This is a genomic window from Pseudomonas sp. NPDC008258 (genome assembly GCF_042956345.1).
GTDB lineage: Bacteria > Pseudomonadota > Gammaproteobacteria > Pseudomonadales > Pseudomonadaceae > Aquipseudomonas.
The window spans coordinates 112,234-169,005 of sequence record NZ_JBIBGE010000010.1 but is presented as its reverse complement, the minus strand read 5'-3'; the positions used below and the strand labels follow the sequence as shown (position 1 = coordinate 169,005).

Below are 56,772 nucleotides of genomic sequence, written 5' to 3'. Positions count from 1 at the left end.
TGGATGGTGTCTTTGATTCATCGGGGGAAAGGATGTTGTATCAAAAAAACTGGGCACGGGCCTGGTTAGGGTTGGGTCTGGTCTGGTTCCTGGCAGCAATTGCCCTGGCGCCCAGCAACAAGATTTATCAGCAGGGGCTGGTGTTGTTCCTGTGGCTGCCAACGCTGGTTCTGGCGTGGTCTGCCCGCGAAGTGCTGGTGCAAGCCTGGAAGCGACAGCCGGCGCTGTGGATAAGCCTGCTGCTGTTGTTGGGGTGGAGCGGGTTGAGCCTGGCCTGGTCCCCCGCAGAAGACCCGGGGCGTGAGATCAAACGCCTGGTCTACATCCTGGTGTTCCTGTTGGCGTTCCCGCTGTTGGCCCAGCTTGGCCATGCAAGGATTCGCCAGCTGCTACTGCTGGGTAGCGCATTGCTGGCCATTGCCGCGCTGGTTTCAGCCATCCGGTTCTATGGCGTGCAAGGCATGCCGTTGCTGACCCGGCTTCAAGGTATCGGCGAGATATCGCACCCGATCCTGGGGGCATACGTCATCGGTGTAGCGGTACTGTTCCTGCTTTACGAGCCGCCTCGGCAGCGTGGCCTGCAGCTGTTGTGGCTGGTGGCACTGGTTTGTCTGGGGGCATTCGCCATGCTCAGCCAGAGCCGTGGCGCGCTCCTTGCCCTGGTACTTACCGTAGTCATGGCGCCACTGTGGTTCCGCGACCGCCATAGCCAGGTGTTTGCCATCCTGGCGGCCATTGTTACCGGCCTTGCTTTCTATGTGGTGTACGACCTGATTGCCAAGCGTGGCTCGTCCTACCGGCCGGAAATCTTCCACGCCGTGGTCGACATGATTGCCGCGCACCCCTGGACCGGCCTGGGTCTGGGAGCAAGCTACGAAGTGAGCGCCGTCGGCAAGCACTTCGACCATACCCACAACATGTTCACCCACGTCGCCGTGGAAATGGGCCTGCCTGGCATGTTCCTGTGGGTAATGGTGTGGCTCTACACCTTGGGTGAAATCATCCGCGCACGCGGTACGCTGTTCGGCAAGATCCTGCTGGGCTTCTGGGTGTACTCGACCCTGGCCATGCAGTTCGATGCCGCCAGCCTTACCGGCACGCCGCGTGCCGAATGGTTCATCAGCTGGCTACCTGTGGGCCTTGCCATGATGCTGCCATGGGGGCGTGCCGAAAATGGCGCCTGTGGTAAAATTTCCGGTTCAACCTGAACAGCGAGCTCGATAATGGCCGAAACACCGCGACCGGCGGAGCACACCTCCAGCCTGAAGATCTACTTCCGGCTGCTGAGCTATGTGAAACCCTATGTTGGCATTTTCCTGCTGAGCATTGTCGGTTTCGTGATCTTTGCCTCGACCCAGCCGATGCTGGCCGGCATTCTCAAGTATTTCGTCGATGGGCTGAGCAACCCCGAAGCGGTGTTGTTCCCCAACGTGCCCTACCTGCGCGACCTGCAATTGCTGCAGGCGGTACCGCTGCTGATCATCCTGATTGCGGCGTGGCAGGGCCTGGGTTCGTTCCTCGGCAACTACTTCCTGGCCAAGGTGTCCTTGTGCCTGGTGCATGACCTGCGCGTGGAATTGTTCAACAAGCTGCTGGTGCTGCCTAACCGCTACTTCGACAACCACAACTCCGGGCACCTGATTTCGCGCATCACCTTCAACGTGACCATGGTTACCGGCGCTGCGACCGACGCCATCAAGGTCGTGATCCGCGAAGGCCTGACCGTGGTGTTCCTGTTCGCCTACCTGCTGTGGATGAACTGGCACCTGACCCTTGTGATGGTTGCCATCCTGCCGGTGATCGCGGTGATGGTGAGCGTGGCCAGCAAGAAATTCCGCAAGCAGAGCAAGAAGATCCAGGTGGCCATGGGTGACGTGACCCACGTTGCCTCGGAAACCATCCAGGGCTACCGCGTGGTGCGCAGCTTTGGTGGCGAGGCTTACGAGGAGCAGCGCTTCAGCAAGGCCAGCCAGAGCAACACCGACAAACAGCTGCGCATGACCAAGACCGGCTCGCTGTATACGCCAATGCTGCAACTGGTGATCTACAGCGCCATGGCCGCACTGATGTTCCTGGTACTGTTCCTGCGCGGTGAGTCCACCGCTGGCGACCTGGTGGCCTACATCACTGCTGCCGGCCTGCTGCCCAAGCCGATTCGTCAGCTTTCGGAAGTCAGCTCCACGATCCAGAAGGGCCTGGCAGGTGCCGAGAGCATCTTCGAGCAGCTGGACGAAGAGCCCGAAGTGGACACCGGCACCGTCGAGAAGGAGCGGGTGGAAGGGCGCCTTGAAGTGCGCAACCTGAGCTTCACCTACCCGGGTACCGAGCGTGAAGTGCTGAGCGATATCAGCTTTGTCGCCGAGCCCGGGCAGATGATTGCCCTGGTCGGCCGCTCCGGCAGTGGCAAGTCGACGCTGGCGGCGCTGATCCCGCGCTTCTACCACCACGACCAAGGGCAAATCCTGCTGGATGGCGTGGAAATCGAGAATTACCGCCTGCGCAACCTGCGCCGCCATGTGTCCCAGGTTACCCAGCACGTCACCCTGTTCAACGACACCGTGGCCAACAACATTGCCTATGGCGACCTGGCCGGCGCCCCGCGCGCCGACATCGAGGCTGCTGCGGCCGATGCCTATGCCAAGGAGTTTGTCGACCGGTTGCCGAAAGGCTTTGATACCGATGTGGGTGAAAACGGCGTGCTGCTCTCCGGTGGCCAGCGCCAGCGCCTGGCAATTGCCCGGGCGCTGCTGAAGAACGCGCCGCTGCTGATCCTCGACGAAGCCACCTCGGCGCTGGATACCGAGTCCGAGCGGCACATCCAGGCTGCCCTGGACCATGTGATGCAGGGCCGCACCACGCTGGTGATCGCCCACCGCCTGTCGACCATCGAAAAGGCCGACCAGATCCTGGTCATGGACCAGGGCCGCCTGGTCGAGCGCGGTACCCATGCCGAGCTGCTCGCGGCCAATGGCCATTATGCCCGCCTGCATGCCATGGGGCTGGATGAGCCGGCCAAGGCCGATATCACCTGAACCTACCTTGATCGGGGCCATTGCGGCCCCGATTGTCACGGGAATTTTCCGGGGGTGATCTGGCCATAAAGCCGTCGTCTACCCTGTGCTAATATCCTGCCCCTGTTCATTATTTCCATATGGGTTGCCCATGAAGTTGTCCATGCCGCGTTTCGATCAAGCCCCGGTACTGGTGGTCGGCGATGTCATGCTCGACCGCTACTGGCATGGCGGTACTTCGCGTATCTCGCCTGAAGCGCCAGTGCCGGTGGTAAAGGTCGATCAGATCGAGGATCGCCCCGGCGGCGCGGCCAACGTTGCCTTGAACATCGCCGCCCTGGGCGCACCGGCTTCATTGATCGGTGTCACTGGCCAGGATGAGGCCGCCGACAGCCTGGCCAACAGCCTGCAGGCTGCTGGCGTGCGCTCGGTGTTCCAGCGCATCGCGCACCAGCCGACCATCGTCAAGCTGCGGGTCATGAGCCGCCACCAGCAGCTGCTGCGTATCGATTTCGAAGAGCCGTTCGCCACCGACCCGCTGTCGCTGGGCGCGGAGGTCGACAGCCTGCTGGAAGGCGTCAAGGTGCTGGTCCTGTCTGACTACGGCAAGGGCGCACTGAAAAACCACCAGAGCCTGATCCAGGCGGCGCGGGCCAAGGGCATTCCGGTGTTGGCCGACCCCAAGGGCAAGGACTTTTCCATCTACCGCGGTGCCAGCCTGATCACCCCGAATCTCAGCGAGTTCGAGACCATCGTTGGCCGCTGTGCCGATGAGGCTGACCTGGTTGCCAAAGGCGTGCAGCTACTGCAAGACCTGGACCTGGGCGCCTTGCTGGTAACCCGCGGCGAGCACGGCATGACCCTGCTGCGCACGGGCCAGCCAGCGTTGCACCTGCCGGCGCGGGCGCGTGAAGTGTTCGATGTGACCGGTGCCGGTGATACCGTCATCTCCACCCTCGCTGCGGCCATTGCGGCTGGCGAGGACCTGCCGCACGCGGTGGCCTTGGCCAACCTGGCGGCTGGCATTGTGGTCGGCAAGCTGGGTACGGCTGCTATCAGTGCCCCCGAGCTGCGCCGTGCCATCCAGCGTGAAGAAGGCTCCGAACGCGGCGTACTGGGCCTGGAGCAACTGCTACTGGCCATCGATGATGCGCGGGCGCACAAAGAGAAAATCGTCTTCACCAACGGCTGCTTCGACATCCTGCACGCTGGGCATGTCACCTACCTGGAACAGGCGCGGGCCCAAGGCGATCGTCTGATCGTCGCGGTCAACGACGACGCCTCGGTCAGCCGCTTGAAAGGGCCGGGCCGGCCGATCAACAGCGTTGACCGGCGCATGGCGGTACTGGCCGGGCTGGGTGCGGTGGATTGGGTCATCAGCTTCCCAGAGGGCACGCCGGAAAACCTGCTAAGCCAGGTGAAGCCGGATGTGCTGGTCAAGGGCGGCGACTATGGCATTGACCAGGTGGTGGGTGCCGATATCGTCAAGGCCTATGGCGGCACCGTGAAGGTGTTGGGGCTGGTCGAGAACAGCTCGACTACGGCCATTGTCGAGAAAATCCGCAAGAACTGATGCGTTGGGGCTGCTGTGCAGCCCTTCGCGGGCACGCCCGCTCCCACAGAGTAGAGTCGCGTTTACCCTGTGGGAGCGGGCGTGCCCGCGAAGGGCCGCACAGCGGCCCCATTCATTACTTATGCAGTGAGGTACGCGCCCGCTCCAGCAATGCCCGTGCCTTGTCACCAAACCGCTGCAGGTGCGACGCCTGCACCGGCTTGCTCTCCACCAGCCCCTTCTGTTTCACCCAGTCCTTCCAGCGCACTCGCTCATCCTTCACTACCCAGCCTTCCTGCCGGGCGAAGCTTTCTGCCAGGTACAGCCCGCGGGTACTCGCCGGTACCAGCTCATCCTTCTTCAGCGTGTACAGCTCAGCCAGCGGCTGGCCGTCCTTCAGCGGCATCAGGTACAGGTCGGGCCGTTTGCGGTTGAGCCGCGCCACCAGCTGCCCGCCCTCCAGCCGTTCGTCAACGTGGAACAGGCTGAGTTTCTTGACTTCCCGGGGCACCTGCAGGCGCATGTCGTAGATCAGCTGTAGCGAAGCGGTGGGCAAGTGCACATAGGCCCTCGGCCGCTCCAGCAGCATCAGGTTGCCGCAGTGAACGGGCCGGGCAGCGCCGGATTCCGGAGCCAGCAAGAAGTGCGGTGTTTCGCGATAGTGCAAGGCTGCGGCGTAGGGGACGGGCAGCCAGGTATCGTTGAAACGCCCGCCCAGCCAGCCTTCCGGGGTTTCCAGCAGGCATTCCTCAGCCACTTCCTGTACAGCCGTGTGCAAAGGCAGGTTCAGCTCCTGCGCGGGTACGTAGCCAGAAATCAGTTTCAGCACCACATCGCCCCGGTCTTGCCGGCGCTGGCGTACCAGTACCCAGTAATCGCGGTTCTGCCAATGCAGGGTAAGGCGCACCGACACACCCAGGTTGGCCAGTTCGACCACGAAACGCTGCGTGTCGGGCAGCTGGATAGCCTTGCGCCGCTGCTGGGTCTGGGCAAAGTTCAGCGGCATGCCGATGCTCTGGTAGATCAGCCCATCGGGTGTGGCTTCGACATGCAGTGGCAGTGTCTTGAAGTTGCTCGGGTTCTTGCGGATCAGCGTTCGCGCCACGAGGCTCCTCCTTGCGTCGGGTCATTCGCCTGGCCCTTGGGCCGGGGGTAACTCAGTGCTGGCCCAGGATACGGGCGACGGTGGCCACGTTGTGGGCCAGGTGCAGCGGGTTGATGGTGCCGACGATAGCACTGCTGACGCCCGGGTGGGCGAACAACAGCTCAAAGCTGGCCTGCACCGGGTCAACGCCCGGGGCCAGGCAGACATGCCCACTGGCCAAGGCTTTCTTTACCAGGATGGCCTTGCCATGTTCGGCAGCGTAGTCCAGCACCGGGCGTTCTGCCTGCTCGTTGAGGTTGTAGGTGACCATGGCACAGTCGCCCTGTTCCAAGGCCTTCAGGCCGCCGGCCACGGTCTTGCCAGACAGGCCGAAGCCGAGGATCTTGCCTTCCTGCTTCAGCGCCGCCAGGGTCTGGTAGACCTCCTGCTGTTCAAGAATCGCCAGGTCGTTGCCGTCGGAATGCACCAGCACCAGTTCGATGCGGTCGGTTTCCAGGCGGCGCAGGCTGCGTTCCACCGAGCGGCGGGTGTGGGCGGCAGTGAAGTCGAAGTGCGACTGGCCGTTGTCGAACTCCTCACCGACCTTGCTGACGATTACCCACTCATCACGTTGGCCCCGTAGCAACGGGCCCAGGCGTTCTTCGCTGCGGCCATAGGCCGGAGCGGTGTCGATGAGGTTGATCCCCAGCTCGCGGGCCTGGGCCAACAACAGGCGGGCTTCGTCGTCGCCGGGGATGGTAAAGCCGGTGGGGTACTTCACGCCTTGGTCGCGCCCCAACTTGACCGTACCCAGGCCCAGCGGTGAAACCCTGAAACCGGTGCTGCCCAACGGGCGGTGGAAGTCATGCAGGGTAGGCAGGCTCATGGCAGCAATTGCTCCCAGGCCGGTACGCCAAGCGGCGGGCGTGGCAGGCCAGCCAGGTCGGCCTGGGCCTGTGGGCGGATACCGTCGCGCTCCAGGTGGCTGATGACCCGGTCGCTGAAGTCTGGCGCCAGCGCCAGCTTCGTCGGCCAGCCGACCAGCAAGCGTTCCTGGTCGGCGAGGAAGGCGTTGTCCGGGCGCACCAGGCCTGATTGTGCTGGCTCTGCGCGGTCCACCCGCAGGGTGGCCCAGCGCACCTGGCTTTGGTCTACCCATGGCAGCAGGCTGGCGATTTCCTTTTGTGCTGCGGCAATCTGCGCGGCCGGCTCGCGGGCGACGCCATCGGCTTCGGCCAGGTCGCCACCCAGATACCAGACCCATTGGCCATCGGCAGCCGGGTGGGTGGTGACGGTCACCCGCGGCTTGGGCCCGCCGCCCAGGCAGTGGGCATACAGCGGTTTCAGGTTGGCGCCCTTGGCCATGACCATGTGCAGCGGCCGTGTTTGCATGGCTGGCTGGTTCAGGCCCAGGGCGTGCAGCAGGTCTTCGGTGCCAGCGCCAGCGCTAAGCACGACGCGCTGGGCACGAATGTCGCGGCCATCGACGCGCAGGCCGACCAGTTCGTCATTTTCGCGCAGCGGCTCGATGCGTTCGCCGGCCAGCAGGCTGTCGCCCGCCAGTTCGGCCAGGTTGGCCAGCAAGGTGGGTACGTCGATGACCAGCTCGGCCAGGCGGTAGACCTTACCCTTGAAGGCACGGTCTTGCAGGGCAGGCGGCAGCTGCTCGCCTTTCACCTGGTCGACCCGGCCGCGCACGGCTTTGCTGGCGAAAAAGCTGGTCAGGTTGCCGGCCAGGGTGCCTGGCGACCACAGGTAGTGGGCATCGGATAGCAGGCGGGTGCCGGCAAGATCCAGCTCGCCGCTGCCGCTCAAGGCTTCGCGCCAGCGGCGCGGCATGTCGGCAATGGCTTCCGAGGCGCCGGTCAGCGCGCCGTGCAGGGCGTACTTGGTGCCGCCATGGATAATGCCCTGGGACTTGATAGTCTGCTCACCACCAAGGCTGGCGCGCTCCACCAGCACTGTCGAGTACCCCATGCGGCGCAGGCGTGCATTGAGCCAGAGGCCTGCGACCCCGGCGCCGACGATCAGTACGTCAGTGGAAATGGCAGATGGCATGGCGGTACCTCGAAGACTGGGACAGCTGGCAAGTATACAGGGTCGGGCAAAAGGGGGCTGCTATGCAGCCCATCGCGACACAAGGCCGCTCCCACAGGAAACGTGCAAATACTGAAGCCTACGCGGTTCCCTGTGGGAGCGGCCTTGTGTCGCGATGGGCCGCAAAGCGGCCCCAAAATCCAGAGGCCAACCTCAATGCCCGGCAGTCTTGGAGAACAGCTGAATCACCACCACCCCACCCACGATCATGGCCATGCCCAGCATCGCCGGCACATCCAGCTTCTGCCCGTAGATTACCAGCGCCGCCACACTGATCAGCACAATCCCCAGTCCCGACCAGATTGCATAGGCGATCCCCACTGGAATGCTGCGTACCACCAGGGTCAGCATCCAGAATGCGATCCCGTAGCCAACAACCATCAGCAGCAACGGCAATGGTGTGCTCAGGCCCTTCATCGCTTTCATCGAGGCGGTGGCGATCACTTCGGCGCAGATGGCGATGGCGAGGTAGGTGTAGGCATTCATGGCGGGATCCTCCGGTAACTGGTCGGGCATTCTAGACGTTACGTAGATGGGGTAAAGTCATTACCTATCAATAGGGGAGATAGGTTGATGGCCGAGCAGTGGAACCTTGAGCAACTGCGTACGTTCCTGCGTGTCGCTGAACTGCGCTCGTTCTCCGCCGTGGCCCGCGAGCAGCGCAAGGCGCAGTCGGCTATCAGCAGCGCAATTGCCCTGCTTGAAACGGACTTGGGTGTCACCTTGTTCGAGCGCAGCAGTGGCCGGCAACCAAAGCTGACCGAAAACGGTAGCGCGTTGCTGGAAGACGCCCGTGAGCTGCTGCGCCAGTGCGAACGCCTGGATGGCCGCGCCCTGGCACTGATGCGCGGGCAAGAGGCGTTGCTGCGGGTGGCTCAGGACGAAGCCATGCCTTACCAGCCGGTGATCGACAGCCTGGACGAACTCGCCAGTCGCTTTCCATTTCTGGAAGTGCAACTGGCCAGTGGCGCTCAAGGGGATGTGGCGCGCAAGCTGGTGGAGCGGCGGGCCGACCTGGGCCTGTTCTTTCACCATGAAAGCATGCCGGCATCACTGGAGCGGCGCGCCCTGGGCAGTGTGGAGATGGTCACGGTGTGCGCCGTCGGCCATCCGCTTGCAGGTGAGGGCCGGGTCACCCGCCAGCAACTGGCACGCCACCGGCAACTCCTCATCACGCCACAGCAAAGCGGCTACCCCGGCGGCGAGGCAGTCAGCCCGCAGGTGTGGCGTGCCGACAGCTTCTACGCCATGGCCGAATTGCTGATGCGCGGCCTGGGCTGGGCCTGGCTGCCGCGGCATGTGGTGCAGTACCCGACTTATCAGGCGCATATGGTCGAGCTGGACAGCGAGTGGCGCCCGCCGGCACTGGTGGCAGAGCTGGCCTGGCGCCGTGATGAGCCACTGGGGCCTGCTGCGCAGTGGCTGGCCGAGCGCTTTGCGGTTCACTTGCGCGCGATTGGTTAATTTCTGAATGTATTGGCACGTAAAGAGCCGATTCCGCAATAAGTTAATATTAGGCGGTCGGATCAGTTCGGATGTGCATGAGATAATCTCGGCTGTCACTAATATCAAAGCGATAACCTGCCCGAATTTCATTGATTTTCAAGTCGAATAGGTATAAGGCTTCATCCCGGGTTAATTTATTTGCTTGATAATTTCGTAACGTTTCGGCGTCTGCAAAATCATAACCGGTTAGTTGATATGGGCTTGAATCGCTGTCCGCTTTGAGAATGGCGGCATCATGCATTATTAATGTCTTGGATTTTCTACTGGAAAGGACTGATAAATCTCGGTTTAGGCTAGGATAAGCTGTGCGGAGGTGTTCCATTTCTGGGCCATTTAGGTAGCTGGAAACTTTTTCTAGTACGGGCCGTTGCGTAAGGATAACAGGGGGTTTAATTCTATGCTTTTCTCTATCAGCATTGCCGAGTTTACTGGGGCCTACAAAGATGCGACCAACTTTTTTTTGGATCTGTTTTTGGAATAGTCGAACCCTGCCACTGGGGTCACTATAATTGATAGGGTCTCCCGAGCAATAGCTGTATGTGTTGATTCCCCCTCTTTCAAACGGGCTCAGTCGATCCGGTGAGATAAATCTCATCAAGGGCGGTCTGTACGGGCGATGGCCAAGACCGAGATGATAAATTTGCATTTCGCAGTTCCAATACTCTGCGTTATAGCGAATCAATGCCGTAGGGGTAAGGGAAGTGAAATGGCCGTAGGGCGAGTAGGTTAGGATTGAGGGCGGAATGCGCTTGCTTTGGGTGATGTTTCGATCACTTTTGAACGTGGGTTTGTTCACGGGTCTGCGCCTGAGTTGTGTGACACGTTGATATTAGAAACATGGTCGCCGGTAATCGGATACTGGCAAAAGTGATAGGCGTGCCGCCCTGGACGGTTGTGGGTGACGAAGCAAGGCAACCGTCCAAGGCGGGGTGAATAAGTAGATGTTTTGCGGTCAGCTGGTCTCTGCCAAGCTGGTTCCTAGTACACTCCGCCCCCATGAACAGAACTCTCTATACCTTGCTGTTTCACCTGGGCCTGCCGCTGGTCGCGCTGCGCCTGTACCTGCGCGCACGCAAGGCGCCGGCCTATGGCCAGCGTATCGGCGAGCGCTTTGCGTTCAAGCTGCCAGTCATGCGCCAAGGTGGCATCTGGGTGCATGCAGTGTCTGTGGGCGAAAGCATTGCCGCCGCGCCCATGGTGCGCGCCTTGCTCAAGGCCTACCCCGAGTTGCCGATCACGCTTACCTGCATGACACCGACCGGTTCCGAGCGCATTCGCGCCATGTTCGCCGACGAACCGCGCCTGCAGCATTGCTACCTGCCCTACGACCTGCCGTGGGCGGCCGGGCGTTTTCTCGACCATGTGCAGCCCAAACTGGGCATCATCATGGAAACCGAGCTGTGGCCCAATCACATCCACCAGTGTGCCAAACGCGGTATTCCCGTGGCGCTGGCCAATGCGCGTCTGTCCGAGCGCTCGGCGCGTGGTTATGGGCGCTTTGCCAAGCTGACCCGGCCGATGCTGGCAGAGATGAGCCTGATCGCCGTGCAAACGCAAACCGAGGCGCAGCGCTTCCGTGATCTGGGTGCGCGTCCTGAGTGCGTGCAGGTCACCGGTTCGATCAAGTTCGACCTGAAGATCGATGAGCAACTGCTACCCCGTGCCAAGGCATTGCGTGCGCAGTGGGGGGCGCAGCAGCGCCCGGTGTGGATTGCGGCCAGCACCCATGAAGGTGAGGACGCGTTGGTCCTGCAGGCGCACCGGCAGTTGTTGCAGGTGCATGGTGATGCCTTGCTGATCCTGGTACCGCGCCACCCCGAGCGCTTCAACGCGGTGCATGCGCTTTGCAGCGAGCAGTTCACGACCGTGCGCCGCTCTGCCGGCGCCCCGGTCGATGCGCAGACGCAGGTACTGCTTGGCGACACCATGGGCGAGTTGCTGTTCCTTTACGCCTTGGCCGACATTGCCTTTGTCGGCGGCAGCCTGGTGGCAACCGGTGGTCACAACCCGCTGGAGCCGGCGGCGCTGGCCTTGCCGGTGATCATGGGGCCGCATGTGTTCAACTTCCTTGAAATCAGCGCGATGCTGCGCGAGGCAGGGGCGTTGCAGCAGGTGGACGATGCCGACGGGCTGGCCGGGGCGGTACGGCGGCTGGTGGAGTTGCCGCAGGATGCGCAGCGCATGGGCGAGGCGGGCAGGGCGGTGATGCGGGCCAATCAAGGTGCGTTGCAGCGCTTGCTCGATGGCCTGGCTGCGCTAATCCGCTGATATTTGCGTTGGCTTCTTCGCGGGCTCGCCCGCTCCCACAGGATTGATGCAGGGTTCGAGGGCTGCGCAATCCCTGTGGGAGCGGGCGAGCCCGCGAAGAAGCCAGTACCTATCTCAAGGCCTACGCTCAAAGTTCTTGGCGGCAGCTGCAGCCAGGTCCGGCGGCAAGAAGTCCTTGTCCGGGTTGTAGTCGGCTTTCAGGTACCGCCCCAGGTCCTGCAGATCCTGTGGGCTCAACGTACCGGCCGCCTGCTTCAGGCTCAGGTTGTCGAGGATGTAGTCATAGCGGCTGTTGTTGTAATCCCTCACCGAGGTATACAGCTGGCGCTGGGCATCAAGCACATCAACGATGTTGCGGGTACCGACCTGGTAACCGATTTCAGTGGCCTCCAGCGCACTCTGGTTGGAGATGATCGACTGCTTGCGTGCCTGTACCTGCTCCACGTCGGTGTTCACCGCGCGGTGCAGGTTGCGGGTGTTCTCCACCACCTGGCGGCGCAGGCTTTCGCGCTGCTGTTCGCTCTGGCTCAGGCGCTGATAAGCCTCGCGTACCTGCGAGCTGGTCAGGCCACCGCTGTAGATCGGGATGTTCAGTTGCAGGCCAACGCTGGTCTGTTCGACATCGCCGCTGTAGCGCACGCCCAGTTGCGAGGGGTTGGTGAAGCCGAGGCTGTCGTTGTCACCCTTTTGATACTTCGCCACCGCATCCAGCGTCGGCGCGTGGCCAGCCTTGCGCTGGCGCAGGGTTTCTTCGGCGGCAGAAACCGCATAGTTGGTGGCCAGCAGGTTGAGGTTCTGGCGCCCGGCGGTTTCGACCCAGGCCTTGGCGTCGTTTGGCGTTGGCACCTGCACGGGCAGGGTATGCACCACGCCTTGAATCGAGGTGTATTCACGGTTGGTCAGGGTGACCAGCGCTTCAAAGGCATCCTGCACCTGGCGCTCGGCAATGATCCGGTTGGCCCGGGCCGTGTCGTAGCTGGCCTGGGATTGCAGCACGTCGGTCTTGTCCGACAGGCCCACATCGAAACGCTCGTTGGACTGGTCCAGCTGGCGCTTGAACGCGGCTTCCTCGGCCTTGGTGGCGGCCAGGTTGTCCTGGGCGCGCAGCACGGCGAAGTAATTCTGCGCAGTCTGCAGGATCAGGTTCTGTTCAGTGGCCGACAGCTCCAGCGCAGCCTGCTCGTTGACTGCCTCGGCTGCCTGCAACTGGAACCAGCGGTCAGCGCGGAAGATTGGCTGGGCCAGGGTTGCGCTCCACGAGTTGCCGCTGCGGTTGGAGGTGATGGACGGCTCGTCCAGCTTGGTGCGGGTGTTCATCATTTCGGCGCCAGCCGACAGGTTTGGCAACAGTCCGGCGCGGGCCTGGGGCACCACTTCGCGGCGGGCGCCATAATCGGCGCGGGCAGCGGCCAGGTCGGCGTTGTTGTCCACGGCCTCCTGATAGACGCTGACCAAGTCGGTCTTCACTGTTGGGGGCATGTCCGCTGCCCAGACCACTCCGTTGGACGCACAAGACACGGCTATCGCCAGTGAGAGTTTGCGCAGCATAGAGGCAATCCTTGTACGAAAGTAATTACTGAACTGTTGAGTATCGAGCGACGGGCCAGTGTAGTGCCATGCGCCCCCGGCAACAATCGCCTGGTGTGCCTTTCATCAATCGCGCATTTACCCGCTTGGCTTTGCCGACCACTCCAGCTTAGACTGCGCATGTTCTTGTCGGGGTGCCTTGAAGCAAAGGCTGAGATCGCAGAGGTGCGGATCCCGTTGAACCTGATCAGGTTAGCGCCTGCGTAGGGAACAAGATTGCTCGCCTTCCCGGGGAGCCTCTTGTGCCAGGTCCGGGAATGTCGCAGCTGCATGCAGCTTCAGGCACCCCCGTATCCGGCACTGCACCCGTCAAGGGGTGCGTCCGCGTCTTTCAGGTTCTCCCCCGACATTCCACTGCTAGGAAGCCGTCTGGAGAGCCTGTGATGACCAAACAAGAAAAAGCGATCAACCTCAGCGAATCGGCGCAAGTCGATCAGCAGTCCGTGCAACCGTTCCGCCGTTCGCGCAAGATCTATGTCGAAGGCTCGCGTCCGGACATCCGCGTACCCATGCGCGAAATCAGCCTGGACGATACCCCTACCGATTTTGGTGGCGAAACCAACGCCCCGGTACTGGTCTACGACACGTCCGGCCCGTACACCGACCCCAATGTGATCATCGACGTACGCAAAGGCCTGGGCGATGTGCGCTCGGCCTGGATCGAGGCACGGGGTGACACCGAGCGCCTCGCCGGCCTGAGCTCCGACTTCGGCCAGCAGCGCCTGAACGACGCCGAGCTGGCCAAGCTGCGCTTCGCCCACGTGCGCAACCCGCGTCGGGCCAAGGCGGGCGCCAACGTCTCGCAGATGCACTATGCCCGCCAGGGCATCATCACCGCAGAGATGGAGTACGTGGCCATCCGCGAAAACATGAAGCTGCAAGAGGCCCGCGCCGCCGGTCTGCTCAAGGAGCAGCACGCAGGCCACAGCTTCGGTGCCAACATCCCGAAAGAAATCACCCCCGAATTCGTCCGCGAGGAAGTTGCCCGCGGCCGCGCGATCATTCCGGCCAACATCAACCACCCGGAAGTGGAGCCGATGATCATCGGCCGCAATTTCCTGGTGAAGATCAACGGCAACATCGGCAACAGCGCGCTGGGCTCCTCGATCGAGGAAGAAGTGGCCAAGCTGACCTGGGGCATCCGCTGGGGCTCGGACACGGTCATGGACCTGTCTACCGGCAAGCACATTCACGAAACCCGTGAGTGGATCATCCGCAACTCGCCGGTGCCGATCGGTACCGTGCCGATCTACCAGGCGCTGGAAAAGGTCAACGGCGTGGCCGAAGACCTGACCTGGGAGCTGTTCCGCGACACCCTGATCGAGCAGGCCGAGCAAGGCGTGGACTACTTCACCATCCACGCCGGTGTGCTGCTGCGCTATGTGCCGCTGACCGCCAAGCGCGTTACCGGCATCGTCAGCCGTGGTGGCTCGATCATGGCCAAGTGGTGCCTGGCGCACCACAAGGAAAACTTCCTGTACACCCACTTCGACGAAATCTGCGAAATCATGAAGGCCTACGACGTCAGCTTCTCGCTGGGCGACGGCCTGCGCCCTGGCTCGATTGCCGACGCCAACGACGCCGCGCAGTTCGGTGAGCTGGAAACCCTCGGCGAGCTGACCAAGATCGCCTGGAAGCACGATGTGCAGTGCATGATCGAAGGCCCGGGCCACGTGCCGATGCAGCTGATCAAGGAGAACATGGACAAGCAGCTGGAGTGCTGCGACGAGGCGCCGTTCTACACCCTCGGCCCGCTGACCACCGACATTGCCCCGGGCTACGACCACATCACTTCGGGTATTGGCGCGGCGATGATCGGCTGGTTCGGTTGCGCCATGCTCTGCTACGTCACGCCCAAGGAGCACCTGGGCCTGCCGAACAAGGACGACGTGAAAACCGGCATCATCACCTACAAGATCGCCGCACATGCCGCCGACCTTGCCAAGGGCCACCCGGGCGCGCAGATTCGTGACAACGCCTTGTCCAAGGCACGCTTCGAGTTCCGCTGGGAAGACCAGTTCAACCTCGGCCTGGACCCGGACACAGCGCGCGCCTTCCACGACGAGACCCTGCCGAAGGAATCGGCCAAGGTCGCGCACTTCTGCTCGATGTGCGGGCCGAAGTTCTGCTCGATGAAGATCACCCAGGAAGTGCGTGAATACGCCGCCAGGATCGAGACGGTGGACGTGTCGGTCGAAGAGGGCATGCGCGAGCAGGCCGAGCGGTTCCGCCAGGAAGGCAGCCAGCTGTACCACAAAGTCTAATCCGCAGCCTCTTTCTCTGTGGGAGCGGGCGCGTCGAGGCGTCGAACCGCCGCGAACAAGGGCGAAGCCCTTGCCATGCACCGCGGTACTTGCTTCGCGGGCATGCCCGCTCCCACAAGATGCAGTCTGCAACTCCTACTTTTTCCGGCGAACATAACAATGACCACCCCCAGCCAGTTCTCACCCGACCACCCGGTCCCCAACCACCAGCGCATCTTCGGCGCCCGCGATCTCTTCTCGCTGTGGTTTTCCCTCGGCATCGGCCTGATGGTGCTGCAAGTCGGCGCCATGTTGGCGCCAGGTCTTGGCCTTGCCGGTGCAGTGCTGGCCATCGCCCTGGGCACCGGTGTCGGTGTGCTGTTGCTGGGGGCGGCCGGGGTTATCGGCAGCGACACCGGCCTGTCTGCCATGGGCACCCTGAAACTCAGCCTGGGCAGCCACGGCGCGCGTTTGCCGGCGCTGCTCAACCTGCTGCAACTGGTGGGCTGGGGTGCGTTCGAGATCATCGTCATGCGCGATGCTGCCAGCTTGCTGGGTGCACGCACGTTTGGCGAAGACAGTGCCTGGAACAGCCCGATGCTCTGGACCGTGTGTTTCGGCGCCCTGGCCACCCTGCTGGCCGTCAGCGGGCCATTGGCCTTCGTGCGCAAGGTGCTGCGTGCCTGGGGTATCTGGTTGCTGCTGGGTGCGTGCATCTGGCTGACCTGGAACCTGTTCGCCAAGGCCGACCTGGCTGCGCTGTGGAACCGCGCCGGGGACGGCTCGATGTCGCTGGCGGTCGGCTTTGATATCGCCATTGCCATGCCGCTGTCCTGGCTGCCGCTGATCGCCGACTACTCGCGCTTCGCCCGCAATGGCAAGCATGTGTTCGGCGGCACGGTAGTGGGCTACTTCATCGGCAATACCTGGCTGATGAGCCTGGGCGTGGCCTACACACTGGCCTTCGCTGCCAGTGGTGAAGTCAATGCCCTGCTGCTGGCCCTGGCGGGCGCCGGCATGGGTATCCCGCTGCTGCTCATTCTGCTGGACGAGTCTGAAAAGGCCTTTGCCGACATCCACTCGGCTGCAGTTTCCACCGGTGTGCTGCTACCGCTGAAGGTCGAGCACCTGGCGCTGGCCGTCGGCGTGCTGTGCACCCTCATCGCCCTGCTGGCGCCCCTGGCCCAGTACGAGAACTTCCTGTTGCTGATCGGCTCGGTGTTCGCGCCACTGTTTGGCGTGGTGTTGATGGACCACTACGTGATCCGTCGCCGTCGCCTGCCGGCTCAGGTAGGTGGTTTGCACTGGCAGGCACTGGTGGCTTGGGTGGTCGGCGTAACGGCTTACCATGTCATCGCCACGCAAGCGCCGGACTTCGGCGCAACCCTGCCGGCACTGGTGCTGGCAGGGTTGCTGCACGGGCTGCTGAGCTTCAGCCGCGGCCGGGAAACAGTTCAGGCTTGAGTACGCCATTCAGGCGTGGGTATGGGATCTTCAGCTCCACGTGGCCCATGGAATAGGGCGCGATAGCGTAGACCTCATACTTGACCACCACTGCGCCGTACGTCAGGGCGATGTGCGGCGACTTCTTGAACGGCCAGGTTTTGACGAACTCGGCGTCCTTGTCCATGCCCACGCTCATCAGCCAGGCACGGTGAGACTCCTCGACGGTTTTCCAGAAGGTGTCTTCCTGGCCGGGCACCAGCATGTCCTGCAGGGTCAGCACCTTGTCCAGCTTGCGCGAATAGTTGATGAAACCGCGCCCCGGCATGCCGTGGGCGCCACCACTGTCCAGGTAGCTGGACAACTCGACGATCACCAGCCCGTCATGCTGCTCGCGTACCTTGGCTTGCAAATAGCTGCTGTTACGCTTGTCGGCACTGGCCAGGTATTGCTGCTCGTAGGCCTGCAAGGTGGCTGGCGCGGTGCCATGCTGATTATCTTCGGTCAGTTGCAGCAGGCGTTTTTCGACAATGGCGTCGAGTTTGGGCAGGGCCGGGAAGTGGACCATGTCGATGTTCACCAGCGGGCAGTCGCTTTCGCTGCAGCCGGGTTTGACATGCTCCCAGGCGTCGCGCTTGACCTCGAGCGGGGCCCGGTAGTTGGGCGTGAACAGGCTCTGGCAGGCGCCCAGAGCGAGTGCCAGCACGGCCACGGAAGTCAGTTTGACAAGTGTCATGATGATCCTTGCAGAACAGGGAAAAGTCGGCCTTTGACCGTCTGCGCGGCCTTCAGTTCGCCACTAAGCTAACAGAGTGAAGGCGAGCTGTCCTGAGTGTGCGAACGGTTGCCGGAAAGGGGTGAAACGCGAAAGCGTGCAGAGTAGGATGGCGCGATGCGGTAATTGAGGTAACGAGGATTTCCATGTCAGACACGTTGAATTCGGTGCCCAAGGCGGTCGAGATCGTCAAGCGGGCCAACTGCTTCCAGGGCTTCTACAAGCTCGACAAGGTGCACCTGCGCCACGAGCTGTTTGCCGGGGGCATGGGCCGCGAGATCAGCCGTGAACTGTTCGTGCGCCACGATGCAGTGTGTGTGCTGCCTTACGACCCGTTGCGCGATGAAGTGGTGCTGATCGAGCAGTTCCGCGTCGGCGCGCTGGACAAGGTCGGTAACCCTTGGCTGATCGAGATGGTTGCCGGGCTGATCGACAAGGATGAGCAACCCGAGGAAGTCGCCCACCGCGAAGCCGAGGAAGAAGCCGGCCTGACGTTCAGCGCCCTGTGGCCGATGACCCGCTACTTCCCGTCCCCCGGCGGCAGTGATGAATACGTTCACCTGTTCCTTGGCCGTTGCACCAGCGAGGGCGCCGGGGGGCTGCATGGCCTTGAAGAAGAAGGCGAAGACATTCGCGTGCGCGTGTGGTCGTTCGAGGACGCCTTGCAGGCCGTGCGCGACGGGCGCATCTGCAACGCGGCGACCATCATCGGCCTGCAATGGCTGGCGCTGAACCGTGACGAAGTACGAGGTATGTGGAAGTGAACCTGCTGCGCGAGCGTTATCGAGTCGACCTGGTCGGGCTGCAGGCTGCCTGCGAGGCCAACTACGCCCGGCTGATGCGCCTGTTGCCCGACATGCGCACCACCCAGAGCTCGCGCCGTATCGGCATGACCCAAGGCGACCAGATGCTCGGCGTGCTGGTGCTGGACGTGGTGCTGGCCTGCCCCTACACCACCACCCTGCATGTGCGCCAGGAGCACAGCCTGCCGTGGCTGCCGGTGCCGCACCTGGAAGTGCAGGTGTACCACGATGCACGCATGGCCGAAGTGGTCAGCGCCGAACACGCGCGGCGCCTGCGCAGTATCTACCCGTATCCGAACGCAGCCATGCACCAGCCGGACGAAAAGGCCCAGCTCAACCTGTTCCTCGGTGAATGGCTGAGCCACTGCCTGGCCTGTGGCCACGAACTGGCAAGCGTTCGCTGACATGCATGCAGACCACACGCGCCCTGTACATGTGGTGCAACTGACCGACGCCCATCTTTTCGCCGACCCGGCCGGCAGCATGCTGGGCCTCAAGACCCGTGACAGCCTGCGCCATGTGGTTGCCCAGGTGCGGCGCGAGCAACCGCTTGTCGACTTGCTGTTGTGCACGGGCGATTTGTCCCAGGATGCCAGCGTTGCTTCTTATGAGGCTTTTCGTGAGCTGACTGCGCCGTTTGGCGTACCCAGCCGTTGGCTGCCGGGCAACCATGATGAGGCCCGGGTCATGGCCGAAGTGGCGCCGGAGCTGGTGCAGGCGGTAACCGATATTGGCGCCTGGCGTATTGTGATGCTCAACACGGCGGTGCATGGCGCCACCCATGGCTGGCTGGAAGATGACCAGCTGGCAGTGCTGGAGGCCGCGCTGAAAGGGGCGGGCGAGCGCCATTGCCTGGTGTGTTTCCACCATCAACCGGTAGACATCGGCTGCGCCTGGATCGCCCCGATCGGCTTGCGCAATGCCCAGGCACTGTTTGACATCATTGAAGGTTACCCACAGGTGCGAGCGTTGCTGTGGGGGCACGTTCATCAGGAGTGGGATGAAGTGCGCGATGGTCGGCGCCTGCTGGCTACGCCTTCGACCTGCATTCAGTTCGCGGCCCGCAGCGAAGATTTCAAGGTGAGCGAAGAGCAGCCTGGGTACCGCTGGCTGCGCCTGCATGCCGACGGGCGGCTGGAGACCGGGGTGGAGCGGGCGCGGGACTTTGAAGTGAAGCTCGACTTCGACAGCCCAGGTTATTAAAACACTCGAAATCTGCACAAATCCCTGTGGGAGCGGGCGTGCCCGCGAAGAATTCAATGCGGTGGATGGCACCGGCTGCGCCGGTGTTCGCGGCGGTTCGACGCCTCGACACGCCCGCTCCCACAGGTCCAGCCTTGCTGCGGTGCTCGGTGAAGAAATTGTTGCGAAACCCGTGACCCTGCGTCAAAACCCGGCGAACGCGCTACACTGCGCGTCCCTGCGCCCGCATCATCAGGCGCGAAGCCACAGACTCCGGGGGCAGCATGTCGGGTTCCATCCTCTATATCCATGGCTTCAACAGCTCGCCGCTTTCAACCAAGGCGCGCCAACTCGAAGCTGTGATGCAGCAACTGGGCCTGTCGGCCCAGCTACGCGTGCCCGCCCTGCACCACCACCCGCGCCAGGCCATCGTCCAGCTCGAGGCAGCCATCGCCGAACTCGGCGCGCCATTACTGGTGGGCAGTTCGCTCGGCGGCTACTATGCCACCTGGCTGGCCGAGCAGCATGGCCTCAAGGCCCTGCTGGTCAACCCGGCGGTAACCCCGCACAAGCATTTCGACGGTTACCTGGGTACCCAGCGTAATCACTACACCGATGAAACCTGGGAGCTGACCCTCGATCACGTGCAGGCCCTGGCCGAGCTGGAAGTACCGGCCCCGGTAGATGCCAGCCGCTATCAAGTGTGGCTGCAGACCGCCGATGAAACCCTGGACTATCGCCACGCCGAGCACTATTACCGTGCCTGTGCCCTGCGCATCCAGGCCGGTGGTGATCACAGCTTCCAGGGTTTTGTCGAGCACTTGCCAGCCCTGCTGGCCTTCGCCGGTATTGCCCGCGGGCAGTATGCGGCGCTCGACTTTTCTGTATTTTGACTTTTTTTGCATTCACCAGACTGACGAAGAGACCCTATGGCCAATCCCAGCGCTAGCGCCTATAACGCAGACGCCATCGAAGTCCTCTCGGGGCTTGACCCGGTCCGCAAGCGGCCGGGCATGTACACCGATACCAGCCGCCCCAACCACCTGGCCCAGGAAGTCATCGACAACAGCGTCGACGAAGCCCTGGCCGGTCACGCCCGCTCTGTGCAGGTCATCCTCCACGCCGACCACTCGCTGGAAGTCAGCGACGATGGCCGCGGCATGCCGGTGGACATCCACCCGGAAGAGGGCGTGTCCGGGGTCGAGCTGATCCTCACCAAGCTGCACGCTGGCGGCAAGTTCTCCAACAAGAACTACCAGTTCTCTGGCGGCCTGCACGGTGTGGGCATTTCGGTGGTCAACGCCCTGTCGACCCAGGTGCGCGTGCGCGTCAAACGTGACGGCAACGAATACCAGATGACGTTCGCCGACGGCTTCAAGGCCAGCGAGCTGGAAGTGGTCGGCTCGGTCGGCAAGCGCAACACCGGCACCAGCGTTTACTTCAGCCCCGACCCGAAGTACTTCGACTCGCCCAAGTTCTCCATCAGCCGCCTCAAGCACGTGCTCAAGGCCAAGGCCGTGCTGTGCCCGGGCTTGCTGGTCAGCTTCGAGGACAAGGCCAGTGGCGAAAAGGTCGAATGGCACTACGAGGATGGCCTGCGCTCCTACCTGGTCGACTCGGTCAGCGAGTTCCAGCGCCTGCCTGACGAGCCGTTCTGCGGCAGCCTGGCGGGCAACAAGGAAGCCGCAGACTGGGCGTTGCTGTGGTTGCCGGAAGGGGGCGACAGCATCCAGGAAAGCTACGTCAACCTGATCCCTACGGCCCAGGGCGGCACCCATGTAAACGGCCTGCGTCAGGGCCTGCTGGATGCCATGCGCGAGTTCTGCGAGTTCCGCAATTTGCTGCCGCGGGGCGTGAAGCTGGCGCCAGAGGATATCTGGGAGCGCATTTCCTTCGTGCTCTCGATGAAAATGCAGGAGCCGCAGTTCTCGGGGCAGACCAAAGAGCGCCTGTCGTCGCGTGAAGCGGCCGCGTTCGTTTCCGGTGTGGTCAAGGATGCCTTCAGCCTGTGGCTGAACGCCCACCCCGAACTGGGCATGCAACTGGCCGAGCTGGCCATCAGCAACGCCGGGCGCCGCCTGAAGGCGAGCAAGAAGGTCGAGCGCAAGCGCATCACCCAAGGCCCGGCATTGCCCGGCAAGCTGGCCGATTGCGCCGGGCAGGACCCGATGCGTGCCGAGCTGTTCCTGGTAGAAGGTGACTCGGCAGGTGGCTCGGCCAAGCAGGCGCGGGACAAAGAGTTCCAGGCAATCCTGCCGCTGCGCGGCAAGATCCTCAACACTTGGGAAGTGGACGGTGGCGAAGTGCTTGCCAGCCAGGAAGTGCACAACATCGCCGTGGCCATTGGCGTCGACCCGGGTGCCACCGACCTTGCGCAGCTGCGCTATGGCAAAATCTGCATCCTGGCTGACGCCGACTCCGACGGCCTGCACATCGCCACGCTGCTGTGCGCGCTGTTCGTCCAGCACTTCCGGGCGCTGGTCGAGGCCGGGCATGTGTACGTGGCCATGCCGCCGCTGTACCGCATCGACCTGGGCAAGGAAATCTACTACGCCCTCGACGAGGCCGAGCGTGACGGCATCCTCGACCGCCTGGTAGCCGAGAAGAAACGCGGCAAGCCGCAGGTCACACGCTTCAAGGGCCTGGGCGAGATGAACCCGCCACAGCTGCGTGAAACCACCATGGACCCGAACACCCGACGCCTGGTGCAACTGACCCTGGACGACGTCGAGGCTACCTGCGAACTGATGGACAAGTTGCTGGCCAAGAAGCGCGCAGGTGATCGCAAGAGCTGGCTGGAAACCAAGGGTAACCTGGCCGAGGTCATGGTTTGATTCGGCAGCTTCTTGCCGCTTGCCTTGCACTGGTTGCCCTGCCGAGCCTGGCGGGCAACTGGCCAGAGCTGAAACTGACTGCCGAGCACCCGATCGACGGCATGCGCAGTGGCAACCTGTCTGGCTTGGCGCAGTGCCGCGGCGGGCTGTGGGGCGTGTCCGACCGCGACGACGACCGCATCTACCGCTTCGATCAGCAAAACCTGACCTGGCGCGCGCAGCCGCTGACGTTCACCCCGCCACCGCCGCCGGAAAGCGGCCTGCCGTGGGGCCTGAAGTCGCGTAATTGGGCGGCAGCGTACATTCGCGGTGGCGAGCTGGACTTTGAAGGCATCACCTGTGATCAGGCGGGTAACCTGTACCTGGTCAGCGAGGCCCATGCCGCGGTGTTGCAGTTACCGGTGCAAGGCGAGCCGGACTGGTTGCGGATCGACCCGGCCATGGTGCGCCAGGCCCGCGCCAGCGGCATGCTGCTGAACTTCAATGCCCTGTTTGAAGGCCTGGCGATAAACCCGGCGGGGGACCGCCTGTGGCTGGCGGCCGAACGTGAGCGCCGTGGCCTGGTGGCCATCGAGCGCCAGCAATCGGTGTGGACTTGCGGGCGCAGCTGCGTGCTGCTGAGCGAGGCCGGGGTCGAGATGCAGCCGGCGCAAATGCCCAATGCCCGTGCACTGTCGCGCGATTTTGCCGACCTGGCCTTGTTCGAGGGCAAGCTGTTCACCCTCGAACGCAACGCCTACCGGGTTTGCCGGCGTGATGCCGACACCGGCAAGGTCGAGCGTTGCTGGTCGTTCGCCGCCGAGGCGCTGGAGCCCATGCGGCGCTATGACCAGCCGTTCGGGCTGGCCGAAGCGCTGGTGATCGACAGCAAGGGCGCCTGGATTGGCCTGGACAACAACAACGGCGACCGTGCCGATGGTGAAAACCGCCCGATCGTCTGGCGCTTCGACGCACCTGAAGGTGGCTGGAGCGCCAAGCCATGAGCCAGGCACCGGGCAAGCGTGCGGGGAGGGTGCTGATGATCGTCGCCTGGGCGGCGGCGATGTTCCTTGCCACGCGCTTTTTCGGCCAGTGGGAAGACAACCAGCGCTACCCCAACACCCAGGTGCAGTCCGAGCATGGCGAAGGCTTTATCGAAGTGCGCCTGCTCAGCAACGGCCAGGGTCACTTCGTGGTGGATGGTGCGATCAATGGCCAGGTGGTGCATTTCATGCTCGACACCGGCGCCACCGACGTGGCGATCCCCGAAGCGTTGGCCCGCGAGCTGGGCCTTGAGCGTGGCAGTTCGGTGTTGCTCAGCACCGCCAACGGCCGCACCGAAGGCTATCGCACGCGCCTGGCCAACCTGCAACTGGGCGACATCCGCCTGCAGGATGTACGCGCCACCGTGGTGCCGGGCCTGGAAGGGCAAACCGTATTACTGGGCATGAGTGCCCTGAAACAACTTGAATTTACCCAGCGCGGCGGCACCATGCTGTTGCGCCAGAACCTGAAATGACGAGGCCCGCATGAGCGACTCACTGGAACTCAGCCTGGATGGCGTAGAACGCCGCTCGCTGGCTGACTTCACCGAACAGGCCTACCTCAACTACTCCATGTACGTGATCATGGACCGCGCCCTGCCGCACATTGGCGATGGCCTGAAGCCGGTGCAACGACGCATCGTCTATGCCATGAGCGAGTTGGGGCTCGATGCCGATGCCAAGCACAAGAAGTCGGCGCGTACCGTCGGTGACGTGCTCGGCAAGTTCCACCCCCACGGTGACTCGGCCTGCTACGAGGCCATGGTGCTGATGGCGCAGCCATTCAGCTATCGTTACACCCTGGTCGACGGCCAGGGCAACTGGGGTGCGCCTGACGATCCGAAGTCGTTTGCCGCCATGCGTTACACCGAGGCGCGTTTGTCGCGCTATGCAGAAGTGCTGCTGAGCGAAGTCGGCCAGGGCACCGTGGACTGGGTGCCGAATTTCGACGGCACCTTGCAGGAACCGGCCGTGCTGCCGGCGCGCCTGCCCAATATCCTGCTCAACGGCACCACGGGTATTGCCGTGGGTATGGCGACCGACGTGCCGCCGCACAACCTGCGTGAAGTGGCCAGCGCCTGTGTGCGCCTGCTCGACGAGCCCAAGGCCACCATCGAGCAGCTGTGTGAGCACATCCAGGGGCCGGACTACCCGACCGAGGCGGAAATCGTCACGCCGCGGGCGGAAATCCTCAAGATGTACGAAAGCGGCCGTGGCTCGATCCGCATGCGCGCTGTCTACCGCGTCGAGGATGGCGACATCGTGGTCACCGCGCTGCCGCACCAGGTCTCCGGGGCCAAGGTGCTGGAGCAGATCGCTGCGCAGATGCAGGCCAAGAAGTTGCCGATGGTCGCCGACCTGCGGGACGAGTCGGACCATGAGAACCCGTGCCGTATCGTCATCATCCCGCGCTCCAACCGCGTGGATGCCGACGAGCTGATGCAGCACTTGTTCGCCACCACCGACCTTGAAAGCAGCTACCGGGTCAACGTCAATATCATCGGCCTTGATGGCCGGCCGCAGTTGAAGAACCTGCGTGCGATCCTGGTGGAGTGGCTCGAGTTCCGTACCCAAACCGTTCGCCGCCGCCTGCAGCACCGCCTGGACAAGGTCGAGAAGCGTCTGCACCTGCTGGATGGTTTGCTCACCGCCTTCCTCAACCTGGACGAAGTGATCCACATCATTCGTACCGAGGAGCACCCCAAACAGGCGCTGATCGCCCGTTTTGACCTGACCGAAATTCAGGCCGAATACATTCTCGAGACCCGCCTGCGGCAGCTGGCGCGTCTGGAAGAGATGAAAATCCGTGGTGAACAGGACGAACTGCTTAAAGAGCAAGCCAAGTTGCAGGCCCTGCTGGGCAGCGAGGCCAAACTGCGCAAGCTGGTGCGCAGCGAGCTGATCAAGGATGCCGAAACCTATGGCGACGACCGCCGCTCGCCAATCGTCGAGCGCGCCGAAGCCAAGGCGCTGTCAGAAAACGAACTGATGCCGACCGAGCCCGTTACCGTGGTGCTGTCGGAGAAGGGCTGGGTGCGCTGCGCCAAAGGCCATGACATCGACGCCACCGGCCTGTCGTACAAGGCTGGCGATGGCTTCAAGGCCGCCGCAGCGGGGCGCTCCAACCAGTTTGCCGTGCTGATCGACTCCACCGGCCGCAGCTACTCGCTGGCTGCTCACAGCTTGCCATCGGCACGTGGCCAGGGCGAACCGCTGACCGGCCGCCTGACGCCGCCACCGGGGGCCACCTTCGAATGCGTGCTGCTGCCGGACGATGACGCGCTTTATGTGGTGGCGTCCGATGCCGGCTACGGCTTTGTGGTCAAGGGCGAAGACCTGCAGGCGAAGAACAAGGCCGGTAAGGGCTTGCTCAGCCTGCCCAACGGGGCCAAGGTCATGACCCCGCGCCCGGTGGCCGACCGCGAGCAGGACTGGCTGGCTGCCGTGACCACCGAAGGCCGTCTGCTGGTGTTCAAGGTCAGCGACTTGCCGCAGCTGGGCAAAGGCAAGGGCAACAAGATTATTGGTGTGCCGGGTGACCGGGTGGCCAGCCGTGAAGAATTTGTCACCGATCTGGCGGTGATTGCCGAAGGTGCAACCCTTGTATTGCAAGCGGGCAAGCGTACCCTGTCTCTGAAAGGAGACGACCTGGAACACTACAAGGGCGAGCGGGGACGGCGCGGCAGCAAGCTGCCACGCGGGTTCCAGCGCGTCGACGGGTTGCTGGTGGAAGTGCCGGCGTAACCGGCAGAAATGTCTGGAACGGCAATTTCAGCGCCGTTCCGGGCAGAAATGCTGGAGTCGGACGGTTATTTCGCGGATGATATGGCCCTCGCGGTGCCGGCGTAGTCGTGTGCCCGTTTGAATCTATATGTATCACTGCGGTGTGCCTGTAGGCGACCGCCTGGATGGGATGATGAAATTTCTGCGCCTTCCATTTGCGCTGTTGATGACTGGCCTGCTGGGCCTGGGCGGGTGCACCATGCACCAGCCGGTTGCCCTGTATCAGCTCGACAGTGGTGATCCTGGCCAGCCTTCGCAGAGTGCAGGCATGGCCGTGGTACTCGGCCCGGTATCGGTGGCCGATTACCTGCAGCGGGAGACGTTCCTGCAGCGTCAGGCCGATGGCAGCCTGAGCGCGGCGACCGACGGTCGCTGGGCGGGCAGCCTTTCGTCCGATATTGACCAGTTGCTGGTACGTCAGCTGGCCTGGCGCCTGGACAGCCAGCGTGTGGTGCTGGCCCCTGCAACGGCCGGCTTCAGCCCGGATGTGCAAGTATTGCTGTCGATCACCCGCCTGGATTCGGGCAAGAACCAGCCGGCAATCCTGGACGCCCAATGGCGCCTGCTGGATCGTCGCGGGCACGTGCGTGACAACCGCATCGTTCACCTTGAGCAGCCGCACGAGGGCAGCGAGTCGTCGCAGGTGCAGGCCCAGGGCCAACTGCTGCAGAAGCTGGCTGAGCAACTGAGCACTGCGGTAAAGCCGCTGGCCAATCAGCCTGCAATTGTTGAAGAAGCTCCGAAAAAGCCCGCTGCCCCGGTGCAGGTGAAGAAGGAACCGGAGAAATCCAAGATCCCTATGGCCTCGCCGATTCGTACCGATATGGAAGTCTATCGGTTCTGATCGAACAGCCAGATACAAAAAAGCCCGCGATCATGCGGGCTTTTTTGTGGCTGGCTGAAACTACAGGGGGCTGCTCTGCAGCCCATCGCCGGCAAGCCAGCTCCCACAGGACCGCGCAACACCCAAAGGCTGCGCTGTACCTGTGGGAGCTGGCTTGCCGGCGATGGGCCGCAGAGCGGCCCCTGGGTTTCAATTTCAGGCCCGGCGTTCGTGCATGCGCGCCAGTTGCCGCTCCAGCATCGACGGGTAGGGCTCCATCAAACGCTCCACGCAGCAGGCGCCTTCAGGGCTGGCAATCGGGCGAATGCGCGCACGTTGGCGAATCAGCGTGTCATCGCTGATCTGCCGCTCCACCAGCAACAGGTTGCGGCTGTGCTGCGAAAGCGCCAGGGCGTCCTGGGCCTTCTCGGCCATCAGCAGGTCCACCATCTCCAGCCCTTGCAGGTCGTTGCCCAGGGCCAGGCCCAGCTGCAATTGCAGGGTGATGCCACTGTCGGCCACTTCAATCTGCAGGGCGTGGCCCAGGGCACGCAGCAGCTCGCCGCAGCAGATGGCGTTGGTCAGGTAGTCTTCGCCACATTCACGGCTGTGGAACAGCACCAGGGTGCTGCCGTCATTCAGCGTGTGGGTTTCACCGTCGTAGAGCGAGGCCGCGTGCTCCAGGCAATCGCGGTAGCGTTCGGTCAGTTCGGTGAGGCGTGTGCGTGGCAGGCGGCGCAGTTGCTCCTGCGAGCCCAGTTGCACGGCCAGTACGGCGCTGTACTGAGGCTCGTCGGACTCCACCGCTGCGGCCTGGGGCGCGCTGTCATCGTCCAGAAGGCCGGCAAAGGCCTCGTCATCGTCGTCATCTTGCGCTACAGCCTTGGCGCGCGGCGCTGCCTTCGGGGCAGCCTCGTGCACGTCGTCGTACTGCTCGTCGTCCTCTTCCTCCAGCTCGGGCTCTGGCGGTGGCGGCGGCGCCAGGCGTGCATGCAGCTGGCGGGCAATGTCGCCAATCTCGTCCTGGCGGTCGGTGGCCGGGGTGTAGGGTTGCGGGTCGCGCAGCCACACCCGCAGCTGCAGCAGCGGCAGGGTGATGAAGCGGCCTTGGCGCAGGCTGAGCGTAAGGGCGAGCACCAGCAAAATGGCAGCAAGGATGCCCATGCTCTGCAGGCTGATCAGCATCGGCTGCTGGAACTGGCTCATGTCCAGGCTGATGCGCAGTTGCCCGGCGGTCACGTCCTGGAAGGTGATCTTGGTCTGGTACAGGCCTTCGGCTTCACCCAGCAGGCTGTTGCGCGGGCGCTGGCCGGCCTCGGCGAGGATGCGGTTGTCCACGCTGTAGATCGCCGCATGGGCCACCAGCGGGTTCTTCACCAGGTTGCCGAGCAGCACGTTGAGGCTGAGGATGTCATTGGCCACCAGCAGCTCGGTCGCCGACGTCGCGGTCTGGGTAGTCAGGCTCTGGCCCAGGGCGTCGGCCTGCTCGTGCATGGCCTGCTTGAACTGCAGGCCCATCACACAGGCATAGATCACCAGTGCCAGCGCCACCAGGAAGATGTTGGTGCAGGCGATGCGCAGTGCCAGCGGCACGCGACGTTGACTCAGGGCACGATAGATCATCAGGAAGAAGTTGTCTGCTTTGACGGGCGTGGGCCGGTTCACTGAGCTCGGCTCTTAATGGCATGAAGTGTGGGGCAGTATAGCGACACGGGTTTTGTCGGCAAAGTATCGTTGGCGCCCGATGGTCATGGAAAATCGGTAGAATGCGCATTTTTCATCGAAGTCGGAGCCAGGTTGTGCGCGAAATCGTCCTGATCAACATCACCGGTGAGGACCGTCCCGGTCTCACTGCGGCTATCACCGGCGTCCTGCTGCAGGGCGGTGTGAGTATCCTCGACATCGGCCTGGCGGTCATGCACGGCACCTTGTCGTTTGGCATTCTGGTCGACATCCCGGACAACGAAGTGGCTACCGCGCTGCTGCAAAGCGTGCAGGCCAAGGCTCACGAACTGAACCTGCAGGCCCGCTACACGCCGATTTCCGAGGCAGATTACCAGCAGTGGGCCGACGGCCACGGCGAAGCGCGCCACATCGTGACCCTGCTCAGCCGCAAGATCACCCCCGAGCAGCTGCAGCGGGTAAGTGCGGTGATCAGCCAGTACGGCCTCACCATCGAGCGCATCGAGCGCCTGTCGGCGCGTGTGGCGCTGGATGTTGAAACCGACAAGGGCAAGGCAGCAGTCGAGATCTCCGTGCGCGGCGTGCCAAGCGATGCCCAGGCCCTGCGTGCCGATTTCTTCGCGCTGGCGGAAGAACTGAGCATCGACATTGCCTTCCAGAAGGACGACCTGTTCCGTCGCAACCGTCGCCTGGCGGTGTTCGACATGGACTCGACGCTGATCGAAGCCGAAGTCATCGATGAACTGGCCAAGGCGGCAGGCGTGGGTGAGCAGGTGGCGGCCATCACCGAACGCGCCATGCGCGGCGAGCTGGACTTCCGCGCCAGCTTCAAGGAGCGCATGGCACTGCTCAAGGGCCTGGATGTGGGCGTGCTGGACGAAATCGGCGCTTCGCTGCGGCTGACCGAGGGCGCCGAAAACCTGTTCGCCGAGCTCAAGCGCCTGGGCTACAAAACCGCGATCCTGTCCGGTGGCTTTACCTACTTTGCCCGCCAGGTGCAGGCGCGCCTGGGCATTGACTACGTATTTGCCAACGAGTTGGAAGTGGTCGACGGCAAGGTGACCGGGGTGGCTGTGGAGCCGATCGTTGATGCCCAGCGCAAAGCCGAGCTGCTGCAGAAACTGGCCATCGAAGAAGGTTTGCAGCTGGAGCAGACCATTGCCGTGGGTGACGGTGCCAACGACCTGCCAATGCTTTCGCTGGCCGGTTTGGGCGTAGCGTTCCGCGCCAAGCCGCTGGTGCGCCAGTCGGCCAAGCAGGCCATTTCCACCCTTGGGCTGGATGGCGTGCTGTACCTGCTGGGCCTGCGCGACCGCGACGCGCGCGGCTAGTTTGGCGGTGGAGCTTCAGCGCTTGTGAGATCGAGCGCCGCCCGCGCGGCGCATCGCGAGCAAGCTCGCTCCTACATTTGTTTCGGGCCAATTATTCCTGAGGTTGAGGCGTGCGGGCCCTTGGCGTTCCGCTCGATATCGTGAGGGACCAACAAGGCGGTCGCGCGCGCTGGCACAGGCAATACTGGCCCTAAACAGATGTAGGAGCGAGCTTGCTCGCGATGCGCCGCGCGGGCGGCGCTCGGTCTCATAGGCGCAGAAAAAATCGCGCCAATCACCTCAAAGCAAAAACCGCAATCAAGCCTGCGCAGGCGCCGCCAACAGCTGGCCCATGCGCACTGCGGAGCCTGCGCCCAGGTTCTCAGCCCATTTCACCTGCTCTGGCCCGAACAGCACGATGGCGGTCGAGCCCAGCTTGAAGCGACCCAGTTCGGCACCTTTCTCCAGATGGATCGGTGCACGGCTGGCTTCGTCGTAACGGAAGGTCTTCAGCTCACGCTTGGGCGGCGTGACCAGCCCGGCCCACACGGTTTCGATCGAGGCGACGATCATCGCCCCCACCAGCACCACGGCCATCGGGCCGCGCTCGGTGTCGAACAGGCAGACTACGCGCTCGTTGCGGGCGAACAGCTCTGGAACGTTCTCTGCGGTGGTCTGGTTGACCGAGAACAGGCGGCCAGGCACGTAGACCATTTCGCGCAGGGTACCGGCCAGCGGCATGTGCACGCGGTGGTAGTCCTTGGGCGACAGGTAGATGGTGGCAAACTCGCCGCCCATGAACGGTGCGGCCATGGCCGGGTCACCGCCCAGCAGCTCTTGCGCGCTGAAACCGTGGCCCTTGGCCTGGAAGATGCGGCCATGCTCGATCGGGCCGAGTTGGCTTACAGCGCCGTCGGCCGGGCACAGGATGGCGCCCGGCGTTTCGTCCAGTGGGCGGGCACCTGGCTTCAGGGCGCGGGTGAAGAACGCATTGAAGTGCTCGTAGGCACTCAAGTCCTCGACCAGGGCCTCGGACATGTTCACCTGGTAACGCTTGGCGAACCAGGCGGTGAAGGCATTCTTGAACCAGCGCGCGCGGCACTCGGCAATGCAGCCGGCCAACCGCGACAGCAGGTGGTGCGGCAGCAGGTACTGGCTGATGATGAACAGACGGGATTTCATGCAGGTTCCTTAAACTTCTACAGGCGTGTCCGGGTGGTTGCCCCATTCGCTCCACGAGCCGGCATAGGCCTTGACGCGTGGGTAACCAAGGGCCTTGGCCACCAGATAAGTGAAACCGGAGCGGCGATGGGTCTGGCAGTGGGTAATCACTTCCTTGTCAGGGGTGATGCCCAGTTGCTCAAGGACCTGTTTGATGTCCTTGCGGATGCGCAGGTGGTCGTTGAGGTCCATGCCGGCGGTCCACTCGAAGTTGATCGCGCCGGGGATATGGCCCCCCTTGGCTGCCAGCACCTTTTCGCCGCTGAATTCCTGCGGGCCGCGCGCGTCCCAGATGACCAGGTCATCGGCGCCCAGGCGGCTTTGCAGGTATTCGCGGGTGGCGGTGGGTGCGCCGTCGATATGCAGGCGCACCGGGGTGTTGCCGTTGGCGGGCACCTCGGTGCCCAGCTTGTCAGCTGGCCAGGCCTGGATACCGCCGTTGAGGTAGTGGTAATGCTTATGGCCGATCACGTCGAGCAGCCAGATGAAACGCCCGGCCCAGCCGCCGCCTTCATCGTCATACACCACATACACGGCGTCGCTGCGGTGGCCGAGTTCGCTGAACAGTTTTTCCAGGTCGCCCAGGGCCGGCAGCAGGCCGGGCGCGGGAGGCTGGCCAAGCTGGGTACGCTTGCCTTCGACAAAGCGTGCGCCGGGGATATGCCCGCTGACGTAGCGGTTGGCGCTGCTCAGGTCGACCAGGATCAGCTGTGGTGAATCCAGGCGTGGCAGCAGGTCCGCGGCTTCGATCACCAGGGGCAGGCCGGAAAAGTCAGTCATCCACGGTCTCCAGTGTGGAAAGAGGGGCGATTGTAGCGCAAGGCTCAGCCCTTGCGGTTGGCAAACACCGACAGCGCCCGCTCGGTGCATTGCGCGGTCTTGCCGAAGGCTTGGACGCTGATGTCGGCCAATGGCCGGCAACCTTGGTCAGCCACCATCAGCATCAGTACCTGGTCGTTTACCGCCAGCGAGCGCAGCAGCACGTGCTCGCTGCGGAACAAGGCACGCAGAGGTGCCGGTAGCAGTGCCGAGAACTGGGTGTGGTTCTGCGGGGTGATGCGCAATTGCCCGGCCTGGGACAGCAGTTTTTGCAGCAGTTTGTTCTGCGATACCTGCAGGGCCAGGGCCCCGGCCTCTTTGGGCAGGCCGGCGGCCTGCTGCACGCGCAGGTAGTCGCTGGCCTTGTCCAGGCTCAGCAGCATGATGCGTTGCATGCCGCAGGCCAGCAGGGCTTCGAGGGCCTGGGTGGCCAGGTGCACGGTGTTGGTAAACGGGCTGGGCTGGGCCAACAGGTCCTGGCACAGCTTGCGCCAGCGCGCCAGGTCGTCGCTGCTGGGCGGCGGCGGGGCCAGCATGTCCGGGTGCGGGCGGCGCTGGTGCCAGGGCCAGATCAGCGCCTCGGCCGGGTGGAACAGGGCATGCCGGGCGTGGCGGCGGGCGCTGGCGGCCGCTTGCTGGTGCACTTGCTGCTGCACGTCTTCCAGCGACGTCTGCAGGTACAGCGCGGTCAGCAGTTGCCAGCGCAGCAAATGCGGGTTGTCCCAGCCCACCTGTGCGGCCAGGGCCAGGTTGTTGGCCAGCAGCACGGTATTGGCCGGCTGGTTGAACCAGCGGCGCAGGCCGGGCTCGGCGTCCAGGCGATGCTGCTGGCTGAGCAGGTCTTCGTCGCGGGCGATGTTCAGTACCAGGGCCAGTTGTTCGCGTTCTTCCAGCAGCAGGCGGTAACCCTGGGTCACCCACTGGGGCAGGCGCCAGTACTCTGCCATGGTCTGACACAGCGCCATGATGCGTACGCCAAACAACTCTTCTTCCACATGGGCAGCGTCCTCGCCTTTGTGGATAACCCGCAGCTCCCAGGTGTCGAGCAGTTTGGGGTAAGCCAGTGCCAGCGGCCACAGGGGCGACAGGAACAGCAGGCTGCCCCAGTGAATTTCCTGCCACAGCCGTGCCAGGCGGCTGGCGAACAGGCCGCTGGCCTGCTGCGAAGCGTGCTGGCTGATCAGCTGGAACTGGCTGAGCACCGGCGGGATTTCTTCGGTGGGTACCGAGGGCAGGCGCTTGAGCAACTGTTCGGTGCGTGCCAGGCCCAGGCGATTAAGGGCAACCTCCAGGCTTTCGGCGGGCTCGGCCTGGCTGGCATTGGTGGGGTGATTGGCTTCGCGCATCACCGACAGCACCAGTGCCGGGCTATCCTGCATCAGTTCGGCGATATCGCGCAGCGAGCGGCGGCTATCGTTGATGGCGGCCATGACCCGGTCGTAGCTGTGCTTCGGCACGGGGATGCGAACACTCTCTAGCAGCTTTACCCAGGCCTCTAGCGTACGCGGGGGCTGAGCGGGCACCTTGGTTTCAATTGGCATTTTGACATCAGTCCGAACTGGCTTTTCGCAATGAGTGGCTATAGTCTGGCGCAGTTCTGCCGATAAGTAGAAGAAGAGTTTTAAAGCTCCCGTCTCTTCCCTTGACCACGACAGCAAGTGCTTTGAACCTATGGCTAAAATTATCGGCATCATCGTCGTATTCGCGAGCGTGCTCGGCGGGTACGTGCTCTCCCACGGCAAGATCGCAGCGCTGATCCAGCCGTTCGAAGTACTGATCATCGGCGGTGCGGCCTTTGGTGCATTCCTGCAGGCCAACCCTGGCCACATGACCATGCACGTCATCAAGAAGTCGATGAAGATGTTCGGCTCGCGCTTCACCCACGCCTACTACCTGGAGGTGCTGGGCCTGGTGTACGAGATCCTCAACAAAAGCCGTCGCGAAGGCATGATGGCTATCGAGGCCGACATCGAGGACGCAGCAGCCAGCCCGATCTTCGCCAAGTACCCGACCGTGCTGGCCGATGAGCGCATGACCGCGTTTGTCTGTGACTACCTGCGCATCATGTCTACCGGCAACATGGCTCCGCACGAGCTTGAGGGCCTGTTCGACATGGAACTGCTGAGCATGAAGGAAGAGCTGGAGCACCCCTCCCATGCGGTGACCGGCATCGCCGACGGCATGCCCGGCTTCGGTATCGTCGCGGCGGTACTGGGTATCGTGGTGACCATGGCCTCGCTCGGCGAAGGCGACCAGGCGGCCATTGGCATGCACGTAGGTGCGGCGTTGGTCGGTACCTTCTTCGGTATCCTGGCGGCCTACGGCTTCTTCGGCCCGCTGGCCAAGTGCCTGGAGCACGATGCCAAGGAAGAACTGAACCTCTACGAGTCGATCAAGGCTTCGCTGGTTGCCTCGGCCTCGGGCATGCCGCCTTCGCTGGCGGTCGAGTTCGGGCGCAAGGTGCTGTACCCCAAGCACCGCCCAAGCTTCTCCGAGCTGGAACAAGCGGTTCGCGGTCGCTGAGTCATGGAGAACAATCAGCCCATCATCGTCAAGCGCGTCAAGCGCTTTGGCGGCGGCCACCACGGCGGCGCCTGGAAAATCGCCTTCGCCGACTTTGCCACGGCAATGATGGCGTTCTTCCTGGTGCTGTGGTTGATGTCCACCGCCACGCCGGAGCAGAAGATCGCCATTGCCGGTTATTTCAAGGACCCAATCGGGTTCTCTGAAAGCGGCACGCCGTATGTCATCGATCTGGGCGGGTCGCCTGAGCTGGCGCCAGAAAAGACCATCAACCCTGAAGTGAAGTCCGAGCCGACACCCGACACCACCGTCGAGCTGAACAAGGACCAGGTCGAGACGATGGCCGAGCAGGTCGAGCGCGAACGTCTGGAACTGTTGCTGCAGGAACTGCAGAACAAGGTGGAAGAGAACCCGCAACTGCAGAAGTTCAAGGACCAGATCCTGTTCGAAATCACCCAGGATGGCCTGCGTATCCAGATCATGGATGCCGAGAACCGGCCGATGTTCGACATCGGCAGCGCCCGCCTGCAGCCGTACTTCGAAGACATCTTGCTGGCCATGGCCGACACCATCAAGGCCGTGCCGAACAAGATCAGCATCAGCGGCCACACCGATGCCAAGCCGTATTCCGGCACGGGCGAGTTCGGCAACTGGGAGCTGTCGGCCAACCGGGCCAACGCCGCACGCCGTGCGCTGGTGGCCGGTGGTTACCCGGACGGGCAGGTGGCGCGGGTGGTGGGCTACGCTTCGTCGTCGCTGTTCGACCGCAAGGACCCGTTCAACCCGGTCAACCGCCGTATCGACATCATCGTGCTGACCAAGAAGGCGCAGCGTAACATCGAGGGTGAACAGGGGGCGCCGGAGGCTCCCGCCGCCGAGCCTGCCGTACCGCCGGCCAGCGGTGCTGCGCCAGGGGCTGGCGCATCGGCTGCGCCGGGGGCAACCGAGCAAGCGCCGATGCAACCGCGAGAGCTGCGCCAGAAACTGAACATCTTTGAAGATGGCACGCTGAAGATGGATGAGGCCAAGGAGCAGTAAGCCCAGCGCGGTCCTGGCAGTCTTTGTTTATAAGTTGATGTCTGGGGGCCGCGTTGCGGCCATCGCCGGCAAGCCAGCTCCCACAGGTACAGCGCAGACCTCGAGAATTGCGCGGTCCCTGTGGGAGCTGGCTTGCCGGCGATGGGCTGCAAAGCAGCCCCAGTAAAGCTTATGCGCTGCCTTGAAGAGGTGTCAGTAGCTGTCTTGCGTCAAGCTCGCAATGATCGAGCGGTAGCTGTTCATCCGCTGTGGCTTGATGCGCCCCTCGTCCAGTGCCTTGAGCAGTGCACAGCCCGGTTCGCGGTCATGCTTGCAATCGCGGAAGCGGCAAGTGCCGAACAGGTCGCGGAACTCGATGAAGCCATCTTCCACATCGTCGCGGCTGACGTGACCAAGACCAAACTCGCGGATGCCCGGCGAGTCGATCAGGTCGCCGCCGTTGGGGAAGTGGTACAGCCGCGCCGTGGTGGTGGTATGCGTACCCTGGCCAGACCATTCCGACAGGTCGCCGACGCGGGTGCCGGCGTCCGGCAGCAGGCTGTTGACCAGCGACGACTTGCCCACCCCCGACTGGCCGACGAATACGCTGATGTGGCCGTCGAGCTGCTGTTGCAGGCGCTGCATGCCGTCACCGTGGTGCGCCGATACCTCCAGCAGCGGATAGCCCAGTTCGCGGTAAACCTCCAGCAACGCATGCAGGCCAGGGCCGTTTTCGTCGTTGATCAGGTCGGCTTTGTTCAGCAGCAACAGCGGGCGCAAGCCTGCGTGTTCGGCCGCTACCAGGTAGCGGTCGATCAGGTTCGGGTGCGGCTCCGGGGCCGGGGCGAACACGATCACGATCAGGTCGACGTTGGCTGCCACGGGCTTGAGCTGGCCGTGGTTGTTTGGCCTGCACAATTCGGTGCTGCGCGGCATCTGCGCCACGATCACGCCAATGCCCTGGTTGCCTGCACGCCATACCACGCGGTCACCGGTGACCAGTGCCGGCAGGTTGGCGCGCAAGTGGCAGCGGAAGACCTGGCCTGCAGTTTCGCCGTCCTGGGCCTCAACCTCTACCTGCACACCGAAGTGCGCAATTACCAGGCCCAGTTGCTCTGGCCCCAGGTCACCACCTTCCAGTTCCTGCAGCGCATGCTGCTCGCGTTTGGCGGCGCGAGCAGCGCGCTCGCCCTGGATTTTTTCGATCCGCCAGTTCTGGCGGCGATTGAGCTGGCGTTTGGCCATGAAGGTACCGTGAGAGAGGCCCAAAGTGGGCATTGAAAACGGCACGCAGTTTAGCACGCCAGGCGCTGGACTATTCCGCTTACCTTTGTGTGGTGAATGGGCGTGCCATGACCACTAGGCTAATATGACGGGCTATACGAGGAGCCCCTGCATGCAAAACCCACAGAACCTGATCTGGATCGACCTGGAAATGACCGGCCTGGATCCGGACAGCGACGTCATTATCGAGATGGCCACCATCGTCACCGACAGCGAGCTGAACACCCTGGCCGAAGGGCCGGTGATCGCCATTCATCACAGTGATGAAGTGTTGGCACGGATGGACGAATGGAACACCCGCACCCATGGGGCTTCAGGCCTGACCCAGCGTGTGCGCGAGAGCAAGGTCAGCATGGCTGAGGCTGAAGCGCAAACCATCGCCTTCCTCGAGCAGTGGGTGCCGAAGGGCAAGTCGCCGATCTGCGGCAACAGCATCTGCCAGGACCGCCGCTTCCTCTACCGCCACATGCGCAACCTGGAAAACTACTTCCACTACCGCAACCTGGATGTCTCCACGCTGAAGGAGCTGGCCGCGCGCTGGGCGCCGGGCGTGCGTGACAGCTTCAAGAAGGGCAACACCCACCTGGCGCTGGACGATATCCGCGAATCGATCGCCGAGCTGCGCCATTACCGCGAGCACTTCATCAAGGTGTGATCCGAAACGGCGCAGATATTGTATCTGCGCCCCCTTTTGGTGCCTTGGGCAACTGGTTAGACTGCGCGCCTTTCTCGCACGGACCCGCACCATGTTGTTGATGCTCTACCTTATCGCCATTACCGCCGAAGCCATGACTGGCGCGTTGTCTGCCGGGCGCCGTGGCATGGACTGGTTTGGCGTGGTGCTGATTGCCTGCGTCACCGCCCTGGGTGGCGGCTCGGTGCGCGACGTGCTGCTGGGGCATTACCCGCTGACCTGGGTGAAGCACCCGGAGTACCTGGTTTTGACCAGTTGTGCGGCGCTGCTGACCATTTTCATTGCGCCGATGATGCGCCGCCTGCGCTCGCTGTTCCTGGTGCTTGATGCCTTGGGGTTGGTGGCCTTTACCCTGATTGGCTGCATGACCGCTCTGGAGATGGGGCAGGGCATGCTGGTGGCGTCGATCAGCGGGGTAATCACCGGGGTGTTCGGCGGGATCCTGCGGGATATCTTCTGTAACGACATTCCCCTGGTGTTCCGCCGCGAGCTGTATGCCAGCGTGTCGTTTGCGGCGGCGTGGTTCTACCTGGGGTGCGTGTACTTCAAGGTGCCGGCGGAGCAGGCCATGCTGCTGACCTTGTTTGGCGGGTTCCTGGTGCGCTTGCTGGCGATCCGCTTCCACTGGGAAATGCCCAAGTTCCACTACAACGACCAGCAGTAAGGCAGTCTCAGATCCGGCGCGGTCCCTGTGGGAGCGGGCATGCCCGCGAACACCGGCGCAGCCGGTGCCATCTACCGAGTTGCCTGCTTCGCGGGCGCGCCCGCTCCCACAGGGATTGCGTGGCTACGAGATATTGTGCCGGGCCAGCGCCCACTCCACGTGCTCGCGCACCAGCTCCGACTCATCCTCGCGCCGCGCCTTCAGCGCCTCGATCACCGGAATCGTCGACGGCGCATTGCCCAAGCCCACCGCCAGGTTGCGCAAGAACCGCTCATACCCTGCCCGCCGCAACGGCCCGCCCTCGGTCTTGCGCAGGAAGGTACGCTCATCCCACAGGAACATTTCCGCCAACTCGGCATTCTCCAGCCCATGCCGTGGCTGGAAATCCTGCTCCTGGCTGTGCTTGGCAAAGCGGTTCCATGGGCAGACGATCTGGCAGTCGTCGCAACCGAACACCCGGTTGCCCATCATTGCGCGTAACTCGACTGGGATCGCGCCCTTCAACTCGATGGTCAGGTACGAGATGCAGCGCCGGGCATCCAGCACATAAGGCCCGACAAACGCCTGTGTCGGGCAGACGTCCAGGCAGGCCTGGCAGCGGCCGCAATGTTCGCTGGTAGTGGCTTCGTCCACCGGGATTGGCAGGTCGACAAACAGCTCGGCAAGGAAGAAGTAACTGCCCGCCTTGCGGTTGAGCAGCAAGGTGTTCTTGCCGATCCAGCCCAACCCGGCCTGCTCGGCCAAGGCCTTTTCCAGCACCGGGGCGCTGTCGACAAATGCGCGGTAACCAAACGGACCGATGGCTTCCTGAATGCGGTCGGCCAGGAACTGCACGCGCTTGCGCACCAGCTTGTGGTAGTCACGGCCCAGCGCATAGCGCGAAATGTAGGCTTTTTCCGGCTGTGCCAGGCGTTGTGCCATTTGCGTGTCGCCGGGCAGGTAGTCCATGCGCAGCGACACCACGCGCACGGTGCCGGGGATCAGCTGATCGGGGTGCGAGCGCTTGCTGCCATGCGTGCCCAGGTACTCCATTTCGCCTTGGTAGCCAGCATCGAGCCAGCGTTGCAGGTGGTGTTCATGTTCGCCAAGGTCGACCCCGGCGATGCCAACGTGGGCAAAACCGAGTTCTTGGCCCCAAATCTTGATCGATTGGGCCAGTTGGGCGAGGTCAGGCGTGCAGACGGACATGGATGGGCAAGGCAATACGGGCTCAGGTGCGTATAATTCTGCCAGACATTGGAGCCTTTGACCCCATGCCGCAGACCAAACACCCCGGCAATGCCCCGCAACTGCTCAGCAGCGTGACCGTCGCGCACCTGCCGGCCCGGCATGCGCATGCCCATAAAGGCGACTTTGGCCATGTGCTGGTAGTGGGTGGCGACCTTGGCACTGGCGGTGCTGTGCTGCTTGGCGCCGAAGCCGCGCTGCGTTGCGGTGCCGGGCTGGTCAGCGTGGCAACCCGGCCCGAGCACGTCACGGCCAGCCTGGCGCGCTTGCCCGAGGTGATGTGCCTGGGCGCCAGTTCGGCCAACCAGCTGATGGCTGTGCTGGAGCGTGCCACGGTGCTGGTAGTTGGCCCGGGGCTGGGGCAGGCGGCGTGGGGCCGCAGCCTGCTGTCGGCAGTGGCCAATGCCGAGCGCCCCCAGGTGTGGGACGCCGATGCCCTGAATTTGTTGGCGCGTACCCCATTGGCCCTGCCCAGTGGCAGCATCCTCACCCCGCACCCGGGCGAGGCGGCGCGGCTGCTGGGCATTTCCACCGAGGCTGTGCAAGCCGATCGCCCTGGCGCCGCGCGCAAGCTGGCGCGCCGGTATAACAGCGTTTGCGTGTTGAAAGGGGCTGGCACCCTGGTGGCCGACCCGGCCGGGCAGTTGGTGGTGTGCGGGCGGGGCCACCCGGCGATGGCCGGTGCCGGCTTTGGCGATGTGCTGACTGGCGTGTTGGCCGCGTTGTTGGCTCAGGGGCTGGATGCCTGGCAGGCCGCCGGGCTGGGGGTGTGGTTGCACGCCTGTGCGGGCGAGCGGCTGGGTGTGAAAGGTAGAGGCCTGGCGGCCAGTGATCTGGTGCCGGTCATTCGTGAGTTGTTGGAGGAGCATTCTGCGTGTCTGGCTTAAATCTGTTTCTGGCCGATGAAGCGGCTACGGTCGACTTCGGTGCAAAAATGGCCGAGGTGACCGGCGGTCGCGGCGTGATCTTTCTTGAAGGTGACCTGGGCGCTGGCAAGACTACGCTTTCCCGTGGGCTGATCCGCGGCCTGGGCCATACGGGTGCAGTGAAAAGCCCGACCTTCACCGTGGTCGAACCCTACGAAATCGGTGAGGTCCGAGCATTCCACTTCGACCTGTATCGACTGGTCGATCCGGAAGAGCTGGAGTTCATGGGGATTCGTGACTATTTCGAGGGCGACCCGCTGTGCCTGTTCGAGTGGCCACAAAAGGGTGCGGGCGTTTTGCCAAAGCCGGACCTGACCATTACCATAAGCCCCCAAGCGGGCGGACGCTCGCTGATCCTTTCGCCGCAGGGGGCTCGCGGCGAGGCCTGGTGCGTGGCACTGGCCAAACACTATAAACAGTAAGTGGGGTAGGTATGCGCATACGCGCACTGGTCGCCATCGTTGGGCTGCTGCTGACAACGGTGACCGTTGACGCTCTGGCCGTCACTCAAGTCAAGAGCGTGCGCCTGTGGCGCGCGCCAGACAACACGCGGCTGGTCTTCGACCTTTCTGGCCCCGTGCAGCATAGCGTCTTCACCCTGAGCGCGCCGGATCGCCTGGTTATCGACATCAATGGCGCGACCCTGGCCGCGCCGTTGAACGTGGCCACCTCGAACACGCCGATCAGCAGCGTGCGTTCGGCCCAGCGTACCCCGACTGACTTGCGCGTGGTGGTCGACCTGAAAAAGTCGGTCACCCCGAAAAGCTTCACCCTGGCGCCGAATGCCCAGTACGGCAACCGCCTGGTGGTCGACCTGTACGACCAGGAAGCCGACGCCATTGCGGCCAGCGCGCCGCCACCGGCCCCGACGCCGGTGCAGACGCCTGCGACCACGCCAGCGGTGCCGGTAAGCCCGGCCCAGCCCGCCATCAAGCTGCCGCCGGTACCTAGCGGCAAGCGTGACATCGTGGTTGCCATCGATGCTGGCCACGGCGGCGAAGACCCGGGCGCTTCCGGCTCGCGCGGCCAGCACGAAAAAGACATCGTGCTGCAGATCGCCAAGGAGTTGCAGCGCCAGATCAACAGCGAAAAAGGCTTCCGGGCCGAGCTGACCCGTACTGGCGACTACTTCATTCCGCTGCGCAAACGCACGGAAATCGCCCGCAAGAAGGGTGCTGACCTGTTCATCTCGATCCATGCCGACGCCGCGCCGTCGCGGGCTGCGTTTGGTGCCTCGGTGTTCGCCCTGTCCGACCGTGGTGCCACCTCCGAGACCGCACGCTGGCTGGCCGACACCGAAAACCGTTCCGACTTGATCGGTGGTGCGGGTAACGTCAGCCTCGATGACAAGGACCGCATGCTCGCCGGCGTGTTGCTTGACCTGTCGATGACCGCCACGCTCAGCTCCAGCCTCAATGTGGGGCAGAAGGTGCTCGGCAACATGGGCCGTGTCACCTCGCTGCACAAGCAGCGTGTGGAACAGGCGGGCTTCATGGTGCTGAAGTCGCCGGATATTCCGTCGATCCTCGTTGAAACCGGGTTCATCTCGAACAACAACGAAGCCGCCAAGCTGGCCACCGCCAGCCATCAGCAGGCCTTGGCCCGTTCGATCCACACCGGCGTACGCCAGTACTTCCAGCAGAACCCGCCGCCTGGCACTTACATCGCCTGGCTGCGCGACACCGGCAAGATTGCCGCTGGCCCGCGTGAGCACACGGTGCGCCCGGGCGAAACCCTGGCAATGCTTGCTGTGCGCTACCAGGTCAATGTCGCCAGCCTGCGCAGCACCAACAGCCTCAAGACCGATGAGCTGAAGGTCGGCCAGCGCCTTGATATCCCTGCAACCACATTGGCCTCGCAATGAGTGGCGGTTCGCGCATCCAGCTGCTCAGCCCGCGGCTGGCCAACCAGATCGCCGCCGGCGAGGTCGTCGAGCGGCCGGCCTCTGTCGCCAAGGAGCTGCTGGAAAACAGCCTGGACTCCGGCGCCCGACGCATCGATGTGGAGGTGGAGCAGGGCGGCGTAAAGCTGCTGAAGGTCCGGGACGATGGCAGCGGTATTTCCGCCGACGACCTGCCGCTGGCCCTGGCCCGTCATGCCACCAGCAAGATTCGCGAGCTGGAAGACCTTGAAGGGGTGTTGAGCCTGGGGTTCCGCGGTGAGGCCCTGGCCTCGATCAGCTCGGTGGCGCGCCTTACCCTGACTTCGCGTACTGCCAGTGCCACAGAGGCCTGGCAGGTGGAAACCGAAGGCCGTGACATGCTCCCGCGGGTGCAGCCGGCGGCGCACCCGGTAGGTACTTCGGTGGAAGTGCGCGACCTGTTCTTCAATACCCCGGCGCGGCGCAAGTTCCTCAAGGCCGAGAAAACCGAATTCGATCACCTGCAGGAAGTCATCCGCCGGCTGGCGCTGGCGCGCTTCGATGTCGGCTTCCACTTGCGCCACAACGGCAAGAGCATCCTCAGCCTGCACGAGGCTCACGACGAAACAGCGCGTGCCCGGCGGGTAGGCGCCATATGCGGCCCGGGCTTCATGGAGCAGGCGCTGCCGATCGACGTCGAGCGCAACGGCCTGCGCCTGTGGGGCTGGGTCGGCCTGCCAACGTTCTCGCGCAGCCAGGCAGACTTGCAGTACTTCTTCGTCAATGGCCGTGCGGTGCGCGACAAGCTGGTCGCCCATGCCGTACGCCAGGCCTACCGTGACGTGCTGTTCAATGGCCGGCACCCCACCTTCGTGCTGTTCCTGGAGCTGGAGCCCAACGGCGTCGACGTCAACGTGCACCCGACCAAGCACGAAGTGCGTTTCCGTGAAGGGCGCTCTGTGCACGACTTCCTGTACGGCACCCTGCACCGTGCGCTGGCCGATGTACGCCCGGAAGACCAGCTGGCCGCGCCTGCCGCCGTGCCAGAGGCCATCCGCCCCACTGGCCAGCAAGCCGGTGAATTCGGCCCGCAGGGCGAAATGCGCCTGGCTTCGCCGGTGCTTGAGCAGCCTCGCGCCCCGCAGCAGTCGTTCTCCAATGGCGGCAGTGGTGCGGGCTATCAGTATCAATACGCGCCACGCCCGTCACAGCCCGTGCCGGCTGCCGAAGCGCAGGCGGTGTATCGCGAGTTCTACAAGCCATTGGAAAACGGAGCGGTGCCGGCGACAGCCCTGCCCGAAAGCCAGGGTGACATCCCGCCGCTGGGCTACGCGCTGGCGCAGCTCAAGGGCATCTACATCCTGGCCGAAAATGCCGTTGGCCTGGTGGTGGTGGACATGCATGCCGCGCACGAGCGCATCATGTACGAGCGGCTCAAGGTGGCCATGGCAAGTGAAGGCCTTAGCGGCCAACCGCTGCTGGTGCCTGAGACCCTGGCCTTGAGCCAGCGTGAAGCGGACTGCGCCGAAGAGCACGCGCAGTGGTTCCAGCGCCTGGGCTTCGAGCTGCAACGCCTGGGCCCCGAGACCCTGGCGATACGCCAGATCCCGGCCTTGCTCAAGCAGGCCGAAGCCAACCGCCTGGTGCAGGATGTGCTGGCCGACCTGATGGAATACGGCACCAGTGACCGTATCCAGGCGCACCTGAACGAACTGCTCGGTACCATGGCTTGCCACGGTGCCGTGCGCGCCAACCGGCGCCTGGCCATTCCCGAAATGAATGCCCTGCTGCGCGACATGGAAAACACCGAGCGCAGTGGCCAGTGCAACCATGGCCGTCCCACCTGGACCCAGATGGGCCTGGACGATCTGGACAAACTCTTCCTGCGCGGTCGATGAAATGAGCGGCAAGCCCCCTGCAATATTCCTGATGGGCCCGACGGCGGCCGGCAAGACCGACCTGGCTATCGAGCTGACTAAAGTGCTGCCCTGCGAGCTGATCAGTGTCGACTCGGCGCTGGTCTACCGCGGCATGGATATCGGTTCGGCCAAGCCGTCGAAAGAAATCCTCGCTGCCCACCCGCATCGGTTGATCGACATTCTTGATCCGGCCGAGAGCTATTCGGCCGCGCAGTTCCGTGCCGATGCGCTGCAAGCCATGGCCGAAATCACCGCGCGCGGGAAGATCCCGCTGCTGGTGGGCGGCACCATGCTCTATTACAAGGCGTTGATCGATGGCCTGGCTGACATGCCGGCTGCGGACGCTGCGGTGCGAGCCGAGCTGGAAGCCCAGGCCGAAGCGCTGGGGCTGGGCGAACTGCATCGGCAGTTGGCCGAGGTAGATCCGGTATCGGCAGCACGCATTCACCCCAACGACCCGCAGCGCTTGATCCGCGCGTTGGAGGTTTACCGGGTGAGCGGTGAGACCATGACAGCCCATCGCCAGCGTCAATTCGCGGAAAGTCGCGGCGCAGACGCAGGCGCTGACGGGCATTTGCCCTATACTGTCGCCAGTTTGGCGATTGCTCCTACAGATCGTCACATTTTGCATCAGCGAATTGCGTTACGATTTTCGCAGATGCTGGAACAGGGCTTCGTCGACGAGGTCCGATCGCTGCGAGCCAGAAGTGACTTGCACGCCGGGCTACCGTCTATACGGGCAGTGGGGTATCGGCAAGTCTGGGATTACCTGGACGGCAAGCTGACTGAGAATGAGATGCGTGAACGCGGTATCATTGCAACCAGGCAGCTGGCCAAGCGGCAGTTCACCTGGTTGCGTGGCTGGCCTGACGTACACTGGCTTGACAGCCTGGCCTGCGACAATCTGTCCCGCACCTTGAAATACCTTGGGGCCATCTCCATATTGAGCTGAGTCCCTGCTGATTGCCGTCTATTCTTGCGAAGGGGCGGCCTAATTTATCGATTTTATTGATTTTCTATTATTTATCCTTACAGGAGTGCGGCATATGTCAAAAGGGCATTCGCTACAAGACCCTTACTTGAACACCTTGAGAAAAGAAAAGGTTGCGGTATCCATCTACCTGGTCAACGGCATCAAACTGCAGGGCCAGATCGAATCCTTCGACCAGTTCGTGGTACTGCTGAAGAACACCGTCAGCCAGATGGTCTACAAGCACGCAATTTCGACCGTAGTTCCGGCCCGTCCGGTCCGCCTGCCAAGCCTGACCGACGGCGAGCATGGTGACAGCGAGCCAGGCAACGCCTGATAGGAGCCTGCATTGTTCTTTGAGCGCCACGGTGGTGGTGAACGGGCGTTGCTCGTTCACTTGGAAGGTCATAACCCTGAGGCGCGCGAAGACCCGCAGGAGTTTCAGGAATTGGCATTGTCGGCCGGTGCCGACATCGTTTCGCTGGTCACGGTGACAAGGCATCAGCCTTCCGCCAAATACCTGATTGGCAGTGGCAAGGTCGAAGAGCTGCACGACCTGGTCCATGCCGAACAGGTAGACCTGGTGATTTTCAATCACACCCTCACGCCCAGTCAGGAGCGCAACCTCGAACGTGTATTCGAGTGCCGTGTGCTTGACCGTACCGGGCTGATCCTCGATATCTTCGCCCAGCGGGCGCGTACCCATGAAGGCAAGTTGCAGGTCGAACTGGCCCAGCTTGATCACATGAGCACGCGGCTGGTGCGCGGCTGGACTCACCTTGAGCGACAAAAAGGTGGTATCGGCCTGCGTGGCCCGGGTGAAACCCAGCTGGAAACCGACCGCCGCCTGCTGCGGGTGCGTATCCGCCAGATCAAGTCACGCCTGGAGAAAGTGCGCAGCCAGCGCGAGCAGGCGCGTCGCGGGCGGCAGCGCGCAGATATCCCCTCGGTGTCGCTGGTGGGCTATACCAACGCCGGCAAGTCCACGCTGTTCAACGCCCTGACCGAATCCGAGGTATACGCCGCGGACCAGCTGTTCGCCACCCTCGACCCGACCCTGCGCCGGCTCGAGCTCAACGACCTGGGCCCGATCGTGCTGGCCGACACCGTGGGTTTTATCCGCCACCTGCCGCACAAGCTGGTCGAGGCATTTCGGGCTACGCTCGAAGAGTCGAGCAACTCTGACCTGCTGGTGCATGTGATCGACGCCCATGAGCCCGAGCGCATGGAGCAGATCGAGCAGGTTCTGGCCGTATTGGGCGAGATTGGCGCCGAAGGCTTGCCGATCCTCGAGGTGTATAACAAACTCGACCTGCTTGAAGATGTCGAGCCGCAGATCCAGCGTAATGCCGATGGCAAGCCGGAACGGGTCTGGGTATCGGCACGCGATGGGCGTGGCCTGGAGCTGGTAGGCCAGGCGATTGCCGAGTTGCTGGGGGACGATCTGTTTGTCGGTACCCTGTGCCTGGAGCAGCGATTTGCCCGCTTGCGCGCGCAATTCTTTGCCTTGGGTGCGGTGCGAAGTGAAGAGCATGATGAAGAAGGGCGCAGCCTGCTGAGCGTGCGACTGCCCATGGTCGAACTGAATCGCCTGGTCAGTCGTGAAGGCATGGAGCCGCAAGTGTTTGTCGAGCAACACACTTTGCAATAAATGCCCGTCGAGGTCGCCGGGCAGCAGTGACAGGCATTCTGTAGCATTGGACGGCGCGCCGTGGGCGCGTCTTTGCTTTATCAGATGGAGAGCGCTATGGCTTGGAACGAGCCGGGTGGCAACTCGAACAATCAGGATCCCTGGGGCGGCCGCCGTGGTGGCGGTGGCGGTGGTGGTGACAAGAAAGGTCCGCCGGATCTGGACGAGGCCTTCCGCAAACTGCAGGACAGCCTCAATGGCATGTTCGGCGGCAGCAAGAAACGTGGCGGCGGTGACCGCAATGTCGGCAAGGGCGGTGGCCTGGGGCTGCTGGGCATAGGCCTGGCGGTGCTGGCTGCCATCTGGCTGTACAGCGCCGTGTACGTGGTCGACGAGCAGGAGCAGGCCGTGGTGCTGCGCTTCGGCAAGTACTATGAAACGGTCGGTCCCGGCCTGAACATCTACTTCCCGCCGATCGATCGCAAGTACATGGAAAACGTCACGCGTGAGCGTGCCTACACCAAACAGGGCCAGATGCTGACCGAAGACGAGAACATCGTCGAGGTGCCGCTGACCGTCCAGTACAAGATCAGCAACCTGCAGGACTTCGTGCTTAACGTCGACCAGCCTGAGGTGAGCCTGCAGCACGCGACCGACAGTGCCCTGCGCCACGTGGTGGGTTCCACCTCGATGGACCAGGTACTTACCGAAGGCCGTGAGCAGATGGCCGTGGATATCCGCGAACGCCTGCAGCGCTTCCTCGACACGTACCGCACCGGTATCACCGTTACCCAGGTCAACGTACAGAGCGCGGCAGCCCCGCGTGAAGTGCAGGAAGCCTTCGATGACGTGATCCGTGCCCGTGAAGATGAGCAGCGTGCCCGTAACCAGGCCGAGTCCTACGCCAATGGCGTGGTACCCGAAGCCCGTGGTCAGGCCCAGCGCATCATCGAGGACGCCAACGGTTACCGCGACGAAGTCATCGCCCGGGCCAAGGGTGAGGCCGACCGCTTCACCAAGCTGGTCGCCGAGTACCGCAAGGCACCTGACGTAACCCGTCAGCGCCTGTACCTGGAGACCATGCAAGAGGTCTACAGCAACACCAGCAAAGTCATGGTGGCCACCAAGGATGGGCAGAACAACCTGCTCTACCTGCCGCTGGACAAGATGGTTGAAGGCAGCCGCAACCCGTCTGCACCGACCAGCAGCGTGTCGCCATCGGTCAACGATGCAGCCGCCCGTGCGGCGCAGGACCTGCAACAGCAACAGCAGCCGCTGCGCACTAGGGAGAGCCGCTGATGAGCAACAGATCGCTGATCGCCCTGATCGCCGCCGTGGTTCTGGCCATCGTGGCCTGGAACAGCTTCTACATCGTGTCCCAGACCGAGCGTGCAGTGATGCTGCGTTTCGGTAAGGTGGTTCAGGCAGATGTCCAGCCTGGCCTGCACGTGAAGATCCCGTACGTGAACCAGGTGCGCAAGTTCGACGCCCGCCTCATGACCCTCGACGCCCCGACCCAGCGGTTCCTGACCCTGGAGAAGAAGGCGGTGATGGTCGACGCCTACGCCAAGTGGCGCGTCAAGGATGCCGAGCGTTTCTACACCGCCACTTCCGGCATGAAGCAGATCGCCGACGAGCGTCTGTCGCGTCGTCTGGAAAGCGGCCTGCGTGACCAGTTCGGTAAACGTACCCTGCACGAGGTGGTATCCGGTGAACGTGACGCGCTGATGGCTGACATCACCGCATCGCTGAACCGCATGGCCAACAAGGAACTGGGTATCGAGGTGGTCGACGTGCGCGTCAAGGCCATCGACCTGCCGAAGGAAGTCAACCGCAGCGTGTTCGACCGCATGAGCACCGAGCGTGAGCGTGAAGCCCGCGAGCACCGTGCCAAAGGTAACGAGCTGGCTGAGGGTATCCGCGCAGATGCCGACCGTCAGCGCCGTGTACTGCTGGCCGAGGCATACCGCGAAGCAGAAGAAACCCGCGGTGACGGCGACGCACAGTCGGCCGCCATCTATGCCAAGGCCTACACCCAGGACGCCGACTTCTACGCGTTCTACCGTAGCCTGCAGGCGTACCGCGAGAGCTTCTCGAGCAAGAGCGACGTGCTGGTCCTGGACCCGAAGAACGAGTTCTTCCGCTACTTGGACAAGAGCAGGCCGTGATGCTCAGGCCCTGACTTTCGTGCAGCGGCGCCCCGCCTGGCAGCTAAAACACCAGGCGGGGTGCATCCTGAATGAAAAGGGGTGTATGATGAGGCAGCCGGGAAATTTCCCGGCTTTTTTGCGTCTGCAAGGTTGATTGGCAAAGCGCCAGTTGACGGTTTGGTCAGCTCGCAAGGCAATTTGAGGGTATCGGGTACGGTGGCTGCGCTGGGATCAGTGCTGCCCGCTGCTGTGCGCGATACCGGCTTTACTGACGGCTCGCCTGCTGGCAAGCCGCCCGGACCAGAGGGGAAATGGCGTAATGGCAACGGTAGACCGCTGGCTGCTGCCAGATGGCATCGAGGAAGTACTGCCACCTGAGGCTGCGCGCATCGAAATCGCGCGCCGCCAGGTGTTGGACCTGTTCCAGAGTTGGGGCTACGAGCTGGTCGTCACCCCGCATATCGAGTACCTGGAGTCGCTGCTCACCGGCGCCGGCCAGGACCTGGATCAGCGCACCTTCAAGGTGGTGGACCCGCAGTCCGGCCGCCTGATGGGCTTCCGCGCCGACTTCACACCGCAGGTGGCGCGTATCGACGCCCACACCCTGCGCCGTGAAGGCCCAAGCCGCCTGTGCTATGCCGGTAGCGTGCTGCACGCCCAGCCGCGTGCGCTGTCTACCTCGCGCAGCCCGATCCAGTTGGGTGCCGAGCTGTACGGTGATGCCAGCCCGACCAGCGACGTGGAAGTCATCAGCCTGATGCTGGCCACGCTGCAACTGGCCGATGTGCCGGATGTGCACATGGACCTGGGCCACGTTGGTATCTACCGCGGCCTGGCCCGCGCTGCCGGCCTGTCGGGTGCGGTTGAACAGCAGCTGTTCGACGCCATGCAGCGCAAGGCCGTAGATGAAGTGCAGGCGCTGACGGCGGACCTGCCGAAAGACCTGGGCAGCATGCTGCGCGCCTTGGTCGAGCTGTGCGGTGGCCGTGAAGTGCTGGCCGAAGCCCGTGTGCGCCTGGGCCGTGCCCCGGCCGGCGTGCTGGCGGCGCTGGACGACCTGCTGTCGATCGCCGATCGCCTGGCGTCGCGCTACCCGGACCTGCCGCTGTATTTCGACCTCGGCGAGCTGCGCGGTTACCACTATCACACCGGCGTTGTGTTCGCGGTGTTCGTGCCGGGCGAAGGTCAATCGATCGCCCAGGGCGGGCGCTACGATGACATCGGCGCCGATTTTGGCCGGGCGCGCCCGGCCACCGGTTTCTCCACGGATTTGAAGACCCTGGTCACACTGGGGCGAGCGGAGGTCGTATTGCCAACGGGCGGCATCTGGATGCCGGACAGTGGCGACGCGGCCCTCTGGCAGCAAGTCTGCCAGTTGCGCAACGAGGGCCAGCGTGTGGTCCAGGCCCTGCCTGGCCAGCCGTTGAGTGCTGCTCTCGAGGCGGATTGTGATCGGCAATTGATTCAGCAAGACGGGCGCTGGCAGGTTCTGCCGCTGGCCCAGTGAGTTTCTGCGTCGGCAGTAGGCCGGCAACCAAGTTTGCGTGAATGAGGACCAATGTAATGGGTAAGAATGTCGTCGTCCTGGGCACCCAATGGGGTGATGAGGGCAAAGGCAAGATCGTCGATCTGCTGACCGAACATGCTGCCGCCGTAGTGCGCTACCAGGGTGGCCACAACGCGGGCCACACCCTGGTGATCAACGGTGAAAAGACCGTTCTGCACCTGATTCCGTCCGGCATCCTGCGTGAAGGCGTACAGTGCCTGATCGGCAACGGCGTGGTCGTTGCCCCGGACGCCCTGATGCGCGAAATCACCAAGCTGGAAGAGAAGGGCGTACCGGTGCGCGAGCGCCTGCGCATTTCCCCGGCTGCGCCGCTGATCCTGTCGTACCACGTGGCCTTGGACCAGGCCCGTGAAAAAGCCCGTGGCGAAGCCAAGATCGGCACCACCGGCCGTGGTATCGGCCCAGCCTACGAAGACAAGGTCGCACGTCGCGGCCTGCGTGTGGGCGACCTGTTCCACCGCGAGCGTTTCGCTGCCAAGCTGGGTGAGCTGCTGGACTACCACAACTTCCAGCTGGTGAACTACTACAAAGAGCCGGCCATCGACTTCCAGCAAACCCTGGACGAGTGCATGGCCTACGCAGAACAGCTCAAGCCGATGATGCTCGACGTCACCGCCGAGCTGCACAACCTGCGCCGCGCCGGCAAGGACATCATGTTCGAAGGTGCCCAGGGCTCGCTGCTGGACATCGACCACGGTACCTACCCGTACGTCACCAGCTCCAACACCACTGCTGGCGGTATCTCCACCGGTTCCGGCGTTGGCCCGATGTACCTGGACTACATCCTGGGTATCACCAAGGCCTACACCACTCGCGTAGGTTCCGGTCCGTTCCCGACCGAACTGTTCGACGAGACTGGCGCCACCCTGGCCAAGCGTGGCCACGAGTTCGGCTCCACCACCGGCCGTGCCCGTCGTTGCGGCTGGTTCGATGCCGTCATCCTGCGTCGCGCTATCGACGTGAACAGCATCTCGGGCATCTGCCTGACCAAGCTGGACGTGCTGGACGGCCTTGAAACCATCAACATCTGCGTTGGCTACAAGAACGAGAACGGTGCCGTCATCGACGCGCCTTCCGATGCCGACAGCTACATCGGCCTGGAGCCGGTGTACGAAGAGATGCCAGGCTGGAGCGAATCGACCTTGGGTGCGAAAACCCTGGAAGAGCTGCCGCAAGCTGCGCGTGACTACATCAAGCGCATCGAAGTGCTGGTTGGCGCGCCGATCGACATCATTTCGACCGGCCCGGACCGCAACGAGACCATCGTGCTGCGTCACCCGTTCGCCTGATCTGCCCTCCAGGCTGATCTGACGCCGTGGCCCTGAAAAGGGCCGCGGCGTTTTTGTTTGTGGGTTACACCTGTGCCGGCCTCTTCGCGGGCTTGCCCGCTCCCACAGGTATTGCGCATGCCTTGGAATTTGTGCGGTTCCTGTGGGAGCGGGCGAGCCCGCGAAGAGGCCGGCACAGGAAAAACCCATTGCTCAACCTTGGCACATATCCCTGCTGCCCCCGGCACAACCCTTGCTGTAAGAAGTTTCTGTAGATGCCATCAAAATAGTGGCGCCAGAAAACACGAGGGTTACACCGTGTCTGCCATCCTCTCACTGTTACGAAGCCGCCTTTTGCGGCCTGTGTTTGTTGCCCTTGGTATCGCTCTTTTGGTGCAAGTGCTGGTTGCCGTTGCGCTTACCCGAAGCACGGTTACTGCGCTGGAAGCCGACCTGGGCGAACGCCTGGGCAATGACAGCCGCCAACTGGCCAGCGAACTGGAGCAAGCCGGGCAAGATGTGCGTTCGGGCCTGGATGGCCTGTCCAGCAGTACCCGGCAGCGCTTGAGTGCAGGGTTGTCCGAACGCCTGCAAAACGAGCAGCAGCAGCTGCGCAGCACCCTGGAAAAAAACCTCAAGGACTCTGCCAACGACATGGCCGAGTTACTGGCCTCGGTGGCGCCGCGTGCCATCTGGGACAACGATGTGCCAGTACTCTCTGACTTTGCCCGGCGTGCCCAGCGCAACCCCAACGTGCTGTTCGTGGTTTACGACGACGCCCAGGGCCAACACCTCACCCGCTACCTGAACCGGCAAAATCCGATCAACCAGGCCTTGATGGACAAGGGCCAGGGCGAGCGTGCACTGGACAAAGTGATCGACGCGGCCCGACGAGACCCGGCGGTGTATTTCGTCGAGGCTTCGATCAACCCCAATGGCGCAGAAATTGGCAAGGTGGTGATGGGGGTTTCAACGGCGGGCATCGAGCAGGAACTGAAAGCACTGGATCAGCGCTTTGCGGCCCTGATCGCCAGCGGCGAGCAACTGGTAGGCGACAGCCTGGTCGGTGCAGCGGCGGACAGCGGCAAGACCCTGCGTGAGCGCCTGGAGAAAGCACAGGGCAGTGCCGCTGCCATGCAAGCCAACACCGCGCAAACCGTTCGCGAGGCTGCCGGTGAGCTGCGCTGGCGCATTGGCCTGGGCCTGGTGGTGGTTGGCCTTGGTGTGTTGCTGGTGGTGGCCGTAGTGCTTGGCCGCCGGGTGCTGAGCAAGCTGCGCCTGTTGATTGCGGCCCTTGACGACCTGGCGGCGGGTGAGGGCGACCTGACCAGGCGCGTGCCGCTCGACAGCCGCGACGAGATCGGCGACATGGCTTCGGCTGTGAACCGCTTTGTCGACAAGCTGCAACCGATCGTGCGCGAGGCGGGTGAGGTGGCGCAGCGTACCGGCGTGGAGATTGGCGCGATGGCCCAGCGTAATGCTGGCGCCGATGCCGCAGCCGCACTGCAGCGTGATGAAGTGGCTGCCAGCCTGCGCGACCTTTCGAGCATGGCCGACGAAGCCCAGGCCGAAAGCCATGCAATGCAGGCAGCGTTGAAACAGGTGGTGGATATTCGCCAGGCCACCGATGAAAACAGCCGCACCTCGACCCAGCTCGCAGGCTTGATCGAGAACCTGGCTGGCCAGGTGGAGGCGGGGTCCCAGGTAATCGAGCGCCTGGCCAAGCAGAGTGAACAGATTGAAGTGGTACTGACGGTGATTCACGGGATCGCCGAGCAGACCAACCTGCTGGCGTTGAATGCGGCTATCGAAGCCGCACGGGCTGGCGAAACCGGGCGTGGGTTTGCCGTGGTGGCCGATGAGGTGCGGGCGCTGGCGAGCAAGACGCAAAGCTCCACGGGGGATATCCAGGCGCATATCGCTGCGCTGCAAAAGGGAGCCAAGGAGGCCGTGGCGACTATCAGCCAGGCTGGGCTGAAGGCCAGCGAAGGGCTGCTGGTGCTGCGTGACAACGAGCGCCGCCAGCAGTCGGTACAGGCAGCGGTAGAGCAGGTGCACGCGGCCATCGGCCTGGCGACCCGTGCGGCCGAGCAGCAGGCGAATGGTGCTCAAGCGGTGCGGGGGCGGGTGGAGACCATTCATGCCCAGGCCGAGCGCTCGGCTGAGGTGGTGATGCAGACCACGGCCAGTAGCAAGGTGCTGGATGAACTGGCGGCGCAGTTGCGGGCAAGCCTGGGGCAGTTCAGGGCATGAGGCGATGTTGGTGCGGATGGCCTCTTCGCGGGCGCGCCCGCTCCCACAGGTGCTGCGCAGGCCCCGAGAGCGGCGCGATATCTGTGGGAGCGGGCAAGCCCGCGAAGAAGGTTACGCCTTGTTCAGATACATCCGCGTAGTCAGCAGATAAACCGGCAACCCCGACACCACGATCAGCAGCGCCGCATAAGGCGCCGCTGCCGCGAACTCGACGTTGGCCGTGTGCGCCCACACCTCGGTAGCCAAGGTGGTCATGCCGGTAGGGCTGAGCAGCAGTGTGGCCGTCAGTTCCTTCATGGCATCCAGGAACACCAGTGCAAAAGCCGCCGCCATCGCCGGGAAGATGATCGGCAGCGTCACTCGGCAGAACGCAGCAAAGCTGCTTGCACCCAGCGTACGCGCAGCTTCCTCCAGGGTTGGCGAGGCCTTGTTCAACGCGGTGCGTACCGGCGACTGCGCCAGCGGCAGGAACAGCAGTGCATACGCTAGCAGCAGCAAGGCCGTGGTCTGGTACAGCGCCGGCACGTAGTGCAGGGCGAAAAACACCAGCGTCAGGGCAATCACCAGGCCGGGCAGGGCGTGCAGCAGGTAAGGCAGGCGCTCGGCCCAGATTGCCAGGCGGCCTTTGTAGCGCACCACCAGGAAACTGATCGGCAGGGCCAGCAGCACGCAGAACCCGGCGCCGCCCAGCGACACCGACAGTGAGGTGAACAGCGCCTTGGAGATGGCTGTTACCGGGAACGCCGCCGACGAACCCACGCTCAACCAGTAGCCGAGCATGGCCAGCGGAATGCCACTGCCCAGCACGGCCAGGCCCACGCAGAACAGCTGCGCCGGCACCGCCCAGCCACGCAAGCGTACCGGCTGCGCGCGGCGTGCCACACCTTGCCCGATGCGCACATGACGGGCCTTGCCGCGGACCCGCAGCTCCAGCCACAGCATCACCAGGCACATCGCCAACAGCACGGCAGACAGCATGGCCGCGTTGGCATTGCTGAACTCCAGTTCAAACTGCTGGTAGATCGCCGTGGTGAAGGTTTGCAGGCCGAGGATCGACAGCGCACCAAACTCCACAAGCATGTGCAGGGCGATCAGTAGCGCGCCGCCGAGCATCGATGGCCACAGCAGCGGCAGGGTCACCTTGATGAATACACCCCAGCGGCTGCAACCCAGGGTGCGCGCCGACTCCTCAAGCGAGGTGTCGAGGTTGCGCAGGGTGGCGGCCACTGGCAGGAACACCAGTGGGTACTTGGACAGGGCCATGACCAGGATGGCCCCGCCCAACCCTTCGAAGTCCGAGCTAAGCGACACCCAGGTAAAGCTGCTGACGAACGACGGCACGGCGAAGGGCAGGCACAGCACCACGCCCCACAGCCGGCGGCCGGCCAGGTTGCTGCGCTCCAGCAGCCAGGCCAGGGCCAGGCCAACCACCATGCATGTCACTGTCACCCCGACCATCAGCATCAGGGTGTTGCGCATCAGCCCCCAGACAAAGGGGCGCCACAACAGGTGCAAGGCTTCGCGCCAGCCGGCTTCCCAGGCTTTGATGGCGACATACAGCAGTGGCAGCAAGCTCATCGCCACCAGGAACAGCACAGGCAGCACCACCCAGATGGAGGGGCGCTTGCGGCGCGGTACGAAGCGTACCGGCACCGGCTCGGACAGGGCGGCGGTCATCAGAGCAGGCCGACCTCGCGTTCAAGCTCGATGGCTTCCTCGGCATTGCCCAGGTCGGCCGGCGAGATCTTCGGCGGGCGCAGGTCTTCGAACGGCTTCAGGCCGCGGTCGGAAACCATGCCCTTGTGCAGCGGATACTCGGCGGTGGTCTGTGTGATCACCCGCTGGCCTTCTTCGCTGGCCATCCAGTTGAGCAGCGCCTGGGCTTCTTTCGGGTGCTTGCTGGCCTTGACCACGGCCGCGCCGGAGATGGTCACCAGGTTGCCGGCATCGCCGTCGGCCAGGTAGTAGAGTTTGGTGTCCAGCTTGCCGCGTTCGCGTTCAAGCGCGTACCAGTAGTAGTTGTTGACCAGTACCGCAGCCACTTCGCCCTTTTCCACGGCTTTGAGGGCGACCATGTTGTTGGTATAGGTCTTGCCGAAGGCTTTCAGGCCGGTCAGCCATTCTTCGGTGGCTTCACGCCCGTGCATTTTCAGGATGGCCACGGCCTGTTCCTGGAATGCACCGCTGGTGGGAACGTAGCCAACGCGGCCTTCCCACTCAGGGTTGGCGAAATCCATCACCGTGGTCGGCAGGTCCTTTTCGTCGATCTTCTTCGGGTTGTACACCACGATGCGCGTACGGGCGGTGATGCCCATCCAGGTACCGTTGGCGCCTACGTACTCCTTGGGCATCATGTTCGCGGTGGCGTCGTCGATTTTCGCCAACAGGCCCAGTTCGCCCAGGTTGTTCAGGGGCGGGGACTCTTCGGTGTAGATGATGTCGGCGGGCGAACGGTCGCCTTCTTCGATGATCTGGCTGGCCAGCTGGTTGCTGCTGCCCTTGCGGATATCGATATGGATGCCGGTCTTGGCCTCGTAGGCCTTGGCGATGGCCTCGCCGATTTCCTTGTGCTGACCGTTGTACATGGTCAGGGTGACCGGTGCGTCTGCCATGGCGGCCGGTGCGCCGATGACCAGGCTCAGCACGGCGGCGGCCAAGGTGCGCATCAGCGGTTGCGGGCGGATCGTCATGCGGGTACTTCCTCGCTTACGGCTACATATTTGGAAACAATGGTAAACGAAATCGTTTCTCAAGTGGCCGCGTGACGAGAAA

General features: G+C 63.3%; 48 protein-coding genes, 1 pseudogene and 1 riboswitch. Of the genes and pseudogenes, 34 read left to right on the top strand and 15 right to left on the bottom strand.

The genetic code is table 11. The features are described 5' to 3' along the window. Nucleotides 1-32 precede the first annotated feature (32 nt). The 3 genes from ACFY9W_RS10910 (at nt 33) to hldE (ending at nt 4,584) form a co-directional block, all read left to right on the top strand. Complete coding sequence (locus tag ACFY9W_RS10910) at nt 33-1,208, top strand: O-antigen ligase family protein (RefSeq protein WP_391129581.1); 1,176 nt, start codon at nt 33-35, stop codon at nt 1,206-1,208. Between the two features lie 15 nt (nt 1,209-1,223). Beyond that, a complete protein-coding gene (gene msbA, locus ACFY9W_RS10905) occupies nt 1,224-3,032 on the top strand; it encodes a lipid A export permease/ATP-binding protein MsbA (protein ID WP_391129578.1) in 1,809 nt (602 codons plus the stop codon). Nucleotides 3,033-3,162: 130 nt separating this feature from the next. Further along, nucleotides 3,163-4,584, top strand: a complete 1,422-nt coding sequence (hldE, locus tag ACFY9W_RS10900) for a bifunctional D-glycero-beta-D-manno-heptose-7-phosphate kinase/D-glycero-beta-D-manno-heptose 1-phosphate adenylyltransferase HldE (RefSeq protein ID WP_391129575.1) — start codon at nt 3,163-3,165, stop codon at nt 4,582-4,584. 115 nt (nt 4,585-4,699) lie between these two features. Here hldE and ACFY9W_RS10895 read toward each other — a convergent pair whose 3' ends face one another. The 4 genes from ACFY9W_RS10895 to ACFY9W_RS10880 form a co-directional block, all read right to left on the bottom strand. Continuing rightward, nucleotides 4,700-5,668: a metal ABC transporter ATPase gene (locus tag ACFY9W_RS10895; protein ID WP_391129572.1), complete on the bottom strand. Its 969-nt coding sequence runs from the start codon at nt 5,666-5,668 to the stop codon at nt 4,700-4,702. Between the two features lie 52 nt (nt 5,669-5,720). Then, the gene (locus tag ACFY9W_RS10890; protein WP_391129569.1) at nt 5,721-6,533 is read right to left on the bottom strand and encodes an aldo/keto reductase; all 813 of its coding nucleotides are present in this window, start codon (nt 6,531-6,533) and stop codon (nt 5,721-5,723) included. Next, entirely contained in the window at nt 6,530-7,705 is a 1,176-nt protein-coding gene (locus ACFY9W_RS10885) for an FAD-dependent oxidoreductase (protein ID WP_391129566.1), read from the bottom strand. Before ACFY9W_RS10885 ends, ACFY9W_RS10890 begins: the two co-directional genes overlap by 4 nt. A gap of 192 nt (nt 7,706-7,897) precedes the next feature. Further along, nucleotides 7,898-8,230 (bottom strand): SMR family transporter, encoded by a 333-nt coding sequence (locus ACFY9W_RS10880; RefSeq protein ID WP_391129563.1) that lies wholly within the window; start codon nt 8,228-8,230, stop codon nt 7,898-7,900. A gap of 87 nt (nt 8,231-8,317) precedes the next feature. On the opposite strand from ACFY9W_RS10880, the gene ACFY9W_RS10875 reads away from it, so the two are divergent. Then, nucleotides 8,318-9,208: a LysR family transcriptional regulator gene (locus ACFY9W_RS10875; RefSeq protein ID WP_105946333.1), complete on the top strand. Its 891-nt coding sequence runs from the start codon at nt 8,318-8,320 to the stop codon at nt 9,206-9,208. Between the two features lie 49 nt (nt 9,209-9,257). Here ACFY9W_RS10875 and ACFY9W_RS10870 read toward each other — a convergent pair whose 3' ends face one another. Continuing rightward, on the bottom strand, nt 9,258-10,046 hold the full coding sequence (locus ACFY9W_RS10870) for an RHS repeat-associated core domain-containing protein (RefSeq protein ID WP_391129560.1): 789 nt from the start codon (nt 10,044-10,046) through the stop codon (nt 9,258-9,260). A gap of 200 nt (nt 10,047-10,246) precedes the next feature. Between ACFY9W_RS10870 and waaA the strand changes: the two genes are divergently transcribed. Then, nucleotides 10,247-11,518, top strand: a complete 1,272-nt coding sequence (waaA, locus tag ACFY9W_RS10865; protein ID WP_391129558.1) for a lipid IV(A) 3-deoxy-D-manno-octulosonic acid transferase — start codon at nt 10,247-10,249, stop codon at nt 11,516-11,518. A gap of 114 nt (nt 11,519-11,632) precedes the next feature. Here waaA and ACFY9W_RS10860 read toward each other — a convergent pair whose 3' ends face one another. After that, nucleotides 11,633-13,066 (bottom strand): TolC family outer membrane protein, encoded by a 1,434-nt coding sequence (locus ACFY9W_RS10860; protein WP_391129555.1) that lies wholly within the window; start codon nt 13,064-13,066, stop codon nt 11,633-11,635. A gap of 159 nt (nt 13,067-13,225) precedes the next feature. Continuing rightward, nucleotides 13,226-13,332, top strand: a riboswitch (TPP riboswitch). Between the two features lie 156 nt (nt 13,333-13,488). Here ACFY9W_RS10860 and thiC point away from each other — a divergent pair. Continuing rightward, nucleotides 13,489-15,369, top strand: coding sequence for a phosphomethylpyrimidine synthase ThiC (thiC, locus tag ACFY9W_RS10855; protein WP_391129552.1), 1,881 nt, complete (start codon nt 13,489-13,491; stop codon nt 15,367-15,369). 159 nt (nt 15,370-15,528) lie between these two features. After that, complete coding sequence (cytX, locus tag ACFY9W_RS10850) at nt 15,529-16,812, top strand: putative hydroxymethylpyrimidine transporter CytX (RefSeq protein ID WP_391129550.1); 1,284 nt, start codon at nt 15,529-15,531, stop codon at nt 16,810-16,812. Here the strand turns inward: cytX and ACFY9W_RS10845 are convergent. Beyond that, nucleotides 16,781-17,527, bottom strand: a complete 747-nt coding sequence (locus ACFY9W_RS10845; protein WP_391129547.1) for a DUF3298 domain-containing protein — start codon at nt 17,525-17,527, stop codon at nt 16,781-16,783. The genes cytX and ACFY9W_RS10845 overlap by 32 nt on opposite strands. Nucleotides 17,528-17,712: 185 nt before the next feature. Between ACFY9W_RS10845 and ACFY9W_RS10840 the strand changes: the two genes are divergently transcribed. From ACFY9W_RS10840 to ACFY9W_RS10800, 9 genes are all read left to right on the top strand, one after another. Beyond that, nucleotides 17,713-18,330: an NUDIX domain-containing protein gene (locus ACFY9W_RS10840; RefSeq protein ID WP_391129544.1), complete on the top strand. Its 618-nt coding sequence runs from the start codon at nt 17,713-17,715 to the stop codon at nt 18,328-18,330. Beyond that, the gene (locus ACFY9W_RS10835) at nt 18,321-18,773 is read left to right on the top strand and encodes a DUF1249 domain-containing protein (protein WP_114170587.1); all 453 of its coding nucleotides are present in this window, start codon (nt 18,321-18,323) and stop codon (nt 18,771-18,773) included. Before ACFY9W_RS10840 ends, ACFY9W_RS10835 begins: the two co-directional genes overlap by 10 nt. 1 nt (nt 18,774) lies before the next feature. Then, nucleotides 18,775-19,572 (top strand): 3',5'-cyclic-AMP phosphodiesterase, encoded by a 798-nt coding sequence (gene cpdA, locus ACFY9W_RS10830; RefSeq protein ID WP_391129541.1) that lies wholly within the window; start codon nt 18,775-18,777, stop codon nt 19,570-19,572. A 263-nt stretch (nt 19,573-19,835) separates the two neighbouring features. After that, nucleotides 19,836-20,444 carry a YqiA/YcfP family alpha/beta fold hydrolase gene (locus tag ACFY9W_RS10825; protein WP_391129538.1) on the top strand — a complete coding sequence of 203 codons (609 nt, stop codon included), beginning with the start codon at nt 19,836-19,838 and terminating at the stop codon, nt 20,442-20,444. Nucleotides 20,445-20,480: 36 nt separating this feature from the next. Beyond that, a complete protein-coding gene (gene parE / locus ACFY9W_RS10820; protein ID WP_391129535.1) occupies nt 20,481-22,385 on the top strand; it encodes a DNA topoisomerase IV subunit B in 1,905 nt (634 codons plus the stop codon). Next, nucleotides 22,382-23,368 (top strand): esterase-like activity of phytase family protein, encoded by a 987-nt coding sequence (locus tag ACFY9W_RS10815; protein ID WP_391129532.1) that lies wholly within the window; start codon nt 22,382-22,384, stop codon nt 23,366-23,368. Before parE ends, ACFY9W_RS10815 begins: the two co-directional genes overlap by 4 nt. Continuing rightward, nucleotides 23,365-23,883 carry a TIGR02281 family clan AA aspartic protease gene (locus tag ACFY9W_RS10810; RefSeq protein WP_391129529.1) on the top strand — a complete coding sequence of 173 codons (519 nt, stop codon included), beginning with the start codon at nt 23,365-23,367 and terminating at the stop codon, nt 23,881-23,883. Before ACFY9W_RS10815 ends, ACFY9W_RS10810 begins: the two co-directional genes overlap by 4 nt. Before the next feature lie 10 nt (nt 23,884-23,893). Next, nucleotides 23,894-26,152: a DNA topoisomerase IV subunit A gene (gene parC / locus ACFY9W_RS10805; RefSeq protein WP_391129526.1), complete on the top strand. Its 2,259-nt coding sequence runs from the start codon at nt 23,894-23,896 to the stop codon at nt 26,150-26,152. A 172-nt stretch (nt 26,153-26,324) separates the two neighbouring features. Continuing rightward, nucleotides 26,325-27,035 carry an ABC-type transport auxiliary lipoprotein family protein gene (locus ACFY9W_RS10800; protein ID WP_391129523.1) on the top strand — a complete coding sequence of 237 codons (711 nt, stop codon included), beginning with the start codon at nt 26,325-26,327 and terminating at the stop codon, nt 27,033-27,035. Between the two features lie 195 nt (nt 27,036-27,230). On the opposite strand, the gene ACFY9W_RS10795 is transcribed toward ACFY9W_RS10800, so the two are convergent. Next, nucleotides 27,231-28,679, bottom strand: a complete 1,449-nt coding sequence (locus ACFY9W_RS10795; protein WP_391129520.1) for a histidine kinase — start codon at nt 28,677-28,679, stop codon at nt 27,231-27,233. A 134-nt stretch (nt 28,680-28,813) separates the two neighbouring features. Here ACFY9W_RS10795 and serB point away from each other — a divergent pair, with 134 nt between their 5' ends. Continuing rightward, nucleotides 28,814-30,028 carry a phosphoserine phosphatase SerB gene (gene serB, locus ACFY9W_RS10790; RefSeq protein ID WP_391129517.1) on the top strand — a complete coding sequence of 405 codons (1,215 nt, stop codon included), beginning with the start codon at nt 28,814-28,816 and terminating at the stop codon, nt 30,026-30,028. Between the two features lie 297 nt (nt 30,029-30,325). Here serB and asd read toward each other — a convergent pair whose 3' ends face one another. From asd to ACFY9W_RS10775, 3 genes are read right to left on the bottom strand one after another with little or no spacing between them, the layout of a single operon-like run. Next, nucleotides 30,326-31,189 carry an archaetidylserine decarboxylase gene (gene asd / locus ACFY9W_RS10785; RefSeq protein WP_063423405.1) on the bottom strand — a complete coding sequence of 288 codons (864 nt, stop codon included), beginning with the start codon at nt 31,187-31,189 and terminating at the stop codon, nt 30,326-30,328. A gap of 9 nt (nt 31,190-31,198) precedes the next feature. Beyond that, the gene (locus tag ACFY9W_RS10780) at nt 31,199-32,008 is read right to left on the bottom strand and encodes a rhodanese-like domain-containing protein (RefSeq protein WP_391129514.1); all 810 of its coding nucleotides are present in this window, start codon (nt 32,006-32,008) and stop codon (nt 31,199-31,201) included. A gap of 44 nt (nt 32,009-32,052) precedes the next feature. Further along, on the bottom strand, nt 32,053-33,588 hold the full coding sequence (locus tag ACFY9W_RS10775) for an HDOD domain-containing protein (RefSeq protein WP_391129511.1): 1,536 nt from the start codon (nt 33,586-33,588) through the stop codon (nt 32,053-32,055). Nucleotides 33,589-33,718: 130 nt separating this feature from the next. Between ACFY9W_RS10775 and motA the strand changes: the two genes are divergently transcribed. Next, entirely contained in the window at nt 33,719-34,570 is an 852-nt protein-coding gene (gene motA / locus ACFY9W_RS10770) for a flagellar motor stator protein MotA (RefSeq protein ID WP_016712329.1), read from the top strand. Nucleotides 34,571-34,573: 3 nt separating this feature from the next. Continuing rightward, the gene (gene motB / locus ACFY9W_RS10765; RefSeq protein WP_391129507.1) at nt 34,574-35,608 is read left to right on the top strand and encodes a flagellar motor protein MotB; all 1,035 of its coding nucleotides are present in this window, start codon (nt 34,574-34,576) and stop codon (nt 35,606-35,608) included. Between the two features lie 192 nt (nt 35,609-35,800). Here motB and rsgA read toward each other — a convergent pair whose 3' ends face one another. Then, entirely contained in the window at nt 35,801-36,832 is a 1,032-nt protein-coding gene (rsgA, locus tag ACFY9W_RS10760) for a small ribosomal subunit biogenesis GTPase RsgA (protein WP_391129504.1), read from the bottom strand. A 151-nt stretch (nt 36,833-36,983) separates the two neighbouring features. Between rsgA and orn the strand changes: the two genes are divergently transcribed. Continuing rightward, the gene (gene orn / locus ACFY9W_RS10755) at nt 36,984-37,526 is read left to right on the top strand and encodes an oligoribonuclease (RefSeq protein WP_391129501.1); all 543 of its coding nucleotides are present in this window, start codon (nt 36,984-36,986) and stop codon (nt 37,524-37,526) included. A 91-nt stretch (nt 37,527-37,617) separates the two neighbouring features. After that, nucleotides 37,618-38,229, top strand: coding sequence for a trimeric intracellular cation channel family protein (locus ACFY9W_RS10750; RefSeq protein ID WP_013974442.1), 612 nt, complete (start codon nt 37,618-37,620; stop codon nt 38,227-38,229). Between the two features lie 123 nt (nt 38,230-38,352). Here the strand turns inward: ACFY9W_RS10750 and queG are convergent, their stop codons facing one another. Then, nucleotides 38,353-39,417 (bottom strand): tRNA epoxyqueuosine(34) reductase QueG, encoded by a 1,065-nt coding sequence (queG, locus tag ACFY9W_RS10745; protein WP_391129497.1) that lies wholly within the window; start codon nt 39,415-39,417, stop codon nt 38,353-38,355. 65 nt (nt 39,418-39,482) lie between these two features. On the opposite strand from queG, the gene ACFY9W_RS10740 reads away from it, so the two are divergent. The 13 genes and pseudogenes from ACFY9W_RS10740 (at nt 39,483) to ACFY9W_RS10680 (ending at nt 54,000) form a co-directional block, all read left to right on the top strand. After that, complete coding sequence (locus tag ACFY9W_RS10740) at nt 39,483-40,343, top strand: NAD(P)H-hydrate dehydratase (protein ID WP_391129494.1); 861 nt, start codon at nt 39,483-39,485, stop codon at nt 40,341-40,343. A gap of 2 nt (nt 40,344-40,345) precedes the next feature. Then, complete coding sequence (gene tsaE / locus ACFY9W_RS10735) at nt 40,346-40,804, top strand: tRNA (adenosine(37)-N6)-threonylcarbamoyltransferase complex ATPase subunit type 1 TsaE (protein ID WP_263298218.1); 459 nt, start codon at nt 40,346-40,348, stop codon at nt 40,802-40,804. Between the two features lie 11 nt (nt 40,805-40,815). After that, a complete protein-coding gene (locus tag ACFY9W_RS10730; protein ID WP_391129491.1) occupies nt 40,816-42,246 on the top strand; it encodes an N-acetylmuramoyl-L-alanine amidase in 1,431 nt (476 codons plus the stop codon). Further along, a complete protein-coding gene (gene mutL, locus ACFY9W_RS10725; protein ID WP_391129488.1) occupies nt 42,243-44,141 on the top strand; it encodes a DNA mismatch repair endonuclease MutL in 1,899 nt (632 codons plus the stop codon). The genes ACFY9W_RS10730 and mutL overlap by 4 nt, the downstream gene beginning before the upstream one ends. A 1-nt stretch (nt 44,142) precedes the next feature. Continuing rightward, complete coding sequence (gene miaA, locus ACFY9W_RS10720; protein WP_391129485.1) at nt 44,143-45,114, top strand: tRNA (adenosine(37)-N6)-dimethylallyltransferase MiaA; 972 nt, start codon at nt 44,143-44,145, stop codon at nt 45,112-45,114. A gap of 94 nt (nt 45,115-45,208) precedes the next feature. Continuing rightward, nucleotides 45,209-45,469, top strand: a complete 261-nt coding sequence (gene hfq / locus ACFY9W_RS10715; protein ID WP_391129482.1) for an RNA chaperone Hfq — start codon at nt 45,209-45,211, stop codon at nt 45,467-45,469. Between the two features lie 12 nt (nt 45,470-45,481). Continuing rightward, nucleotides 45,482-46,783 carry a ribosome rescue GTPase HflX gene (hflX, locus tag ACFY9W_RS10710; protein ID WP_391129479.1) on the top strand — a complete coding sequence of 434 codons (1,302 nt, stop codon included), beginning with the start codon at nt 45,482-45,484 and terminating at the stop codon, nt 46,781-46,783. 96 nt (nt 46,784-46,879) lie between these two features. Next, nucleotides 46,880-48,061 (top strand): FtsH protease activity modulator HflK, encoded by a 1,182-nt coding sequence (hflK, locus tag ACFY9W_RS10705; RefSeq protein ID WP_391129476.1) that lies wholly within the window; start codon nt 46,880-46,882, stop codon nt 48,059-48,061. After that, nucleotides 48,061-48,930, top strand: coding sequence for a protease modulator HflC (gene hflC / locus ACFY9W_RS10700; protein WP_391129473.1), 870 nt, complete (start codon nt 48,061-48,063; stop codon nt 48,928-48,930). The genes hflK and hflC overlap by 1 nt, the downstream gene beginning before the upstream one ends. A 301-nt stretch (nt 48,931-49,231) precedes the next feature. Beyond that, complete coding sequence (locus tag ACFY9W_RS10695; RefSeq protein WP_391129470.1) at nt 49,232-50,419, top strand: ATP phosphoribosyltransferase regulatory subunit; 1,188 nt, start codon at nt 49,232-49,234, stop codon at nt 50,417-50,419. Between the two features lie 56 nt (nt 50,420-50,475). Then, entirely contained in the window at nt 50,476-51,768 is a 1,293-nt protein-coding gene (locus tag ACFY9W_RS10690; RefSeq protein ID WP_138219144.1) for an adenylosuccinate synthase, read from the top strand. Nucleotides 51,769-51,885: 117 nt separating this feature from the next. Further along, nucleotides 51,886-53,094: pseudogene (locus ACFY9W_RS10685) on the top strand (methyl-accepting chemotaxis protein); the annotation flags it as partial. A 21-nt stretch (nt 53,095-53,115) separates the two neighbouring features. Beyond that, nucleotides 53,116-54,000 carry a methyl-accepting chemotaxis protein gene (locus ACFY9W_RS10680; RefSeq protein ID WP_391129619.1) on the top strand — a complete coding sequence of 295 codons (885 nt, stop codon included), beginning with the start codon at nt 53,116-53,118 and terminating at the stop codon, nt 53,998-54,000. Nucleotides 54,001-54,111: 111 nt separating this feature from the next. On the opposite strand, the gene ACFY9W_RS10675 is transcribed toward ACFY9W_RS10680, so the two are convergent. Together ACFY9W_RS10675 and ACFY9W_RS10670 are read right to left on the bottom strand one after the other, a co-directional pair. Beyond that, nucleotides 54,112-55,677, bottom strand: coding sequence for an ABC transporter permease subunit (locus ACFY9W_RS10675; protein ID WP_391129466.1), 1,566 nt, complete (start codon nt 55,675-55,677; stop codon nt 54,112-54,114). After that, nucleotides 55,677-56,690, bottom strand: coding sequence for an extracellular solute-binding protein (locus ACFY9W_RS10670; RefSeq protein ID WP_391129463.1), 1,014 nt, complete (start codon nt 56,688-56,690; stop codon nt 55,677-55,679). The genes ACFY9W_RS10675 and ACFY9W_RS10670 overlap by 1 nt, the downstream gene beginning before the upstream one ends. Nucleotides 56,691-56,772: the final 82 nt, after the last annotated feature.

Bases quoted from the DNA above. Each gene is read 5' to 3' on its own strand.
- parE (WP_391129535.1), top strand. From the start codon at position 20,481: ATGGCCAATCCCAGCGCTAGCGCCTATAACGCAGACGCCATCGAAGTC.
- ACFY9W_RS10885 (WP_391129566.1), bottom strand. From the start codon at position 7,705: ATGCCATCTGCCATTTCCACTGACGTACTGATCGTCGGCGCCGGGGTC.
- ACFY9W_RS10845 (WP_391129547.1), bottom strand. From the start codon at position 17,527: ATGACACTTGTCAAACTGACTTCCGTGGCCGTGCTGGCACTCGCTCTG.
- ACFY9W_RS10825 (WP_391129538.1), top strand. From the start codon at position 19,836: ATGTCGGGTTCCATCCTCTATATCCATGGCTTCAACAGCTCGCCGCTT.
- ACFY9W_RS10775 (WP_391129511.1), bottom strand. From the start codon at position 33,588: ATGCCAATTGAAACCAAGGTGCCCGCTCAGCCCCCGCGTACGCTAGAG.
- msbA (WP_391129578.1), top strand. From the start codon at position 1,224: ATGGCCGAAACACCGCGACCGGCGGAGCACACCTCCAGCCTGAAGATC.
- mutL (WP_391129488.1), top strand. From the start codon at position 42,243: ATGAGTGGCGGTTCGCGCATCCAGCTGCTCAGCCCGCGGCTGGCCAAC.
- ACFY9W_RS10890 (WP_391129569.1), bottom strand. From the start codon at position 6,533: ATGAGCCTGCCTACCCTGCATGACTTCCACCGCCCGTTGGGCAGCACC.
- asd (WP_063423405.1), bottom strand. From the start codon at position 31,189: ATGAAATCCCGTCTGTTCATCATCAGCCAGTACCTGCTGCCGCACCAC.
- ACFY9W_RS10670 (WP_391129463.1), bottom strand. From the start codon at position 56,690: ATGACGATCCGCCCGCAACCGCTGATGCGCACCTTGGCCGCCGCCGTG.
- hflK (WP_391129476.1), top strand. From the start codon at position 46,880: ATGGCTTGGAACGAGCCGGGTGGCAACTCGAACAATCAGGATCCCTGG.
- rsgA (WP_391129504.1), bottom strand. From the start codon at position 36,832: ATGGCCAAACGCCAGCTCAATCGCCGCCAGAACTGGCGGATCGAAAAA.
- ACFY9W_RS10675 (WP_391129466.1), bottom strand. From the start codon at position 55,677: ATGACCGCCGCCCTGTCCGAGCCGGTGCCGGTACGCTTCGTACCGCGC.
- cpdA (WP_391129541.1), top strand. From the start codon at position 18,775: ATGCATGCAGACCACACGCGCCCTGTACATGTGGTGCAACTGACCGAC.
- queG (WP_391129497.1), bottom strand. From the start codon at position 39,417: ATGTCCGTCTGCACGCCTGACCTCGCCCAACTGGCCCAATCGATCAAG.
- ACFY9W_RS10875 (WP_105946333.1), top strand. From the start codon at position 8,318: ATGGCCGAGCAGTGGAACCTTGAGCAACTGCGTACGTTCCTGCGTGTC.
- ACFY9W_RS10750 (WP_013974442.1), top strand. From the start codon at position 37,618: ATGTTGTTGATGCTCTACCTTATCGCCATTACCGCCGAAGCCATGACT.
- waaA (WP_391129558.1), top strand. From the start codon at position 10,247: ATGAACAGAACTCTCTATACCTTGCTGTTTCACCTGGGCCTGCCGCTG.
- motA (WP_016712329.1), top strand. From the start codon at position 33,719: ATGGCTAAAATTATCGGCATCATCGTCGTATTCGCGAGCGTGCTCGGC.
- parC (WP_391129526.1), top strand. From the start codon at position 23,894: ATGAGCGACTCACTGGAACTCAGCCTGGATGGCGTAGAACGCCGCTCG.
- orn (WP_391129501.1), top strand. From the start codon at position 36,984: ATGCAAAACCCACAGAACCTGATCTGGATCGACCTGGAAATGACCGGC.
- ACFY9W_RS10695 (WP_391129470.1), top strand. From the start codon at position 49,232: ATGGCAACGGTAGACCGCTGGCTGCTGCCAGATGGCATCGAGGAAGTA.
- hldE (WP_391129575.1), top strand. From the start codon at position 3,163: ATGAAGTTGTCCATGCCGCGTTTCGATCAAGCCCCGGTACTGGTGGTC.
- ACFY9W_RS10680 (WP_391129619.1), top strand. From the start codon at position 53,116: ATGGCTTCGGCTGTGAACCGCTTTGTCGACAAGCTGCAACCGATCGTG.
- ACFY9W_RS10910 (WP_391129581.1), top strand. From the start codon at position 33: ATGTTGTATCAAAAAAACTGGGCACGGGCCTGGTTAGGGTTGGGTCTG.
- ACFY9W_RS10810 (WP_391129529.1), top strand. From the start codon at position 23,365: ATGAGCCAGGCACCGGGCAAGCGTGCGGGGAGGGTGCTGATGATCGTC.
- miaA (WP_391129485.1), top strand. From the start codon at position 44,143: ATGAGCGGCAAGCCCCCTGCAATATTCCTGATGGGCCCGACGGCGGCC.
- ACFY9W_RS10800 (WP_391129523.1), top strand. From the start codon at position 26,325: ATGAAATTTCTGCGCCTTCCATTTGCGCTGTTGATGACTGGCCTGCTG.
- hflC (WP_391129473.1), top strand. From the start codon at position 48,061: ATGAGCAACAGATCGCTGATCGCCCTGATCGCCGCCGTGGTTCTGGCC.
- ACFY9W_RS10690 (WP_138219144.1), top strand. From the start codon at position 50,476: ATGGGTAAGAATGTCGTCGTCCTGGGCACCCAATGGGGTGATGAGGGC.
- ACFY9W_RS10880 (WP_391129563.1), bottom strand. From the start codon at position 8,230: ATGAATGCCTACACCTACCTCGCCATCGCCATCTGCGCCGAAGTGATC.
- ACFY9W_RS10780 (WP_391129514.1), bottom strand. From the start codon at position 32,008: ATGACTGACTTTTCCGGCCTGCCCCTGGTGATCGAAGCCGCGGACCTG.
- cytX (WP_391129550.1), top strand. From the start codon at position 15,529: ATGACCACCCCCAGCCAGTTCTCACCCGACCACCCGGTCCCCAACCAC.
- motB (WP_391129507.1), top strand. From the start codon at position 34,574: ATGGAGAACAATCAGCCCATCATCGTCAAGCGCGTCAAGCGCTTTGGC.
- ACFY9W_RS10730 (WP_391129491.1), top strand. From the start codon at position 40,816: ATGCGCATACGCGCACTGGTCGCCATCGTTGGGCTGCTGCTGACAACG.
- ACFY9W_RS10840 (WP_391129544.1), top strand. From the start codon at position 17,713: ATGTCAGACACGTTGAATTCGGTGCCCAAGGCGGTCGAGATCGTCAAG.
- ACFY9W_RS10860 (WP_391129555.1), bottom strand. From the start codon at position 13,066: ATGCTGCGCAAACTCTCACTGGCGATAGCCGTGTCTTGTGCGTCCAAC.
- ACFY9W_RS10740 (WP_391129494.1), top strand. From the start codon at position 39,483: ATGCCGCAGACCAAACACCCCGGCAATGCCCCGCAACTGCTCAGCAGC.
- thiC (WP_391129552.1), top strand. From the start codon at position 13,489: ATGACCAAACAAGAAAAAGCGATCAACCTCAGCGAATCGGCGCAAGTC.
- hfq (WP_391129482.1), top strand. From the start codon at position 45,209: ATGTCAAAAGGGCATTCGCTACAAGACCCTTACTTGAACACCTTGAGA.